Origin of the sequence: Herbaspirillum autotrophicum, from assembly GCF_001189915.1 — a bacterium.
Lineage (GTDB): Bacteria > Pseudomonadota > Gammaproteobacteria > Burkholderiales > Burkholderiaceae_D > Herbaspirillum > Herbaspirillum autotrophicum.
The window spans coordinates 1-57,671 of sequence record NZ_LFLS01000030.1; the positions used below are offsets into that span (position 1 = coordinate 1).

The 57,671-nt window shown below is 60.1% G+C and carries 48 protein-coding genes (1 of these 48 running past the window's edge); 32 read left to right on the forward strand and 16 right to left on the reverse strand.

From position 1 onward, the window contains the following. Positions 1–162 precede the first annotated feature (162 nt). The 3 genes from AKL27_RS20125 (at position 163) to AKL27_RS20135 (ending at position 3,686) form a co-directional block, all read left to right on the forward strand. The gene (locus AKL27_RS20125; RefSeq protein ID WP_050464658.1) at positions 163–1,089 is read left to right on the forward strand and encodes a LysR family transcriptional regulator; all 927 of its coding nucleotides are present in this window, start codon (positions 163–165) and stop codon (positions 1,087–1,089) included. 198 nt (positions 1,090–1,287) lie between these two features. Next, positions 1,288–2,286 carry a 4-hydroxythreonine-4-phosphate dehydrogenase PdxA gene (locus tag AKL27_RS20130; protein ID WP_050464659.1) on the forward strand — a complete coding sequence of 333 codons (999 nt, stop codon included), beginning with the start codon at positions 1,288–1,290 and terminating at the stop codon, positions 2,284–2,286. Between the two features lie 143 nt (positions 2,287–2,429). Further along, positions 2,430–3,686, forward strand: coding sequence for an MFS transporter (locus AKL27_RS20135; protein WP_232311050.1), 1,257 nt, complete (start codon positions 2,430–2,432; stop codon positions 3,684–3,686). Positions 3,687–3,709: 23 nt separating this feature from the next. Here the strand turns inward: AKL27_RS20135 and AKL27_RS20140 are convergent, their stop codons facing one another. Together AKL27_RS20140 and AKL27_RS20145 are read right to left on the reverse strand one after the other, a co-directional pair. After that, positions 3,710–5,275, reverse strand: a complete 1,566-nt coding sequence (locus AKL27_RS20140) for an MFS transporter (protein ID WP_198156025.1) — start codon at positions 5,273–5,275, stop codon at positions 3,710–3,712. A gap of 36 nt (positions 5,276–5,311) precedes the next feature. Then, on the reverse strand, positions 5,312–5,719 hold the full coding sequence (locus AKL27_RS20145; protein ID WP_198156029.1) for a GlcG/HbpS family heme-binding protein: 408 nt from the start codon (positions 5,717–5,719) through the stop codon (positions 5,312–5,314). A gap of 223 nt (positions 5,720–5,942) precedes the next feature. Here AKL27_RS20145 and AKL27_RS20150 point away from each other — a divergent pair, with 223 nt between their 5' ends. Next, on the forward strand, positions 5,943–6,818 hold the full coding sequence (locus tag AKL27_RS20150) for a LysR substrate-binding domain-containing protein (protein WP_050464662.1): 876 nt from the start codon (positions 5,943–5,945) through the stop codon (positions 6,816–6,818). 12 nt (positions 6,819–6,830) lie between these two features. Here the strand turns inward: AKL27_RS20150 and AKL27_RS20155 are convergent, their stop codons facing one another. From AKL27_RS20155 to AKL27_RS20170, 4 genes are read right to left on the reverse strand one after another with little or no spacing between them, the layout of a single operon-like run. Further along, positions 6,831–7,442: a UbiX family flavin prenyltransferase gene (locus tag AKL27_RS20155; protein WP_269749261.1), complete on the reverse strand. Its 612-nt coding sequence runs from the start codon at positions 7,440–7,442 to the stop codon at positions 6,831–6,833. Continuing rightward, on the reverse strand, positions 7,439–8,815 hold the full coding sequence (locus tag AKL27_RS20160; RefSeq protein WP_050464663.1) for a UbiD family decarboxylase: 1,377 nt from the start codon (positions 8,813–8,815) through the stop codon (positions 7,439–7,441). Before AKL27_RS20160 ends, AKL27_RS20155 begins: the two co-directional genes overlap by 4 nt. Next, positions 8,812–10,122 carry a Zn-dependent hydrolase gene (locus tag AKL27_RS20165; RefSeq protein ID WP_050464664.1) on the reverse strand — a complete coding sequence of 437 codons (1,311 nt, stop codon included), beginning with the start codon at positions 10,120–10,122 and terminating at the stop codon, positions 8,812–8,814. Before AKL27_RS20165 ends, AKL27_RS20160 begins: the two co-directional genes overlap by 4 nt. 35 nt (positions 10,123–10,157) lie before the next feature. Next, positions 10,158–11,525, reverse strand: coding sequence for a dihydroorotase (locus AKL27_RS20170; protein WP_050464665.1), 1,368 nt, complete (start codon positions 11,523–11,525; stop codon positions 10,158–10,160). Positions 11,526–11,635: 110 nt separating this feature from the next. Here AKL27_RS20170 and AKL27_RS20175 point away from each other — a divergent pair, with 110 nt between their 5' ends. The 9 genes from AKL27_RS20175 (at position 11,636) to AKL27_RS20215 (ending at position 23,050) form a co-directional block, all read left to right on the forward strand. After that, the gene (locus AKL27_RS20175) at positions 11,636–12,520 is read left to right on the forward strand and encodes a LysR family transcriptional regulator (protein WP_050464666.1); all 885 of its coding nucleotides are present in this window, start codon (positions 11,636–11,638) and stop codon (positions 12,518–12,520) included. A 352-nt stretch (positions 12,521–12,872) separates the two neighbouring features. Next, positions 12,873–15,074, forward strand: a complete 2,202-nt coding sequence (locus AKL27_RS20180) for a calcium-binding protein (protein WP_050464667.1) — start codon at positions 12,873–12,875, stop codon at positions 15,072–15,074. A gap of 227 nt (positions 15,075–15,301) precedes the next feature. Next, on the forward strand, positions 15,302–15,634 hold the full coding sequence (locus AKL27_RS20185; protein ID WP_157057022.1) for a hypothetical protein: 333 nt from the start codon (positions 15,302–15,304) through the stop codon (positions 15,632–15,634). A gap of 425 nt (positions 15,635–16,059) precedes the next feature. Then, entirely contained in the window at positions 16,060–17,166 is a 1,107-nt protein-coding gene (locus tag AKL27_RS20190; protein WP_050464668.1) for a DUF917 domain-containing protein, read from the forward strand. 2 nt (positions 17,167–17,168) lie between these two features. Then, complete coding sequence (locus tag AKL27_RS20195) at positions 17,169–18,827, forward strand: urocanate hydratase (protein ID WP_050464669.1); 1,659 nt, start codon at positions 17,169–17,171, stop codon at positions 18,825–18,827. A gap of 109 nt (positions 18,828–18,936) precedes the next feature. Continuing rightward, a complete protein-coding gene (locus tag AKL27_RS20200) occupies positions 18,937–20,274 on the forward strand; it encodes an MFS transporter (RefSeq protein ID WP_050464670.1) in 1,338 nt (445 codons plus the stop codon). Positions 20,275–20,360: 86 nt separating this feature from the next. Beyond that, the gene (locus AKL27_RS20205) at positions 20,361–21,545 is read left to right on the forward strand and encodes a porin (protein WP_050464671.1); all 1,185 of its coding nucleotides are present in this window, start codon (positions 20,361–20,363) and stop codon (positions 21,543–21,545) included. Between the two features lie 129 nt (positions 21,546–21,674). Beyond that, entirely contained in the window at positions 21,675–22,016 is a 342-nt protein-coding gene (locus AKL27_RS20210; protein WP_198156026.1) for a hypothetical protein, read from the forward strand. A 110-nt stretch (positions 22,017–22,126) separates the two neighbouring features. Further along, entirely contained in the window at positions 22,127–23,050 is a 924-nt protein-coding gene (locus AKL27_RS20215) for a LysR family transcriptional regulator (RefSeq protein WP_050464672.1), read from the forward strand. A gap of 93 nt (positions 23,051–23,143) precedes the next feature. Here AKL27_RS20215 and AKL27_RS20220 read toward each other — a convergent pair whose 3' ends face one another. From AKL27_RS20220 to AKL27_RS20240, 5 genes are all read right to left on the reverse strand, one after another. Then, the gene (locus AKL27_RS20220) at positions 23,144–23,488 is read right to left on the reverse strand and encodes a copper-binding protein (RefSeq protein WP_050464673.1); all 345 of its coding nucleotides are present in this window, start codon (positions 23,486–23,488) and stop codon (positions 23,144–23,146) included. Between the two features lie 29 nt (positions 23,489–23,517). Beyond that, complete coding sequence (locus AKL27_RS20225; RefSeq protein ID WP_050464674.1) at positions 23,518–26,673, reverse strand: efflux RND transporter permease subunit; 3,156 nt, start codon at positions 26,671–26,673, stop codon at positions 23,518–23,520. Further along, positions 26,670–28,154 carry an efflux RND transporter periplasmic adaptor subunit gene (locus tag AKL27_RS20230; protein ID WP_050464675.1) on the reverse strand — a complete coding sequence of 495 codons (1,485 nt, stop codon included), beginning with the start codon at positions 28,152–28,154 and terminating at the stop codon, positions 26,670–26,672. Before AKL27_RS20230 ends, AKL27_RS20225 begins: the two co-directional genes overlap by 4 nt. Further along, positions 28,151–29,395: a TolC family protein gene (locus tag AKL27_RS20235; protein ID WP_050464676.1), complete on the reverse strand. Its 1,245-nt coding sequence runs from the start codon at positions 29,393–29,395 to the stop codon at positions 28,151–28,153. Before AKL27_RS20235 ends, AKL27_RS20230 begins: the two co-directional genes overlap by 4 nt. 90 nt (positions 29,396–29,485) lie before the next feature. After that, positions 29,486–29,854 (reverse strand): hypothetical protein, encoded by a 369-nt coding sequence (locus AKL27_RS20240; protein WP_050464677.1) that lies wholly within the window; start codon positions 29,852–29,854, stop codon positions 29,486–29,488. A 321-nt stretch (positions 29,855–30,175) separates the two neighbouring features. Between AKL27_RS20240 and AKL27_RS20245 the strand changes: the two genes are divergently transcribed. The 15 genes from AKL27_RS20245 (at position 30,176) to AKL27_RS20315 (ending at position 46,423) form a co-directional block, all read left to right on the forward strand. Then, positions 30,176–31,168 carry an isopenicillin N synthase family dioxygenase gene (locus AKL27_RS20245; RefSeq protein ID WP_232311051.1) on the forward strand — a complete coding sequence of 331 codons (993 nt, stop codon included), beginning with the start codon at positions 30,176–30,178 and terminating at the stop codon, positions 31,166–31,168. An 8-nt stretch (positions 31,169–31,176) separates the two neighbouring features. Next, on the forward strand, positions 31,177–31,941 hold the full coding sequence (locus tag AKL27_RS20250; protein ID WP_050464713.1) for an alpha/beta fold hydrolase: 765 nt from the start codon (positions 31,177–31,179) through the stop codon (positions 31,939–31,941). Between the two features lie 50 nt (positions 31,942–31,991). Next, complete coding sequence (locus AKL27_RS20255) at positions 31,992–32,981, forward strand: ABC transporter substrate-binding protein (RefSeq protein WP_050464678.1); 990 nt, start codon at positions 31,992–31,994, stop codon at positions 32,979–32,981. A gap of 29 nt (positions 32,982–33,010) precedes the next feature. Continuing rightward, positions 33,011–33,805, forward strand: coding sequence for an ABC transporter ATP-binding protein (locus AKL27_RS20260; protein ID WP_050464679.1), 795 nt, complete (start codon positions 33,011–33,013; stop codon positions 33,803–33,805). Next, entirely contained in the window at positions 33,802–34,575 is a 774-nt protein-coding gene (locus tag AKL27_RS20265) for an ABC transporter permease (RefSeq protein WP_050464680.1), read from the forward strand. Before AKL27_RS20260 ends, AKL27_RS20265 begins: the two co-directional genes overlap by 4 nt. 1 nt (position 34,576) lies before the next feature. Then, positions 34,577–35,386: an FAD binding domain-containing protein gene (locus AKL27_RS20270; protein ID WP_050464681.1), complete on the forward strand. Its 810-nt coding sequence runs from the start codon at positions 34,577–34,579 to the stop codon at positions 35,384–35,386. Continuing rightward, a complete protein-coding gene (locus AKL27_RS20275; RefSeq protein WP_232311052.1) occupies positions 35,383–37,731 on the forward strand; it encodes a xanthine dehydrogenase family protein molybdopterin-binding subunit in 2,349 nt (782 codons plus the stop codon). The genes AKL27_RS20270 and AKL27_RS20275 overlap by 4 nt, the downstream gene beginning before the upstream one ends. After that, positions 37,728–38,240 (forward strand): (2Fe-2S)-binding protein, encoded by a 513-nt coding sequence (locus AKL27_RS20280; protein WP_083439180.1) that lies wholly within the window; start codon positions 37,728–37,730, stop codon positions 38,238–38,240. The genes AKL27_RS20275 and AKL27_RS20280 overlap by 4 nt, the downstream gene beginning before the upstream one ends. A gap of 19 nt (positions 38,241–38,259) precedes the next feature. After that, positions 38,260–38,766, forward strand: a complete 507-nt coding sequence (locus AKL27_RS20285) for a nucleoside deaminase (protein WP_050464682.1) — start codon at positions 38,260–38,262, stop codon at positions 38,764–38,766. Between the two features lie 42 nt (positions 38,767–38,808). Continuing rightward, positions 38,809–40,587, forward strand: coding sequence for a sensor histidine kinase (locus AKL27_RS20290; protein WP_050464683.1), 1,779 nt, complete (start codon positions 38,809–38,811; stop codon positions 40,585–40,587). Further along, on the forward strand, positions 40,584–41,237 hold the full coding sequence (locus AKL27_RS20295; RefSeq protein ID WP_050464684.1) for a response regulator transcription factor: 654 nt from the start codon (positions 40,584–40,586) through the stop codon (positions 41,235–41,237). Before AKL27_RS20290 ends, AKL27_RS20295 begins: the two co-directional genes overlap by 4 nt. A gap of 119 nt (positions 41,238–41,356) precedes the next feature. Next, positions 41,357–42,442, forward strand: coding sequence for a BMP family ABC transporter substrate-binding protein (locus AKL27_RS20300; protein WP_050464685.1), 1,086 nt, complete (start codon positions 41,357–41,359; stop codon positions 42,440–42,442). Next, positions 42,439–43,206, forward strand: coding sequence for a phosphoribosyltransferase family protein (locus AKL27_RS20305; protein WP_050464686.1), 768 nt, complete (start codon positions 42,439–42,441; stop codon positions 43,204–43,206). The genes AKL27_RS20300 and AKL27_RS20305 overlap by 4 nt, the downstream gene beginning before the upstream one ends. Then, a complete protein-coding gene (locus AKL27_RS20310; RefSeq protein ID WP_083439181.1) occupies positions 43,203–43,910 on the forward strand; it encodes a phosphoribosyltransferase in 708 nt (235 codons plus the stop codon). Before AKL27_RS20305 ends, AKL27_RS20310 begins: the two co-directional genes overlap by 4 nt. Positions 43,911–44,257: 347 nt before the next feature. Then, positions 44,258–46,423 (forward strand): putative bifunctional diguanylate cyclase/phosphodiesterase, encoded by a 2,166-nt coding sequence (locus tag AKL27_RS20315; RefSeq protein ID WP_232311053.1) that lies wholly within the window; start codon positions 44,258–44,260, stop codon positions 46,421–46,423. A 3-nt stretch (positions 46,424–46,426) separates the two neighbouring features. On the opposite strand, the gene AKL27_RS20320 is transcribed toward AKL27_RS20315, so the two are convergent. Both AKL27_RS20320 and cls read right to left on the reverse strand, forming a co-directional pair. Then, the gene (locus tag AKL27_RS20320; protein WP_198156027.1) at positions 46,427–47,326 is read right to left on the reverse strand and encodes a hypothetical protein; all 900 of its coding nucleotides are present in this window, start codon (positions 47,324–47,326) and stop codon (positions 46,427–46,429) included. A 63-nt stretch (positions 47,327–47,389) separates the two neighbouring features. Next, the gene (gene cls, locus AKL27_RS20325; RefSeq protein WP_232311054.1) at positions 47,390–48,739 is read right to left on the reverse strand and encodes a cardiolipin synthase; all 1,350 of its coding nucleotides are present in this window, start codon (positions 48,737–48,739) and stop codon (positions 47,390–47,392) included. 303 nt (positions 48,740–49,042) lie between these two features. Here cls and AKL27_RS20330 point away from each other — a divergent pair, with 303 nt between their 5' ends. Next, positions 49,043–49,432, forward strand: a complete 390-nt coding sequence (locus AKL27_RS20330; protein ID WP_157057024.1) for a hypothetical protein — start codon at positions 49,043–49,045, stop codon at positions 49,430–49,432. Between the two features lie 105 nt (positions 49,433–49,537). On the opposite strand, the gene AKL27_RS27885 is transcribed toward AKL27_RS20330, so the two are convergent. The 3 genes from AKL27_RS27885 to AKL27_RS20340 all read right to left on the reverse strand — a co-directional run bounded on the left by AKL27_RS27885 (position 49,538) and on the right by AKL27_RS20340 (position 53,494). Then, positions 49,538–49,696, reverse strand: coding sequence for a hypothetical protein (locus tag AKL27_RS27885; protein ID WP_157057025.1), 159 nt, complete (start codon positions 49,694–49,696; stop codon positions 49,538–49,540). Positions 49,697–49,851: 155 nt separating this feature from the next. Next, positions 49,852–52,425 carry a PepSY domain-containing protein gene (locus AKL27_RS20335; RefSeq protein ID WP_050464690.1) on the reverse strand — a complete coding sequence of 858 codons (2,574 nt, stop codon included), beginning with the start codon at positions 52,423–52,425 and terminating at the stop codon, positions 49,852–49,854. Between the two features lie 157 nt (positions 52,426–52,582). Beyond that, positions 52,583–53,494: a LysR substrate-binding domain-containing protein gene (locus tag AKL27_RS20340; protein ID WP_050464691.1), complete on the reverse strand. Its 912-nt coding sequence runs from the start codon at positions 53,492–53,494 to the stop codon at positions 52,583–52,585. A gap of 151 nt (positions 53,495–53,645) precedes the next feature. Between AKL27_RS20340 and AKL27_RS20345 the strand changes: the two genes are divergently transcribed. The 3 genes in view from AKL27_RS20345 to fahA are tightly spaced (at most 60 nt apart) and all read left to right on the forward strand, a layout consistent with a single transcriptional unit that may run on beyond the window. Further along, positions 53,646–54,983 (forward strand): MFS transporter, encoded by a 1,338-nt coding sequence (locus AKL27_RS20345; RefSeq protein ID WP_050464717.1) that lies wholly within the window; start codon positions 53,646–53,648, stop codon positions 54,981–54,983. A 60-nt stretch (positions 54,984–55,043) separates the two neighbouring features. Continuing rightward, complete coding sequence (hmgA, locus tag AKL27_RS20350; protein ID WP_050464692.1) at positions 55,044–56,366, forward strand: homogentisate 1,2-dioxygenase; 1,323 nt, start codon at positions 55,044–55,046, stop codon at positions 56,364–56,366. After that, a protein-coding gene (fahA, locus tag AKL27_RS20355) for a fumarylacetoacetase (RefSeq protein ID WP_050464693.1) crosses the window boundary here: on the forward strand, positions 56,363–57,671 show its 5' portion. 35 nt of this gene lie beyond the right edge of the window; 1,309 of the gene's 1,344 nt are visible here — the first part of the coding sequence; the start codon lies at positions 56,363–56,365; the stop codon falls past the right edge of the window. The genes hmgA and fahA overlap by 4 nt, the downstream gene beginning before the upstream one ends.

Genomic DNA, 57,671 nt, shown 5'->3' on the forward strand with positions numbered 1-57,671 from the left:
GGTTGATTGCTGCCAGCTAAAACCGTGATTGGTTTGGTCTCGGTTTGGTGGTTGCTTTGTACGCAGTAAAAGTGAAAGGACGCGCAAGCGTCCTTTTGCATTGAGGGAACGCGGTTAGAATACATTTTTCCAGCCAACCGCCCGAAATTTCGTGCTGCTTCCATGTTCACGCACAGCGATATCAGTCTTGACCGCATCCATTTTGATCTGACTACCTTGCGCTTGTTTGAAGCGACTGCCGAGCTGGGGGCGGTCACCAAGGCGGCGGAGCGTATCTTTCTGGCGCCGGCGGCGGCGTCGCGGCGGATTCAGGAATTTGAGGCGCAATTCGGGATTGCCTTGTTTGAACGCTTGCCGCATGGCATGGCTCTGACCGATGCCGGGCGGGCCTTGCTGGCGCATGTGCGCAGCATGTTGCATGCGGTGGCGCGCATGCAGGACGATGCTACCGCGTTCCGTCAGGGCAATATGGGGGTGGTGCGGGTGGCGGCTTGTACTTCGGTGGTGCTGCAATTCATGGCGCCGGATATCCGTCGCTGTCAGGGTTTGCATCCGGGCATCAAGATCGATCTGCTGGAGCTCAACAGCCAGGGCGTGGTGGAAGCAGTGACACGCGGCGTGGCCGATATCGGTATTTATGAAAGCACCCTCGGCGGCACCTTGCTGCCGACCTTGCCGTACCGGCAAGACCGGCTGGTGCTGGCGGTGCCGCATGGTCATCCGCTGGCTGGCCGCGCCAGTGTCACGCTGGAAGATTTGCTGCCGCATGAAGTGATCGGCCTCAGCGAAGGAGCGGCGATTTCGCTGACGCTCGGACGACTGGCGGCGCAGGCCAACCGGGTATTGCACATGCGCATTCTGGTGCGCAGTTTCCACAGCATGGCGGCGATGGTCGCCGAGCAGATGGGTATTGGCCTGATGCCTGAGGCGGTGGCGACACTGCTGGCCGGCGACGGTAAATTCCTCTCGATTCCCATCGAAGGTGAGTGGGCCACCCGGCGCTTCGTCATCTGCCATCAACCACCGCATGCGATGTCATCGTCAGGCATGGCCGTGGTCCAGGCGCTGCCGCAATCGCCCCGGTCTTAGCGGGCATTGGCGCCGGTTTCGCAAAATGCGAATCCTGCCTAAGCAAAATAGCGATGGAGCAAACCGCCGGCCGGATCGTATAGTTGCCCATCGTTTTCATCTCGCCGGCATTCCCGCGCATTCCTGTGCGTCCGGTTGCGCATCGCTGCGGCGATGGCGTAATGAAAGACGTCATTTCAGGTTTGCAAAGGAGCATACATGTCGGCAGTACCGTCTTTATCGTCCAAACCGCGCATCGCACTGACCGTCGGTGATCCGGCCGGCATCGGTCCGGAACTGGTGTTGCGTTTGTTGTCTGATCCGGCTACCGCAGCGCGTGCCGATATCACGCTGATTGCCAACCGGCCGGCGCTGGAACTGGCGGCGCGTGCGGCAAAACTGCCGCTGCCGCACGACTCGGACAGTGTGCGCATCATTGACTGGCCAGGGCTGACACGCGAATACGTGCCGGGCGTGGCGGCCGTCGAAAACGGCAATTTCATTCTCGAATCGCTGACGCTGGGCACGCGTCTGGTCGAAGCCGGTGAAGCCGATGCCCTGTGTTTTGCGCCGCTCAACAAAGGGGCGATGCGCAAGGGCGGCATGCATGAAGAAGATGAAATGCGCTGGTTCGCCAAACTGCTCAACTATGACGGCGCCTGCGGTGAGCTCAATATTCTGGATGATTTGTGGACCGGCCGCGTGACATCGCACGTGCCGCTCAAGGAGGTGTCGTCATTGTTGACGCCGCACGGCGTGGCGACTGCCATCAGCATGCTGACCGACGCTTTCCGCGCCGCTGGCAAGCCGCAACCCCGCATCGGCGTGTGCGGCTTCAATCCGCACAACGGCGACAACGGCAATTACGGTGATGAAGAAAGCCGCATCATCGAACCCGGCATCGCGCTGGCTGCCGCTGCCGGTTATCCGTCGGAAGGTCCGTTTCCGGCCGATACCATTTTCTTGCGCGCCAAAGCCGGCAAGCTCGACGGTATCGTCACCATGTATCACGATCAGGGCCAGATCGCCACCAAGTTGCTGGGCTTCGATGTCGGCGTCACGGTCGAAGGCGGTTTGCCGATCCCGATCACGACACCGGCGCATGGCACCGCGTATGACATCGTCGGTCAGGGCATTGCCAGGTCGACGGCCATGGCGAATGCCTTCGAACTGGCCTGCCGCATGGGGGAGAGCCGCAACGCTGCGAGAGATCGCTGAGCCCGGCCGGCGGCATGCGATAAACCGCAGCAGCGCCGGCCTTCATTATCACGACGAGCGTCCTCAGAGGCGCCTGCACTTTGTGCGAGGAGACTATGCAAGCCATTGACCTTCATGGGCGTCAGACCCATGTCCAGAAATATATGTTGGCCATTTTTTGCGCGATGTCGTTCATCCTGTATCTGGATCGCGTCAATCTGGCCGCTGCCGCCGGGCCGATCAAGGATGAGCTGGGCTTGTCCAACATCACGCTCGGCATTGCTTTTTCCGCCTTCGGTTACACCTACGCGATATTCCAGATCATCGGCGGCTGGTTTGCCGATCGCATGGGCGCCAAGAAAACCCTGATCGTATGCGGTTCGATCTGGGTGGTGGCAACTATCGCGACCGGCTTCATCAGCGGCCTGACGTCGCTGGTGCTGGCGCGCTTGCTGCTGGGTATCGGCGAGGGCGCGGCATTGCCGGCGCAGGCGCGGGCGATTGCCAACTGGTTTCAGCGCAAGGATCGCGGTTTCGTGCAGGGCATCACGCATTCTTTCTCGCGTCTCGGCAATGCCGTGGCGCCGCCGGTGGTGGCGTTGCTGATCGCCTTGCATTCGTGGCGCGCGGCGTTCGTGATTGTCGGGGCGCTGACTTCTCTGTGGATTCTGGTCTGGATTTTTTATTACAAAGATAATCCGCGCGAGCATCCCGGTATCAATGAAACCGAACTGACGTTCCTGCCGGAGTATGACAAGACCACCGCCAGCGGCGCCGACCAGACGCCGTGGAAAAAGATCTTGCGCCGCATGTCGCCGACCATCTTCGTGTATTTCTGTCAGGTCTGGACCAATACCCTGTTCTTCAGCTGGGTCCCGATCTTCTTCATGAATGCCTATCACCTTGATCTCAAGAAATCGGCGATCTTTGCTTCCGGCGTGTTCTTTGCCGGCGTGGTCGGTGATGTCACCGGCGGTCTGATCAGTGACCGTTTGCTCAAGCGCACCGGCAATCTGCGGGTGGCGCGGCAAGGCGTGATCGTGCTGAGTCTGCTGGGCGCATTCTGCTTCCTGATTCCGGTCATGCTCAGCCACGATGTGAATGTGGTGGTGTGGTGTCTGTCGGGCGCATTCTTCATGCTGGAATTGACCATCGGACCGATCTGGGCCGTACCGATGGATGTGGCGCCGAAATTTGCCGGCACCGCCAGCGGCATGCTCAACACCGGCGCCGCACTGGCCACCATCATTTCACCGGTGGTGTTTGGCGCCATCGTCGACTGGACCGGCAACTGGAGTCTGCCGTTTCTGGGTTCCGGATTGTTCCTGATCATCGGCGCCATCGCCACCGTCAAGATCAAGCCGGATCACGATATCGAGCATGTGTCGCCGGCGCAGGCGGCCAAGCTGGCGCACAGTTGACGTGAGGTGATGCGGTTGCCGCTTCAGTTGGCTGGCTGCGCACTGCCGGCCAGCCGGTACACCGCAAAGGCGCTGATCGCCGCCAGTGCCGAGGCCAGATACAGCACGTCGGAAAAGCCGCTGATAAACGCCGACTGGGCTGCCGCATGTGCCACCGCCCGGGATGCCGCCGGCAAACCGGTGAAGGCATCGGCGGCATTGCCGGCCACGATCTTGCCGATCAGTTCCGGCGACGCATGGAAGGCATGTTCGCCGCTGCCGGCCAATGTGGCATTGAAGGCATTGCCGGTGCGGGTCGCCAGCACGCCGCCGAGGCCGCCGACGGCCAGCACGATGCCGACGAAACGGGTCGTGGTGCTGATGCCGGAACCCATGCCGCTGCGGCTGCGCGGGACCCGGCCGAGAATGGCTTTCTGAGTGGTGCCGTTGAGCAGGCCGGCGCCACTGCCGCTGACGATCATGCCCAGCGCCACCAGCAGATAAGACAGTTGCGACACCGCCAGCGCGGTAGCCAGATTGCCGATGGCAACGATGATCAGGCCGATGGTGAGGACGCCGCGATCATCGAAATAGCGATGGGCACGCGGACCGAGCCGGGATGACAACACCATCGCAATCGCAAACGGCAACATGGCGCAACCGGCCAGGGTCGCCGAATAATCGAAAGCATTTTGCAGATACAGCGGCAGGAATGTCATCAGAACCTGCGCCGAGACGGCATAGCCGAACATGCCCATGACGGCGCCGACGAATGCCGCGCGGCGGAACAGATGAAGGTCGATCATGGGATTGCGCTGACGCAATTCCACCACCACGAAGATCGCCAGCAGCGCCAGGCCGATGGCGAAGCGCGCGCTAGTGACGGCACTGGTCCAGCCGGACACGCTGCCGCCGATCAGGGCCCAGATGATGCAAAACAGGCCGCCCGAAAACAAGCCGGCACCGAGCGGATCGAAACGGGTACTGGCGGCGTCGCTGGACTCTTCGACATGACGGCGCACCAGCAGTACCAGAATGGCCACCACCGGCAAGTTCAGATAAAAAATCCAGCGCCATCCCAGCGTGGCCGTGATGACGCCGCCGAGCATCGGCGCAATCGTCATCGCCACACCCATGCAGGCACCCCAGATCGACCACGCGCGGGCGCGTTCCTGCTCGCCGTGAAAGACATGACCGATCACCGCCAGCGCCGACGTCAGCAGCAAGGCGGCGCCGATGCCTTTGATGGCGCGCGCGATGTTCAGTATCAGCGGCGTCCAGGCCAGGCCGCATAACAGCGAAGCCAGTGCGAATACCCCCAGACCAAACAGCATCACGCGGCGCCGGCCAAGGCGGTCGGCGATGCTGCCGGCCGGCAGCAGGAAGGAAGCGAACGCCAGCATATAGGCGCTCACCACCCATTCGACATCGACAAAGCTGGCATTGAGCGAGCGCGCAATGGCCGGCAGCGAGACCGCCACCACGTTGGTGTCGAGCATGATCAGCGAACAGACGCTGGAACAGGTCAGCAAGGTCCACATATTGCTGCCGGAACTGCGCGTGCCGGACGCGCTGTCAATGCCGGTGCGGCTGATCTCGCTGCTGCTCATGGTGATGTCTCGCTGTCGTGGTTCTTGTTATCGGTCTTAGTGTTTCAGTGCTTCCAGGCCAGCCTTGGCGATCTGGCTGTCCTGCGCCTTGGTGCCGCCACTGACGCCAATGGCGCCGATCACGCTGCCATTCACCACAATCGGCAAGCCGCCTTCCATCATCACGAAACCGGGGGCGGTAATGGCAGCCGGACGACCATTGTTGATGGCATTTTCAAGATCGGCCGAAGGACGTTTGAACAAGGCCGCGGTGCGGGCTTTTTCCGGCGCGATCAAGGCGCTTGCCGTGACCTGGGTATTGTTCATGCGTTCCAGATACAGCGGCCAGCCGCCGTCATCGACAATCGCAATCACGCTGGGCCAGGAATTCTTGTCGGCTTCGGCGGCTGCCGCAGCAGCAATTTTCTTGGCCAGTTGCAAGGTCAGCACCGGTTTGGTCGGCAGGCTGGCGACATCGTCTGCGGCCATTGCCGGCAGTGCCGATGACAGCGTGAACAGCAAGACGGCAGCGGAAGTCAGTGATTTGATCATGGCAAGTCCTTTGCAAAGCGGGGAGGGAATCTGCATTCTAATCGGCACAGTCTTATTCATTGTTATAAGCTGTGGTCAATATAATGTCGCCATGGTTAATAGTTGATGATGCAAAGTTGCATCCAGGAAAACCGATATGGAACTACGTCACTTCCGTTGCTTCCTCGCCGTTGCCCGTTCTCTGCATTTCAGCCGCGCCGCTGCCGAGCTGGGCATTTCGCCGCCGGCCTTGAGCAAACAGATTCAGGAAACCGAACGTTTTCTCGGTGCGCGGCTGTTTTTGCGCACCAAGCGCTCAGTGGCGCTGACCGCAGCCGGCGAGGTATTTCTCGGTGAAGCGCAACGCGCCATGCAGCAGATCGGGCAGGCGCAGGAAGCAGCGCGGCGGGCCGGACGTGGCGAATTGGGGCGGGTGGCGGTAGGGTATGTGGCTTCAGCCGTGTACGCCGGGGTGTTGCAGGAACAGATAGCGGCGTTTCGTGACAGCTATCCGGGTTTGCAGGTTGATGCGCATGAATATCCGATGCAGCAATTGCCATTCATGCTCGATCAGGGCCGCATCGATCTGGCATTGTTGCGGCCGCCGCTGTTTTATCCGGAAGGCATTGTCAGCACTGTCGTCTTGCGCGACCGTTTCGTGATTGCGGTGCCGGCGGCTTCAGCGCTGGCGCAACTGAAAGTGATTGCGGCGCGCCGGCTCGGCAATCAGAATTTCATCGTCCCGGAACAGGAAAACGGTACGCTGGAAATCGGCCGTCGCGGCCGGTTTTCACCACGTATCGTGGATCGCCCCGGCAGTCTGGTCAGCGTGCTGAGCGCGGTATCGCTCGGTGTCGGCTGCGCCGTGGTGCCGCATTCGGTGGTGGCCAGCATCAACATTCCCGGCGTCAGTTACCGCGAAGTCGCAGGCAAGATGATTACCTCTGAAATTGCGGTCGCGTATCGCCGCTTTGAAAAAGCGCCGGCAGTGCAGGCCTTCATTACCCGGCTGCTGGCGCTGGCGCCGGCTTAGCGCGCAGGTGTGTCAGGCTGCCGCCGTGCCATGCCAGCGCTGCACTTCCGGGACGTCGATATCGAACAGGTCGAGCACCCGACCCAATGTGTGATCGATCATCTGTTCCAGCGATGCCGGTTTGGCGTAAAACGCCGGCACCGGCGGATACAGAATGGCGCCGGCTTCGGTGACGGCGGCCATGCTGCGGATGTGGCCGAGATGCAGCGGCGTTTCGCGCAACATCAATACCAGTCGCCGGCGCTCCTTGAGCATGACATCGGCGGCACGCGACAACAACGAACTGGTGCAGCCGCTGGCGATTTCCGACATGCTCTTGACCGAGCACGGCGCGATGATCATGCCATCGACCTTGAACGAACCGCTGGCGATGGCGGCGCCGATATCGGTATTCGGATAGCTGACATCGGCCAGCGCCTGCAGGTCGGCAATTTTCAGATCGCTTTCGCACGCCAGCGTGACTTGCGCCGAACGGCTCATCACCAGATGCGATTCAATCTGGCAGCGCCGCAGCATCTGCAACAGACGGATGCCATAGATCACGCCGGAGGCGCCGCTGATGCCAACCACCATGCGCCGGCGGCGCGGTGCTTGTGATGCCGTCTGCGAGATCATCTGGCTCATGTCTGTGCCGCCAGTCGCGCCCGCACCTGCTGCATCAGTTCTTCCGGCGGCACCGCACGCCGCCAGTCAGGCCGGTCGCCCTCCTTGCGAGTGGCATCCATGCCCATCTTGGCAATCACGCTGTCATGCTTGATCGGTTCCGAGCGATCGGTACGCGCGCCCGGCACCACCAGCAAATCGCGGTCGGCGCGCATGCGGGTCGCCACCGCCCATTCCACTTCATTGCTATTCCACGGATCGATATCGGCATCAACGACCGTGATGTGCTTGATCAGGTTGACGTTGCCCCACAGTGCAAACATGACTTTTCTGGCTTCGCCGGGGCGATGCGCATGCAGGCTGACCACCGCGCTCAGACGGCCGCAGCCGCCGTGGCCGACCGCCACTTCGCGTACCGGCACCGCTGCCGCACGCAATACCTGCGCCAGTCCGGCCGCAATCGCGACGCCGCCGATCAGGGTGTGTTCCGGATAGTAGCCGGGCTGGATCACTTGCAGCAGCGCGTCATGGCGCCGCGTCAGGCAATGGAACTGTGCTACCGGTCCGCTGCCGTAGGGTTCGTACATGCCGTGATATTCCGACACCAGTACTTCTTCATGCTGTTGTTCCAGATCGAGCGTGCCTTCCAGCACGATTTCACAATGCGCCGGCACCGCCAGCGGAATGGTGCGGCAGGCGACGGTTTGCAGCGCTTCACCGAGCAAGGCGCCGGCGCATTCCAGTTCATCGTCGCCGAGCCGCAGGTAAAGTGCGGCGGCAATCAGCAGTGCCGGATGATTGCCGATGGCCACCGCGATATCGAGTTTTTCGCCACGCGCCTGCGCGGCGCGTGCCATCACCGCCAGATGGTGATTAGGGGCGATGCCGACCATGCCGCGATTGCCGCCCAACAGTTTGATGCGGGCGTAGGAGGCATTGCCGCGTCCGGTCACGCTGTCACGCGCGATGATGACACCGGCGGTGATATACGCGCCGGTTTCGTCGGCAAAGAAACGTGGCACCGGTAACTCCCTGGCCAGATCCGGTTGCTCCACGATCACTTCCTGGCACGGGCCGTGGCCGATATCGACCGGCTTGATGCCATTGCCGATCGACGCCATGATCTGCGCCTGCATGGCATCCGGTGTCATGTTCATGCCGGCCGCAATGCGTTCGCGCGAATTCAGGATATTGCCGACGGCGCGCACCGCGTGACCTTTGATGGTGTCGAACTGCACTGCCTTGCCGGCCGACAATTGCGCCAGCCAGGCCGACATTTCATAGTCGGTGGCGACGGCGTCGCTGACGTGATGCAATTGCCGTTGTACTTCCAACTGTTCCAGAAAGGCGCGCAGTGACTGACGCGCCGGTGGTGCGGCATTGATCTGGCTCATGCGTCTTGCTCCTGCAAACGGCGATCCAGTTCCAGTACGGTCTGATACAACACGCGGGTGCCATCCAGCAATTGCGCCGGTTCTATCCATTCTTCCGGGCAGTGGCTGCGGCCATTGAGGCAGGGGATGAAGATCATGCCGATGGGGCCGGTCGGCGCCATGTACACAGCATCGTGACCGGCGCCGCTCGGCATGCGCATGGTCTGGTACTGCAGCGCGCCGGCGGCCTGTTCGATGGTGCGCATCACCATTTCATCGCAATCGGTCGGCTTGGAGCGACTGACGGTCTGCATCTCGACCTTGACCCGCAATTGCGTCAGGCCATCGGCAACTTCTGCCATCAATTGCTCCGGGAAGCTTTCCAGTATGGCGCTGTTTTCACTGCGCACTTCCATCATCATCTCGACTTTACCGGGCACCGCATTCGATGCGTTCGGCGTGAGCGACAGGCGGCCAATGGTGGCCACCACATAATGCGGACGACCCGACAATGCAGTGGCCTTGCGGTTGGCGGCATCGATGATGCGGGCGGCGCCGGCCAGTGCATCGTGGCGGATGTCCATCGGCGTGGTGCCGGCATGATCCGGCTGCCCCAATACCGTAAACGACACGCGGCGGATACCGACGATATTGGTCACCACGCCAATCGGCAAGCCGCGTTTTTCGAGTACTGGTCCCTGTTCGATATGCAATTCGACAAACGCAGCAGTGCTGTTGGCTGCATGCAGCGGCTGGCTCAACAGTTCGGGCTGACAAGCGATGCGGCGCATGCCCTCGGCCAGCGTTTCGCCGTCCGGATTGCGGGCCGCCAGCATGTCGGCGCCGAGCGCGCCGGAAAAGGCGCGGCTGCCGATGCAGGAAATGCCGTAGTCGCTCGGTTCTTCCGACAGGAAGTCGATCACTTCAAACGGATGGTCCAGTTCGATGCCGTTTTCATGCAGCGTATGCGCCACTTCGATGCCGGCCAGCACGCCGATGATGCCATCGAAGCGACCGCCCATCATCACCGTGTCGCAATGGGAACCGGTGATGATGGGTTTGCGTTGATTGTCAGGGACATTGCCGGAGGCGTCGGTCCGCGCCGGCAAGCGGCCGACCAGATTGCCGCCGGCATCCTGATGCACTTGCATGCCGGCAGCGATGAATTGCTCGCGCAGCCACGCGCGTGCTTCGACAAACAATGGTGAAAAGGCGCGGCGTGTCCAGGGGACGTCCGGCAGCGTCATTGTCGACAGCGTTTCGACGCGTTGCCACAGGCGCTCGGCATTGAGCGGCGGCAGCGTCGGGAGAGGTTCTTGATGGGACATGATGATGATTCCGAAGGAAAATGGATAAGCGTCGCTCAGGCCGTCAGGGGGCCGCGATGCGGACGCAGGAAGCGACCATCGCCAGCCTGGTTGACGATGCCGTTGCCATCGAATACCAACTGGCCGCGGCAGTACGTGGCGGCGACCTTGACCGTGAACCGGCGGCCTTCGAATGAACTCCATTGCACCGCCGACAAACTGCGGGATGGATCGAACAGATAGGTTTCCGGGCTCAGTACGATGATGTCGGCATCGGCGCCGACATCGAGCGAACCCTTGCGGTCATCCAGTAAGAAGTGGCGGGCCGGATTGCGGCTCAGCTGACGCACCACCATCGATGGTGAAATGCCGTGTTCTTCGCAACCGGTCCAGAACGCCGGCAACAAGGTTTCCAGTCCGGGACCGCCGGACGAGTTCTTGAAGATATTGGGATTGCCCTTGCGTTCCAGACCCCAGCTGACGTGATCCGACGACACGAACGTGCAGGCGTCATTGGCGATGTGGGTCCACAGCAGATCGACTTCGGCTTGCGGCCGGATCGGCGGGTAATGCTTGGTCTTGGCGCCGAACTTCTTGCTGTGTTCTTCGTGATTCAGCATCAGATATTGGATGCAGGTTTCAATCGTGCTGTGATGGCCGGCCTGGCGATACATGTTGCACAGTTCGAAACCACGCGAGGTCGACACATGCACCGCATGTGCGCGGGCACCGGTTTCGGCGCCGATTTCATAAATCAGTGCGGTCGCCAGATTTTCGATCAGCGGCGTATGGGCGCGCATGAACGCATCCCAGCCGGTATCGCCGGCGTCGATCAGGCGCTTGATATTCTTGCGCGTCAATTCCTGCATCTGGTTATGCACGCCGCATACCAGACCGGACGGCGCGATGAGGCGGAACGCTTCATACAGATCATCTTCGTCGACGCGCGGGAAACGTCCCGGCGTTGCTTCAAAGGTAGAAAACTTGAAGGCGCACACGCCGCCTTCGATCAGACCCGCGGCGGCTTGCATGCCATGCTTGTCGTTGAGGGTACCGAACAACGCCACATCGACGTGGCAATCGCGTTCCACTTCGGCGATCTTGGCATCGAGTTGCGGCCGTGACGCCACCGGCTCGGGATCGTCATACGGCATATCCACCATCACGGTGACGCCGCCGGCGGCCGCCGCACGCGAGGCCCAGCCCAATCCTTCCTGACCGGCCTGACTGCCGGAATGCACCTGACCGTCCACCACGCCCGGCATGATCCAGCGGCCGCCGGCATCCAGCGTTTCCTTCGCTGCCGGCGGTTTGCCCTGGCCGCGCGCCGCCACCTTGCCGTCGCGCACGCCGATCCAACCGTTCTCCACTATGCCTTCGGCCTCGACAATATTGCCGTGCGCCACCAGATCGAAATCGCTCATTATTTACTCCGCATGGGTTGTATTACCTTCTCATGCGAAAGTGTAGGGTGGCGCAAGCCAAAATGCCTTATGCTTATATATGCGATCCAATTAACATCAGGTTAAGGCTTATGAAGTTGAACTTGCGTCAGATTGAAGTGTTCCGGGCCATCATGCTCAGCGGCTCCATCAGCGGTGCCTCGAAATTGTTGTATGTTTCGCAACCCGCTGTCAGCCGCCTGATTTCCTATACCGAGCAACGGCTGGGCCTGATGCTGTTCCAGCGCATCAAGGGCCGTCTGTATCCGACGCCGGAAGCGCGCCGTCTGTTTGAAGAAGTCAGCGCCGTCTATCAAAGCGTGCAGCGGGTCAATGAGGTCGCCGAAAATCTGGCGGAAAACCGCATCGGCCAGTTGCGCATCGCCAGCAGTCCCAACATCGGACAGTCCCTGATGCCGCGCGCGGTGGCGATTTTTTGCGAGCGCTATCCGGAAGTGCGGATCGTATTGCATACCCTGATTCCGAGTGCCATGCTGCAAGGCCTGCTGACCCAGCAGGTGGAACTGGGCGTGACTTACATGCCGGTGGCGCATCCCAGTCTCGACATCCGTCCGCTGTACAAAAATCCCATCGTCGCCGTGTTGCCGCTCAATCACCGCCTGGCCGGACGCAAGGAAGTCAAGGTCCACGACCTGATCGACGAACCGTTCGTCGGCTACAGCAGCGACATTCCGTTCGGTCAGCTGGTACAGCAAATCTTCGGTGCGGAAGAACATCAGCCGGTACCCAGAGTCGAGGTGCAGCAAGCCCACGTCGCCTGCGCCATGGTGCAAGCCGGCGTCGGCGTGGCGCTGGTCGATGAAGTCACGATCAAAGGCCCGATCTGGTCCAAGGTGGTTGCGATCCCGGTCGCACCCGCCGTCAACGCCCCGATCAATGTCTTCAACCTGCAACTGGAACCGCTGTCGCGGCTGGCGCAGGAGTTTGTGACGGTGCTGGAGTCGTTGGGGACGTAGGTGACCAACGCTGGTGTCCGTGACCGGTGCTGCGATCACACGATGCGCCGCAGATAAATCCGGCGTTCTGAAAAAGTCACTCCGTCCGGCAGCATCAACGACCACGGCACCATGTGGTCGTCATCATTTTTCTGCTCCGGATGACTCCTTGTCCACAGCGCAGTCGCCGCCGGTTGCACCCGTCGTCGCAAAGAAATCGCACGTCATCCTTTCGCCTTTCGGCAATTCCCTTCGCTTTTTAAAAGTTGCAATTTGGAAATAATGTGGATAGAGTCACCATTTCATGATTGTCATTTTGTTAATCCAGTGCGGCACGTACGCAGCACGTACCGATTACTTTCGGAGGTGAAAAATGAGCAAGACGATCAAGGTAATTGTTATCGACGGGGCGGAAGAGGCCCGGGAAATCATCACGCCGCAATCCGGCGGCAATCAGTACGACGGCACTGCGGCGGATGAAATGGTGGTGGCTGGCGATGCGGATGACCGGATTCACGGCGGCGGCGGTGACGACATCATCTTTGGCGGCGCCGGCAACGATGTATTGCATGGCGATGCCGGCGATGACATCGTGTCCGGCGGCAGCGGAAATGACGCATTGCGCGGCGGTGATGGCGCAGACTGGTTGCGCGGTCAGGATGGCAACGACCATCTGTATGGCGATGCCGGCGACGATACGCTCGATGGTGGTGCCGGCAATGACATGCTCGATGGCGGCAGCGGCAACGATACCTACCTGTTTGGCATCGGCTCCGGGCAGGACATCATTTCAGCATTTGAAGACCGGGCCGGCAAGCGCGATGTAATTCAGCTCGGTGCCGGTATTACGGTCGCCGATATTGTGTTGAGCCGGGAGTGGCAATCATTGCAGTTATCGATCAAGGGCAGCACCGACAGTTTGCGTGTGAACGATTACTTCTACGGCGACGCCAGCCATGGCTGTCAGGCTGAACAAATCCGCTTTGCCGACGGCACCATATGGGATGTGGAGATGGTCAGGCAAATGGTAACGACCGGTACTGCAGGCGACGATGTCCTGTATGGATACGCCGGCGCGGATACGCTGGCCGGTCTGGCGGGTAACGATATGCTGGACGGCAAGGGCGGCAATGACGTGCTCGATGGCGGCGCCGGCGCCGATCGTCTGCATGGCGACAGCGGCGATGACCGCCTGGCAGGCGGCAGCGGCAATGATGCGTTGTACGGCGGCGATGGTGCGGATGTGTTGCGGGGGCAGGACGGCAATGACCGTTTGTATGGCAACGCCGGCGACGATACGCTGGACGGTGGCAGCGGCAATGACCGGCTCGATGGCGGCAGCGGCGATGACACCTATCTGTTTGGCATCGGTTCCGGACACGACACCATTTCCTCGTATGAAGCCCGGACTGGCAAGCGCGATGTGGTACAGCTTGGCACCGGCATTGCGGTCGCCGATGTGGTGTTGAGCCGGGACCGGCAATCGCTGTTGTTGTCGGTCAAAGAGGGCAGCGACAGCTTGCGTATCGAAGGCTACTTTTATGGCGATGCCAGCCATGGTTGTCAGGTGGAGCAAATCAGATTTGCCGACGGCAGCATGTGGGACGTCGGGGCGGTCAGGCAAATGGTGACCACCGGTACCGCAGGTGATGATGTGCTGTATGGTTACGCGGATGCAGAAACGCTGATCGGTCTGGGCGGCAACGATATGCTGAACGGCAAAGACGGTGATGACATACTCGACGGCGGCACCGGTGCGGATCGCCTGTATGGCGGCGCCGGCGATGATGCGTTGTTCGGCGGCAGCGGGAATGATGAACTGCACGGCGGCGAAGGCGCGGACCTATTGCAGGGGCAGGATGGCAATGACCGCTTGCATGGCGGCAGCGGCCACAACCTGCTCGACGGCGGTGCCGGCAACGATGTGCTGCAGGGTGGTGCCGGTAACGAACTGTTCATCGGCGGCACCGGCAACGACAGCGTGACGACCGGCAGCGGCTGCGACATTATTGCATTCAATCGCGGTGACGGGCAGGACCAGGTCTTCGCCAGCAATGGCAAGGATAATGTGCTGTCACTCGGTAACGGTATCGCTTATGCCGACCTGTTGTTCAGCAAGCATGCCAACGATCTGACGCTGCTCACCGGCACCGACGAACACCTCACGTTCAAAGACTGGTATCGCCACGACAATCTGCGCAGCATTGCAACACTGCAAATGGTGATTGAAGACAGCGCCGACTATGACGCCGCATCGGCCGGCGTCATCAACAACAAGAAAATCACGCAATTCAACTTTGCAGGTCTGGTTTCGGCATTTGATCAGGCGCGCGCCGACAGCGCGACGCTGACCGGCTGGGCCTTGTCTTCCTCCATGGCGGATTGCTACCTCAGCGGCAGTGATGATGCGGCAATCGGCGGCGACTTCGCGTACCAATATGCGAGAAAAGGCAATCTGTCATCGATGTCCCTGACGCCGGCACGTGCGCTGTTGACGGATACCCCATTTGGACGGGCCAATCAGAGTTTGCTGTCGGCAAACGCAATGCAAGACGGATCGCCGAAGCTCACCTAACCGGCGCGTCCAGGCCCTTCTGGATTGCAGCCCGGGCATCGATGCCGGCGTCGATGCCCGTTGGATTTTCCCATTCATTGGCGGCTGCGAGCGACAATCTGGCGCTGATGCAAGCGCCGCAAATGCAAATCAGTGACATGCTGGCAGAGCGGTGGGCGACGGGAAAAGAGTCGTTCACAACGCCCCTGTTATCGTTTTCTTGAAGAGGAAGTCAGCCATGTTGATTGATGATTCACGTTCCCCCCCTTGTGTTCCTGCGCTCGCATGGGGAATCTCCTTTATCGGTCGAAGAACAGTTTCAGCAACTGCTCGGTAAAGGCCAGCAGTTCGTACTGGTCGCCGATCATGCACAGAACGATCACCCCGGCGAGACACAGGAAGAAAGAAAGGAAAAGGCGCTGTTCTTCAAGCGCATCAAGGATCGCATGCGGGTCTTGTGTCGCGGCATGATCGTGATCGAAGGCGACAAGCCGACTGCTGCGCCGCTGCGTATGGCGGCCTCGGCGACAAGCAAGGCGTTCGGGTTTACGGTGGCGTCTATGGCAGCGATACCACGCTGAGGCAATCTGTACCGGAATCTGCCTGCGCATTGCCTGTACTACGTCGCTATAACCTGACTACTGCTTTTCAGACAGACAACACTTCCCGCCGTTTTTTGATCCCGATCAAATTATTTGCACCGCGCCGCTATCGCCGTCGTGGTGCGGCTGTGCCCTGTTTTTATGCGCACACATGCTGGTCGGAGCGCGCTATCCCTCGTGATTGCGGGGCAAGCGTGAAACTACTGCATTGCACCAATAAATCGCATTAACGTCTTGTTATACATTCCTCACAAAAAGTAATGCGACATTATTAAAAATCCTACCTAATATCCGGCCATCGATAACGCTCAGCGAAGTCAGGCAGTGATGTGACGCTGCATTGATCAGCGCGGATCGGTGCATGAATGGACGCATAAGCGGATAGCCAGAAAAAGGAAGAGGCAATGGGACGTATTTTGACAATCAAGGATGTCGAGGCTGCCGTCAGGGGCGGTTCGGTATTCGCTTGCGGCGGTGGCGGCTGGGCTGCGCACGGCCGGGAACTGGGTTCGATGGCAGTGACCATCGGCCGGCCGGAACTGGTCAGCATGGATGAAGTGCCGGACGATGCCTGGATCGCTACGGCGGCGGCCATCGGCGCTCCCGGTGGTCTGACGGACTGGGAAATGCTGGGCATGGATTACGTCAAGGCGGTGCAACTGGTGCAGGATGCGCTGGGACAGCCGATTCACGGTTTGATCATCGGGCAGAACGGCATGTCGAGCACGCTCAACGGCTGGTTGCCATCGGCAGTATTGGGTACCAAGGTGATCGATGCGGTCGGCGATTTGCGCGCGCATCCAACCGGCGACATGGGCTCGCTCGGCCTCGCCAACAGCCCGCAACAAATGATTCAAAGCGCCGTCGGCGGCAAGCGCGCCAGCAACTCGTATATTGAATTGCTGGTACGCGGCGCGACCGCCAAGGTGTCGCCGATTCTGCGCAAGGCTTCCGATATGTCGGGCGGCTTCATCGCCAGTTGCCGCAACCCGGTTCCGGCCTCGTATGTACGCAGCCATGCAGCGTTGGGCGGCATCAGCATGGCGCTCGCGCTCGGTGAAGCGATCATCGCCGCGCAAGGCGCCGGTGGCAGCGCCGTGGTCGACGCCATCTGCAAGCAAACCGGCGGCAGCATCATCGGCAGCGGCAAGGTGGTGCGCAATACGCTCAAATATACCAACGAAGCTTTCGACATCGGCGTGATCGAAGTCGGCGCAGGCACCGGCAAGTGCGTGATCCACGTCATGAATGAACACATGGCCGTCGAAGACGCGCACGGCAAACGCATTGCCAGTTATCCCGACGTCATCACCACGCTCGATACCGATGGCAATCCGGTCAGCGCCGGCAATGTGCGCGAAGGCATGGAAATCCTGATTTTCCATGTGCACAAAAATCTGATTCCGCTGTCCTCCAGCGTTACCGACCCCTCCGTTTATCCGCAAGTGGAACAGGCGCTGGGCATCAATCTGAGCCACTACGCGTTGGCCGCCACTACCGCAGCAGCATGAACATGAAGAAAACATTCGAAGTACAAAGCGGCACCACCTTGCGCTGTAAAGGCTGGCGTCAGGAAGCCCTGTTGCGTTTGCTGGAAAACGTACTGGCGGTCGGCGAAGCGCCGGAAAAACTGATCGTGTATGCCGCCATGGGCCGCGCCGCGCGCGACTGGCCGGCATACAACGCAATTGTCGAAGCCTTGCTGACGCTGGAAGAAGATCAGACCCTGATCGTGCAATCGGGCAAGCCGATCGGCATCTTGAGAACGCACAGCCAGGCACCGATCGTGATCATGGCCAACTGCAATATGGTCGGGCAGTGGGCCAAGGCGGAAAATTTTTACGCGCTGGAACAACAGAATCTGATTTGCTGGGGCGGCCTGACTGCCGGCGACTGGCAATACATTGGTTCGCAAGGCGTGATTCAAGGCACTTACGAAATCTTCTGTCGCATCGCCGAACGGCATTTCGACAACGACTTGCGCGGGCGTTTCATTCTGACTGCCGGTCTCGGCGGCATGGGCGGCGCCCAACCGCTGGCCGGACGCATGGCGAATGCGGCCATCCTGACCGTGGAAGTCAATCCGGAACGGATTGAGAAGCGCATCAAGGCCGGCTTCCTCGAACGCCGCGCCGATACGCTGGATGAAGCACTGGCGCTGATCGCCGATGCCCAGGCACGGCGCGAGCCGATTTCGGTCGGCCTGCTCGGCAACGCTGCGGAGATCTATCCGCAGATTCTGGCGCGCGGCATCATTCCCGATATCGTCACCGATCAGACTTCGGCGCACGATCTGGTGTACGGCTATGTACCGCTCGGTCACACGCTGGAACAAGTGGCGGCGCGTCGCACCTCCGATATGGAAGGCCTGATGAATGACAGCCGCGCCTCCATCGTGCAGCATGTGCAGGCCATGCTGGGTTTTCAGGATCGCGGCGCCGTGGTGTTCGACAACGGCAACCTGATTCGCACGCATGCCAGACAAGGCGGCGTCGAGCGCGCATTCAATATTCCGGTATTTACCGAAGCCTTCTTGCGGCCGCTGTTTGCGCGCGCCATTGGTCCGTTCCGCTGGATTGCGCTGTCCAATGACGCCGACGATATCCGCAAGATCGATGACTTCCTGCTGCGCCGCTTCCCGGATAATCTGATCGTGTCCAACTGGATCAAGCTGGCGCGTCAATATGTGCCATTCGAAGGTTTGCCAGCCCGCATTGCGTGGCTCGGTCACGGCGAGCGCACCGAGCTGGCGCTGGAAGTCAATCGCATGGTGCGCGACGGTGAACTGAGCGGACCGGTTGCGTTTACCCGTGATCATCTCGACGCCGGCGCCATGGCACATCCCAACATCATGACCGAAAACATGCGCGACGGCTCCGACGCCATCGCCGACTGGCCGCTGCTCAACGCCATGATCAATTGTTCATCGTGCGCCGATCTGGTGGCGATCCATTCCGGTGGCGGCGGTTACAGCGGTTACATGACCAGCGCCGGCGTCACCGTGACGGCTGATGGCAGCGTCGCCGCTGATCAGCGTCTGCAATTGTCGATGACCAACGATACCGCCAGCGGTGTGCTGCGTTATGCCGATGCCGGCTACGAGGAAGCACTCGATGAGGTGGAACGCAAGCAGATCGGTCGTATCGATACGGCAGCAGCCAGGTATCAGTAACTGTTTCAGTACGGAAATGCGGTAACAAAAAAATAGTAAAAAAAGTCACCAGCCGGGGGAGGGCGCCGGCTGGATTCAGGCAACAATATGATCTTCAGGAGAACCCAGCATGAAAGATGTTGCACTTAACCCCGGTACGGATGGCCTGGGCCAGCCGCCGGCAGCAGTGGCGCACGACGCGAAAGTCGGACGCCGGGCAGTGATTGCCGCTTCCACCGGCAATGCATTGGAATGGTATGACTTCACCGTGTACGCCTTGTTTGCGGTGTATATCGGCCAGAACTTTTTCAAGAACGATAACCCGACGGTGCAGTTGATGGGCTCGTTCATGGCGTTTGGTCTGGGCTATGTGGCGCGGCCGTTGGGCGCGTTGCTGCTCGGATCCTACGGCGACCGCGCCGGTCGCAAAGCGGCGCTGACCATGACCATCATGCTGATGGCATTGGGTACGCTGCTGATTGCGATTGCTCCGCCGTATGCCGCCATCGGTATCGGCGCGCCGTTGCTGATCGTCTGCGGCCGGGTCTTGCAAGGCTTTTCTGCCGGTGGCGAAATCGGCGGCGCGACGGCGTTTCTGGTCGAGCATGCACCGCCGGAAAAGAAGGGGCAGTACGCCTCGTGGCTGCAAGCCAGCATGGGTATCAGCAATGTGCTGGGCGCCCTGGTGGCGACCATCGTTACCACCGTGTTCACCGTCGATCAGATCGGTGAATGGGCCTGGCGCATTCCGTTCATCATCGGTCTGGCGATTGCGCCGGTGGGTTTGTGGATGCGCAAGACGCTGGATGAAACGCCGCACTTCAAGCTGGAAGAAGCGCGCATGAAAAAATCCGGGGTCGAAAAGAAGACGCCGTTGCTGCAAGTCATCCGCGAATGTCCGAAGCAATTGCTGGCCGGTTTTGGTTTGTCGGTATTGTGGGCGGCCGGGCCGTATTCGCTGATCATCTTCATGCCGATTTATGTACAAAAGACCATGGGCTTTGCCAGTTCGCAGGCATTCCTGGCGGCGTTCATCGGTAACTTTTTCCTGATCGGCGGTTGCGTGTTTTCGGGCACCCTGTCCGACAAACTGGGGCGGCGCACAGTCTTGCGGATCGGCGCGATATTGCTGCTGGTCGGCGTCTATCCGTTGATGATGTGGCTGCAGGCATCGCACACCACCGCCACGCTGATCATTGTGCAATCGCTGTTCTGCGCCATGATTTCGATGTTCGTCGGCGTCGCGCCGTCGGCCTTGTCGGAAATTTTCCCGACTGCGGTGCGCTCGTCCGGCATGTCGCTTTCGTATAACACCGCAGTGACCTTGCTTGGCGGCTTTGCGCCGGCGATTCTGACCTGGATCACTTACACCACCGGGGTTGCCTTCGCACCGGCGCTGTATGTCATGGTCGCTGCCGTGATTGCGCTGATCGCCATCTCGGTGTTGCCGGAAGCCAGCAAAGACTGAACCACAACTACAACTACAACCCATCATTCGTTAGTCACTCACCGGCAATGCAGCGCATTGCCGGGCCATCCAAAGGGAGCAGGGAAATGCAATTCAAACAAGGTCTTGCGGGGAAAGTCACGTCTTGTGTCGTCGGTCTGGCCGGCCTGGTCGCAGCCGGCAATGTCGCGGCGCAGTCGAGCGTACAGGTTACCGGCGTCATCGATACCTATGTCGGCTCGTTGAAACGCAGCGGTGAAACCGGCCGCACCTCTGCCGTCAACAGCAGCGGCATGACCACCTCATGGTGGGGTTTCAAGGGTGTCGAAGATCTCGGCGGCGGTTTGCAGGCGCAATTCAACCTGACCGGATTTTTCCGTCCCGACGTCGGCGGCACCGGCCGTTATGATGCCGATACCATGTTTTCGCGCGATGCCAACGTCGGTCTGGCCGGCAACTTCGGACGGGTGTCGCTGGGGCGCGATCTGGCACCGAATTTCGTGCCGTCGATCAGCCTCAATCCGTTCGGCGGTTCGTTTGCATTCGCGCCGTTGCTGGTGCATACCCAGGCCTCCTCCGGTTTTTACAAAAGCCAGAAATGGGCCGCGACCGAAGCCGGCGATACCGGCTGGAGCAATGAAATCATGGTCGTCACGCCGAATATCGGCGGCATGACGGCCAGCTTCTTTTACCAGCTCGGCGAACAAGCCGGCAACAACAGCAAGAACAATCTTGGCGTCAATGCCATGTACAAGAACGGGCCGCTGAACCTCGGCGCCTATTATCAGCGCGTCAAGGTCAACAATCCGGTCGACGTGGTTGCCGGCGATTCCAAGGTCTTCAGTTTCTTGCCGTACAACACGCAAACCGGCGCGGTCTATCCGCTGACGTCGGCGCGTCAGCAAGATACCTGGTTCATCGGCGGTGCGTATGATTTCACGCTGGTCAAATTGTTTGCGACTTATCAGCAATCCGATAACAAATTGCCGGACGGACCCGACAACACGCGCTTCAAACTGAAGTCGGATACGCTGCAACTGGGTGCCAGCGCGCCGCTGGGCAATGGCTCCGCGATGTTGTCGTGGGCCCAGACCAAGGTCAAGGCCGATGGCGATTATCTGGGCACGCTGGGCGCCGGCTGGCAGTCGTCGATCAAGCGCAATACGGTATCGGCCGGTTACGACTACTTCCTGTCCAAACGCACCGACGTGTATGCGGTGTCGATGCTTGACAAGATTACCGACATGCAGAGCGGTGTCAGTTTCGGTGTCGGTATCCGTCACAAGTTTTAAGCTGAACATTGTCAGGTTGATCAATCCCGTTCACGGTCCGTGGGCGGGATTTTTCATTTGCGCGCGGCAGCCCCGGCCAGAACGCGCCGGACGTGTTACGATGCGGCCCCATTGAGACCGTGGTGAAGCATGCAGAAACAATTCGTACTGGAAAATCCAAAAGACACCGGAGACAACCGGGTCACATTCATCATCCGCAATAACGGTACCGTCTTGCCGGGCTTTATTTCGCGCGCGGCACTGATCGGCATCGGCGGTCTGACCAGCAATAATCTGGTCTCCCTGTTCAATACTCATTTGCCGGTGATTACCGCAGCCACGCGGCGCAAGCTGCCGGAACTGTCGCTCACACCCTATGTCACGCTCGGCGTTGAAGATGTACCGCAAGCCGAAATTGCACCGCCGGCCGGCAAGGATGCTGCGGCCGCCACCATGGAAAGCGTGCGCCAGGCCGTCAAAAAAACAACCTGATTCATATAGAACTCATTTCATAAATACCACTCGCGGCTATTTATGAAATGAGTTCTAGCCGTGTAACATGACAGGCTGTCGCCATCATCCGGCTTATCGTCAGCACCGTCATGCACATCCACGCCCGTTCGCTCAAATACTTCGACATGATCCGCCAGTGCGGCTCGATCCGTGAGGCATCACGCCGTCTGCACGTAGCGTCGTCGGCCATCAGCCGGCAATTGCTGAGCCTGGAACAGGAAGTCGGCGCCGACTTGTTCGAGCGCCTGCCGAACGGCTTGAAACTGACCGCTGCGGGTGAAGTGTTTGCCAGCCATGTGATTACCGTGTTGCAGGATGAACAGCGCGTCTTGCGCGAGCTCGATGGCTTGCGCGGTATCCGGCGCGGCGAACTGAGCGTGCTGACGGTGGAGGGACTCAACAGCGATTTTGTGCCGGCCTTGCTGGAACGCATGTTGAAGCGCTATCCGATGGTGCGGGTCAGCATGCGCACGGTTGGCTCGACTGAAATCGCCAAAGGCATCAGCGACGGCGAAGCCGATATCGGCATGGGTTTTTCACTGGCGCGCAGCAAGGACTTGCGTCAGGTGGCCGTGGGCAGTTTTTGCGTCGGCGCCATTGTTCCCAAAAATCATCCGCTGGCATCCTTGCCGCATGTGACCTTTGCCGACTGCGCGCGCTACCCGCTGATTCTCAGTCACGCCGAACTGTCATTGCAAGCCACGCTGGCACCGATCATTCTGCATCACAAGAAACCGGTCACGGTACTCACGCAGACCGACTCCATCGAACTGATGAAAAATCTGGCAATGCGCGGACTCGGCATTGCGTTCCAGACCCGGCTCGGGCTGGAATATGAAAGCACCCACGATTTGCTGGTGCATGTGCCCTTGCTGGCGCCGGCGCCGGTACGCAGCGATCTTGGGATTTACGTGCGCGCCGGCCGTTCGATGCCGGCGGTGCTGGATGCCTTCATCCACTTCGTGTCCGAAGAACTGGCACGCCGCGTCGAGGAAGAACCGGTGCTGGATTGATCCTGATTGCCGCGCACAGTTACCGCAACCGGTGAAACAGCAGCAGGCCCGATTGAACGCACGCGATGTGCGGTCAGCCGGGCCATTTTCTGCTTACTTGCCGGGGCGAATTGCCGTCACGACCGGGTCCATGCCGCTGCCTTTCAGATCGAATGACACCTGATCACCGGCTTTGATGCCCTTGAGTATCCTGCCGTCCGATACCTTGAACGCCATGGTCATTGCCTGCCAATTCAATTCCTTGATCGGCTGATGCGCCAGCACGATGGTGTTCTGTCTGGTGTCGATATCCTTGACGATACCCACGCCATGCGCGACCTTTTCAGTTGCCTGGGCGGTGCTCATGCCGTTCATGTTTCCCATGTCGGCCGCAACCACGGGCAACATCGTCCCCAGATTGATGGCAATGATGACGGCAGCGATAATGTTTTTCTTCATGATGAACTTCCTTTCAGGTTGGTAAAAAATCAGATATTTCCGGAGTGCTCGGCACTCCCGGAGATGCGACGGCCGCGCAGCAGACGATACGCAGCCGGTATGACAAACATGGATAGCAACGGCGCGGTGATCATGCCGCCCACCATCGGTGCGGCGATGCGGCTCATGACTTCCGAGCCGGCACCGCTGCCCCACAAGATCGGTATCAGCCCGGCCAGAATGACGGCGACTGTCATTGCCTTGGGCCGCACTCGCAGCACTGCGCCTTCACGGATGGCATCGTCAAGCAGCGGCATGCTCAGTGCCATGTCCGTTTGCTGTCGTGCCGCCAGCGCCTGTTTCAGGTACAGCAACATGATCACGCCGAACTCCGCCGAGACGCCGGCCAGCGCGATGAATCCGACACCGGTGGCGACTGACAGGTTGTAGCCTTGCAGATACAGAAACCAGATGCCGCCGACCAGGGCAAACGGTAACGAGGCCATGATCAGCGCGGCTTCGTCGACGCGCCGGAAGGTCAGATACAGCAAGATGAAAATGATCAGCAGGGTCGCCGGCACCACCAGTTGCAGGCGTGCATTGGCCCGTTCCAGATATTCGAACTGACCCGAATAGGCAACGCTGACCCCCGGTTCCAGCTTCACCTTGGCGGCAACCGCGCGGCGCAAGTCCGCGACCACGGACGCCAGATCGCGGTCGCGGACGTCGACATAAATCCAGCCGCTCGGACGCGCATTTTCGCTTTTCAGCATCGGCGGTCCATCGCTGATTTTCAATCGGGCCACGGTGCCGAGCGTGATTTGCTGGCCGCTGGCGGTCAGCACCGGCAAGTCGCGCAGCTTCTCCAGCGAGTCCCGGATTTCGCGCGGATAGCGGACGTTGATCGGGTAACGCGCCAGACCTTCGACCGTTTCGCCGACGTTCTCACCGCCGATGGCAGAGGAAACGATGCTTTGCACGTCGGCGATATTGAGCCCATAACGGGCGGCTGCCACGCGGTCGATATCGATATCCACATAGCGGCCGCCGGTCAGTCGCTCGGCGAGCGCCGAACTGACGCCGGGTACCTGTCTGGCGACCTGTTCGATTTCTTGCGCGGTGCGGTCGATGTCGGCGAGGCTGGTGCCGGATACCTTGACGCCGATGGGACTTTTGATTCCGGTCGCCAGCATGTCCAGGCGGTTCCGGATTGGCGGTACCCACAGGTTGGACAAGCCGGGTACCTTCACCACGCGGTCGAGTTCATCGATCAGTTTGGCCGGCGTCATGCCCGCCCGCCATTGATCGCGCGGCTTGAACTGAATTGTGGTTTCGAACATTTCCAACGGCGCCGGATCGGTTGCGCTTTCGGCGCGGCCAGCTTTGCCAAATACGCTGGCGACTTCCGGTACGGTGCTGATGAGACGGTCGGTTTGCTGCAGCAACCCGGCGGCCTTGGCGGCAGACAATCCCGGCAAGGCTGACGGCATATACAGCAAGTCGCCTTCATCCATGTGCGGCAGGAATTCACCGCCCAACCGGCTGAGCGGCCACAGCGTCGTCAGCAATGCCAGCGCGGCAATGACCAGCGTTGTTTTGGGCCGCCGCAATACTGTTTCCAGCAACGGCCGGTAACAACGGATCAGCCAGCGATTGAGCGGGTTGCTGTGTTCCGGCGGAATATTGCCGCGGATCATATAGCCCATCAGGATCGGAATCAGCGTGACGGACAAGCCGGCAGCACCGGCCATGGCGTAGGTCTTGGTGAATGCCAGCGGACCGAACAGCCGCCCCTCTTGCGCTTCCAGCGTGAACACCGGAATGAACGACAAGGTGATGATCAGCAGGCAAAAGAACAGGGTGGGACCGACTTCGGCCGCCGCTTCGCCAATCACCCGCCAGTGCGTTTCGCCTTGCAGGGTTTGTCCCGGATGCCGGTGGCGCCATGCTTCGATATGCTTGTGCGCATTCTCGATCATGACGACTGCGGCATCGACCATGGCGCCGATGGCAATGGCGATGCCGCCCAGTGACATGATGTTGGCGTTGACACCCTGATAGCGCATCACGATGAATGCGATCATGACGCCGAGCGGCAACGAAACGATTGCCACCAGCGCCGAACGCAGATGCCACAGAAACAGAGCGCACACCACCGCGACCACCAGAAATTCTTCCAGCAACTTGTGTGACAGATTGTCGATGGCGCGGTCGATCAACTGGCTGCGATCATAGACCGGGACGATGTCAACTCCCGGCGGTAAACTCTTCTTGAGTTCTTGCAGTTTGGCTTTGACGGCAGCGATAGTATCGCGAGCATTTTTCCCGGAGCGCAGAATCACCACGCCGCCAACCGTTTCGCCCTGGCCGTTCAACTCGGCAATACCCCGTCGCATCTCCGGCCCCAACTGAATGGTCGCCACTGCACCCAGCGTCACCGGGACGTTGTTTGGGCCGTTGGCGAGAGGAATGTTGCGGAAGTCCGCCAGCGTTTTCAGGTAACCGGAGGCGCGCACCATATATTCGGTTTCCGCCATTTCCAGCACCGCACCGCCGGTTTCCTGATTGGCCTTTTTGATGGCGTCAATGACCTTATCCTGCGGGATGCGGTAGGCGGCAAGCTTCACCGGATCGAGCACCACCTGATATTGCTTGACCATGCCGCCGACGGTAGCGACTTCGGCGACGTTGGGCAGACTCTTGAGCTCGTATTTCAGGAACCAGTCTTGCAGGCTGCGCAGTTGCGACAGGTCGTGTTGGCCGCTCTTGTCGGTCAGGGCATATTCATAGATCCAGCCGACACCAGTGGCGTCCGGTCCCAACGATGCCTTGGCCGATGCCGGCAATCGTCCCTGCACCTGGTTGAGATACTCCAGCACCCGCGAGCGCGCCCAGTACATATCAGTGCCGTCTTCAAACAAGACATACACGAACGAGTCGCCGAAGAAGGAGTAGCCGCGCACCGTCTTCGCACCCGGTACCGACAACATGGTGGTGGCCAGCGGATAGGTCACCTGATTTTCAACAATCTGCGGCGCCTGACCGGCGTAGCTGGTGCGAATGATGACTTGCACATCCGACAGATCAGGCAAGGCGTCGACCGGCATGGTCTTGATTGCCCACAGACCCCAGGCTGCCAGAAACAGTACTGCGAGCAGCACCAGGAAGCGGCTGGCGATGGACCATTTGATCAGCTTTTCAATCATGGTGCACTCCGATCCAGCTTCTCGATCAGGTATTCGCCATCCCGCTCGCGAAAGCTGAAATTGACGCGGTCACCGGTTTTCAGACCGTTCGCCATTTCAGTTTTCGCCAGTTTGAAGGGCATGGTCATGGGGCCCCAGCCAAGTGTCTTCACCGGGCCGTGCGAAAGGGTGATGTCGAGGCCGTGGATCGCTTCGATCTTGCCGCTTGCGTCATTCAGCATGAGCGGGGCCGCGGCGGAAGTTGCCGGTGGTGGCGTTGTACTGGTCAGACGCGCCGGTACGCCTTTGAGGCTGGCTTCGGAGTCAATCAGGAATTGCCCCGAAGTCACCACTTGCTGCCCTTCGCTGAGTCCTTCCAGCACTACGGTCTTGCCGTCCGACTCTGGTCCGAGACGCACTTCGACCGGCTGATAGTGGCCGTCGCCGCTGGCGACCAGCACCACATTGCGGGTGCCGGTGCGAATCACCGCTTCCGACGGCAGCAGCAAGCCGGATGCCGGATTGCCCGCAAGCAGATGAATTTGTGCAAGCATGCCGGGTTTCAACCGGCCATCGCGATTGGGCAATTCGACGCGTACGCGCAGTGTGCGGCTGTCGGCGTTGGTCTCCGGCAGCACTGCCAGAACCTTGCCACTGAAGCTGGCACCGGGGTAGGCCGGGAAGGCGGCCTTCAGCCTGTCGCCGATATCGATGCGCGCCGCTTGCGCTTCAGGAATCGCCGCTTCCAGCCAGACGGTATCGAGGCCGTTGATTCTGGCCAGCGATGCGCCGGCCGTCACCGTCATGCCATTGCGCACCTCCAGCGTTTGAATCAGACCGGCGATGGGCGTGGTAATGGTGACGACGGTTTGCGGATGGCCGCTCTGTTCGACCCGGCGGATCAGATCTGCCGGCATCCCCAGCAGTTGCAGACGTTGCCGCGCGGCCTGGATCAGCGCCGGATCGCCGCTGTTGCGCAGCGCCAGAAATTCGCCTTGCGCGCCGGCCCACTCCGGAATCAGCAGATCGGCCAACGGCGCTCCGCGCGCGATGATGTCGCCGGGCGCGCGTGCATACACGCGTTCGACAAAGCCGCCGCTGCGCGCCTGCACTATCGCCACCTGGCGATCATTCAGTTGCACGCTGGCGACGGCATCGATGGTCGCCGCCAGACTGCCGTGTTCCACTTTGGCGGTGCGCATGCCCAGGTTCTGGACGATACCGGCGTCGATCCTGATGCCGCCGCCTGCGGTTTGTTCGTCGGCATATTTTGGCACCAGTTGCATGTCCATGAATGGTGACTTGCCAGGTTGCTCGAAGTGCTGGTTCGGCACCATCGGGTCATACCAATACAATGCCTTGCGCTCTGTTGACGCGCCGGAGTCATTGACATGGCTGGCGGCCGGTGTGGTATTGCCGGATGCCAGCCAATAACCTGCTGCGCCGCTGACAGCGGCAACTACCGCCACCAGAACGGCAATTTGATAAGCATGTTTTTTCATTGCAGATGTTCTCCATAGGCGAAATGAAGCTGCGCCGCCGTGGCACTGCGCTGCGCTTCGAGATCGATGATTTTCAGACGCTGGTCGACCAGCTCCCGGCGTGCTCCCAGTACCGCCGTCAGATCGCCTTTGCCGGCACGCCAGGCGGCGTATTGCAGATCGATTTTTTGCTGCGCCAGCGGCAAGGTGGTTTGGTTGGCGCGTTCCAGCTGGCGCGCCAGGGTTTGATAATCGGCCAGGTCGTTTTCCAGTTCATTGGTGTGATTGCGCAGCATGGCTTCGCGATCCGCATCAAGCCGGTACAGCTCTTGCTGTCTGGCTTCAATGCGAGGATCCTGGCGGGTCGACGGCGAGACCGGTATTTCAAAGGTGAATTGCACTGACAGCATGTTGCCGAAACGCGGATCGCGGCGCTGGTAGGCCAGTTCGACCCCCCAGTCGGATTTCTTCATGGCCTGCGCTTCGCGCACTTCGGCTTCTGCCTTGTGGGTTTCCGCGACAAAGACTTGCAATTCCGGATGAAGGTACAAGTGTTGTCGCAATTGCCCGGCATCGATCACCAACGGCGGTAGTGCATCCGTCAGCGGTTCATCTGCTTCAGCACCGATGTAGCGCCGCAAACCGGCTTTGGCTTTGACCAGATCGCGCACCAGATCATCGCGACGGTCGGCCAGTTGCACGGCTTCCTGTTTGGGCATGACGCTGTCGGCAATCTGACCGCGGCCGGCGGTGATTTGAGCGCGCACGGCGGCGGCCCACAGCTGGTTCTCCTGATCGAGGCTGGCGAACAAGGCAAGCTTGCGCTCCAGGTAGTAGCGATTGAGCCAGGCCAGAGCTGCGCCACGCCGCACTTTCAAGCGCTCCACCTGCCGTTGCGCCGCAGCGGTTTCAATCGCCGCTGTCGCCACCGCTACCCGCGCCTGACGTTTGGCGTCATTGGGAAACTCTTGCATGACACCGATTTTTTGCATCGTCATGGCGTCGGCATTGAGTTGACCGCGATCCGGACCGGACAGCGGGTAGTTGTCTATACCGGCAAATATTTTCGGGTCTGGCAATGCGCCTGCCGGGATGGCCAACGCTTGAGCCGCCAGCATTTGTGCCTGACTGGAGGCGAGATTGGGGGACTGACGCTCGGCGATGTCGAGTGCAGCATCAAAGGACAAGGGGGCGGCCTGAACAAGGCCGGACATCCCGGCCAGCAAAGCAAGCAAGGTACTGGATATCCTGCGAAAGGACATGTTATTCACTCCATGACATGACAGCGCGCACGCAGGCGCGCGGACGACCGTCCGGCAGCTATGCCGGACGTATCAGCAAATCAGCGGAAATCAGAGTGAACGAGGGGGACGCCACAACCCGGACGGGTCGCGTGAAGGAAGGAATGATTCCGGCAGCAGCGCGACGGTATCAATCAACGGCAGCGGCAAGGGACTGACGCCGGTTGCCGAGGTCGTGGAGGGAAACACCTGGCAGATCTTGCAGGCATCGCCCATCTTGCAGGGCGCGGTCGATTTGGACGAGGTGCCGGCATCGCTCATGTTCATGACGCAGGTTTCATCGGCGGTGCCGGCAGACTGCGCCATTTCCATGGGAACAGAATGCATGCGCATCGTTTCCACCATGCGTACGGCAGCCAGTCCCTCAAGGGGAATGGCAATGGCCAGCAAGAGAATGAACAAGGTGCGCAGCAGCTTCATGGGGCGAGATTATAGTCGATCTTTTCAGTTGACGAGAACGCCGGCCCGCTGCCGTTGAGAACGGCCAGCGATCACTCGGGACATGGTCCCGTCACCACCCGTTATCGGATACCGGCGATCATCCCGGGGTAATCACGGCGCCGCAGGCCGGTGGCATGGCGGTCGGATTATTGTTGCAAAGAAAGTAATGATTGCCTTCTGTTGAAAATCAGCTGATGCCGAAACGGCAGCACTATGCTGTTTTTTCTATGCTTTTGCGAACACTCGCTGCTCCCTATACTGGCTTCGACAGCCAGACTCGCTTCAACGCCACGGAGAGCAATGATGATTTCGACCAAGAGCAGCAGCCTGCAAACCGCACCGCAAATGGTGCAGGGTATTCCGGTAGTGAACATTGCCGGACTGCGCTCGGCCGATCCGGCGGCGCGTGCCGCAGTCGGGGCGCAAATGCGGGCGGCTTGTCTGGACAAGGGCTTTTTTTATATCGCCGGGCACGGCATTGAGCGCGGGTTGATCAACGCTGCTTTTGTGCAATCGGAAAACTTCTTCAATTCGCCGCCGGAATCCAAATGGCTGGTGGATAAGGCGCATTCGCCGTGCAATCGCGGTTACGAGCCGCTCGGCGCGCAAGTACTGGAAGCCGGTGCACCGCCGGATCTCAAGGAAAGCTTTTATATCGGCGTCGACTTGCCCGCCGACGATGCGCGCGTGCTGGCCGGTAAATTCAATCATGGCGCCAATCAATGGCCGCGCGATATGCCGGCGTTCCGGCCCGCCATGCAGGCTTATTTCGACGCCATGACCGCGCTCGGCGAATTGCTCATGCGCGGTCTGGCCTTGTCGCTGCAACTGGATGAGCAACACTTCGCTGCCTTTTGCCGTGATCCGGTGGCGACCCTGCGTCTGTTGCATTACCCGCCGCAGCCAGCCAATCCGCAACCGGGCGAGAAGGGCTGCGGCGCGCATACCGATTTCGGCAGCCTGACCATTCTGGCGCAAGACGATGTCGGCGGCTTGCAGGTCTGGGATGGTGCGCAGGGCTGGATCGCGGCACCGCCGATTGCCGATACCTTCGTTGTCAATCTTGGTGATCTGATTGCGCGCTGGACCAATGACAGTTACCGCTCGACCTTGCACCGGGTGGTCAATACCGCCGGTTGCGAACGCTATTCGATGCCATTTTTCTTTACCGGCAATCCCGATTACGTGGTCAGTTGCCTGCCCAATTGCGCAACCCCGGAAGCGCCGGCCAAGTATCAGCCGGTGACTACTCTTGAACATTTGAGCGATTGTTATCGCCGCACCTACGGTTGATTCAAGTGATGAGAACTAAACATCTGGTGCTGATCCACGGCGCCTGGCAAGGCAGCTGGTCGTGGGATGCATGGCGGCCTGAGCTGTTGCGGCAAGGCTGGCAAGTGCATGCAGTCGACCTGCCCGGCAATGGCTGCGATCCGCGCGACCGCACCATGCCGGCGGACGTCACGCTGAATTTGTATGTGGAACACGTGCTACGCCTGTTGCGCACGCTGGATGGTCCGGCCGTGGTGCTGGGTCACAGCGGCGGCGGCATCACGGCGTCGCAGGTAGCCGACGCCGCACCGGAATGCGTGGCATGCCTGGTGTATCTGGCCGGCATGATGTTGCCTGACTGTTGTACTTATGCCGGCTTGATCAGTCGCTATCGGGAACGGCATCCGGATTTCGATCCGCGCGGCGTCGGTCCGCATCTGCAATGGTCGGCCGATGGTTTGCTGAGCAGTGTGCCGGCCACCGCCGCACGCCAGATTTTTTTACAGGATTGCGCGCCGGAACTGGCGATGCAGGCGGTCGCCAAATTGCGGCCGCAGCCGGAAGGCGGACGCGCGATGGCGCCGAGTCTGCGCGCCGAACGCTTCGGCAGCGTGCCGCGCATCTATGTCGAAGCCTTGCTGGACCAATCCTTGCATCTGCCATTGCAGCGCCTGATGCAAGAGCTGACACCGGGTGCCGTGCGCCTCAGTCTGGCGTGCGGTCACGTACCGCAACTGGTGCAGCCGCAACAATTATCGGCAGCGCTGTTGCCGTTGCTGGACCGCTATTTCTGAATGTTGTTTGACACCTACCCGCTGTATTGAAATCTGACTCAGGAGAAAACATGAAACGTGCAATGCGATGGATGGCAGCCTCGGCGCTGGCGATGAACTGCTTGTCGGCATTTGCCGCCGACAAGGTGCTGTTCCAGCTCGACTGGTTACCCGGTGGCGACAAGTCGCCGATCTATGTCGCGCTCAAGCAAGGCTATTTCAAGGCGGAAGATCTGGATGTCACGGTACGTACCGGACGCGGTTCGACCGATGCAGTCAGCAAGCTGGCGGCCGGTGCCGCCGATGTCGGTGTCGGCGGGATGGCGGCGCTGATGATGGCAGCCGCTGAAGGCGGAGTGCCGGTCAAGGCCATCATGTCGATCTATTCGAAACAGCCGGATGCCATCTTTACCGTCAAAGGCAACGGCATCACCAATCTGAAATCGCTGACCGGCAAGACCATCGCCACGGCGCCATTCTCGTCATCCAATGCGTTGTGGCCGGTGATTTTGGAAGCCAATGGCATCGATCCGTCGAAGGTTACCGTGCTCAAGGTGGATCCGAGCGCAATGGCGCCGATGCTGGCGCAAGGCAAGGTCGATGCCAGCATCAACTGGGTCACGGTGGCGCCCGGTTTCGAGAACGTGCTCAAGCAAGCCGGCAAGGAATTGTCGGTGTTGCCGTGGACCTCGTTCGGACTGGACGGCTATGGCTGGAGCTTCATGGCATCGGACAAGATGATCAAGGAACGTCCCGAAGTACTCAAGCGCGTGGTGCGGGCATTGAACAAGGGCTTCCAGTTTGCGCTGGCGAACCCGGCCGCGGCTGGCAGCGATCTCAATGCCATCGTGCCGGAAGTCAATGGCAAGGAAGCCGCCGCAGAATTCCAGGCGTCGATTCCGCTGATCAAGAACGACATCAGTGCCGCCAAAGGATTTGGCACCTTTGATCCGGTGCTGCTGAAAAACACCTGGACCTGGGTCGCCAAATCGATGAATTATCCGGCCGCCAGGATCGATCCGGAAAAGCTGGTGGATCGCAGCTTCCTCAGCGCCAGGTAAATACCTCAGTCATCAACCGGAAGATCATCATGGAAGCCGTCATCAAACTGGATAACGTCACGCAGACCTTCACGGCTGCAGATGGCAGCAGCGTGACCGCGCTCAACAATGTCAGCCTGACCTTGCAGAAGCACGAGTTTGTCGCGGTCATCGGCCCGTCCGGCTGCGGCAAATCGACCATCCTGCGACTGGTGGCCGGTTTGCTCAAGCCGACTTCCGGCGGCGTCGAAATCTATGGCATGCCTGTCACCGAACCGCGCGACGAGATCGGCGTGGTGTTTCAAAAGCCGACCTTGCTGCCGTGGCTCAGCATTCTCGATAACGTCACGTTTCCGATGCGCCACAAGTATGGCCGCGTCGACGCGCGCGAAACGGCGCGCGCGCTGGAATTGCTGGAACTGGTCGGCTTGCAGGATTTCGTCAACCGGCAACCGCTGGAGTTATCGGGCGGCATGCAGCAGCGCGCGGCGATTGCGCGTTCCTTGTTGCATGACCCCGATATCTTGTTGATGGATGAACCGTTTTCGGCGCTTGATGCGCTGACCCGCGATGAAATGAGTTTTGAATTGCTGCGCATCTGGACCGAACGCCCCAAGACCGTGGTGTTTGTCACGCACTCGATTCCGGAAGCGGTATTGCTGGCAGACCGGATTGTCGTCATGAGTGCGCGCCCGGCACGTGTCAGTGAAATCATCGACGTCCCGCTGCCGCGTCCGCGCAGTCTGGAGACCTTGTCTGATCCGCGCTTTCATCAATTGGCCAATGACATACGGGCCAAGGTTTTTTCCCGGTTGCCAAGCGCACCGGCAGGAGTCAGTGCATGAAATTATTACCGTTGCTCGACCGTGCGGCGCCGGCGCTCACGTTTGCCGGCTTGTTGCTGGCGTGGGAGCTGGCCTGTCGCTTGCTGGCCATTCCACCGTATGTCTTGCCATCGCCCAGCGCCATCGTGCAAGCGGGGTTGTCGATGGAAGGCAGTCACTGGCTCGGCCATGTGATAGCGACGCTGCAAGTGGCCTTTACCGGTTTTCTGATCGCGATCCTGATTGCCTTGCCGCTGGCCATCGGCCTGACGTCATCGCGCCTGTTGTCGCGTACCGTGCTGCCGTTGCTGGTGGTGGTGCAATCGACGCCGGTGGTGGCGATTGCGCCGATCATCGTGGTCACGCTCGGCGCCGGCATGTTGCCGCGCGTGGTGATCACCACCATGATCACGTTCTTCCCGCTGGTCATTTCCACGGCTGCCGGCCTGGTATCGGTGCCGGCCGAATTGATTGAATTGTCGCGCTCATTGCGCGCACCGCGTTTCCGTGAATACACGCAAATCCGTCTGCCGTATGGGGTTCCCTATATTTTCAGCGCACTCAAGGTATCCAGCACGCTGGCGGTGGTGGGGGCGGTGGTGGCCGAATTCGTGGCGGCCGAACGCGGCCTCGGTTACCTGATCATGTTTTCCACATCGTCGTTCAAAGTGCCGCTGGCGTTTGCCGCGCTGGTCGTGTTGGTGGCGTGCAGTCTGGCGGTATTCAAGCTGATCGGTCTGGTGCAGCGCAAGCTGTTCCCGTGGAGCATTCCCAAGGATGAGTGGAGCTGACATGCTGATGCTGCAACGTCCGGCCGCAGTGGCTGCCGCCGTATCGGCCAGGGCCGCCGCCGGCAGCGCCTACGTGGCCGGCGGCACCGCATTGCAACTGGCCTGGAATCAGGGCCAGGCGTTGCCGCAGCAATTGATCGATTTGTCGCAATTGCCGCAGTGGCGTCATATCAGCGTCGGCCACCATGCGTTGCAGATTGCTGCCGGGGTCACCTTGGAACAATGCCGCACCGATCTGCGCGTGCAGCAGCATGCACCGTTGCTGACGCAAGTCTGCGCCGTCATCGGCGCACTGTCGGTACGCAATGTCGGCACGCTGGGCGGCAATCTGGCGTGGCGCTCGGGAGACAGCATCGCGGCGCTGATGGTACTGGATGCACGTCTGCAGTTGCATGATGAATCGCCAGTGAGCGTCAGCGATTTCCTGCAACTGCAACATGACGATGCCTTGTTGCTGGGTATTGTCATTGGCCGCCGGTCACGCCATACGTTTTTTGAAAAGGCCGGTTACCGCGAAGCCTTCACGCCGACACTGGTGCTGGTCTGTGGGGCCTTCGAATGCGATGCCAACGGCCGGTTGAAAAATGTACGGCTGGCGTTTTCCGGAGCCGGCCTGCGCGCGCGTCGCTTGCCGTCGCTGGAAGCATGGCTGGAAGGACGTGATCCGCAGACGGCTGATTGGCATGCCGGATTTGATACCTGCTTGCGCAGCTTGCTCGCGGATTGCGCCGGACTCAGCCTGTTGCAGCGTCAGGTGGTGCAAGCGCTGTTGCCCGGCAAGTTATATGCATGCTGTCGGGAGCTGAGATGATTCACGAACCACTGATCGCAGACGATGTCCCCTATCCATCCCGGGTGCAATCACATGCTGCATTGACGGCCGGCATGGCGGTACGCAGCGATGCGGCTGCCAAGCTGGCCGGCAATGGCGGTTATCTGACCGACCGCCAGACGCCTGGCATGTTGCATGCCGCCGTGGTGCGCAGCCCGCATCCGCATGCGCGGATCGTCGCGGTTGATGTGAGCGCGGCGCGGGGTATGCCGGGCGTGCATGCCGTGGTGACGGCGGACGATGTACCGGGCCGCAATGCCTTTGGCTTGCGGGTGGTGGATCAGCCGATGCTGTGCAGCGACAAGGTCCGTTTTGTCGGTGACGCGGTGGCGGCGGTCGCCGCCGAATCACCTGCGCTGGCGGCTGCCGCAGCGGCCAGTGTGGTCGTGAAGTATGAATTGTTGCCGGTGATCGACGATCCCGATGTCGCGCTGGCATCCAATGCGGTGGCGATTCATGCCGGCGGCAATCTGCTGCATCAGATCGGTTATGCGCGTGGCGATATCGATCAGGCGTGGCAGGCGTGCGCCCACATCGCCGACGCCACCTATTACAGCGGCCGTCAGATGCACGGCTTCATGGAAACCGAAGGCGGCATCGTCGAACCGGAAATTCAGGCCGATGGCCGCATGGGGCTGGTAGTGTATGTCGGTTCGCAACATCCGCAGCGTGACCGTCAGGCATTGGCCGATATTCTTGCGTTGCCGCTGACGCACATCCGGGTAGTGGCGTCGCCGCTCGGCGGTTCCTTCGGTGGTAAAGATGAATTGACGGTGCAACCGATTGCGGCCTTGCTGGCCTTGCGCAGCGGGCGACCGGTGCGGCTGCATCTGTCGCGGCCGGAGTCGGTGCTGGTGGGCGTCAAACGTCATCCGTTCCGCATCCGCATGCGTACCGGCTGCGACGCTGCCGGCAAGTTGCTGGCGCATGACGTGGAATTGCTGGCCGATACCGGCGCCTACGCCACACATGGACCGGAAGTGCTGGATGCAGCCCATGAACATGCGCAAGGTGCATATTGTTTTGACGCCGTGCGGATCGACAGTCGGGTGGCCTATACCAACAATGGCGTGGCCGGTGCCTTTCGCGGCTTTGGCGCGGTGCAGGTGCAGTTTGCGATTGAGCAGCAGATCGAGCGGCTGGCGCAATTGGCGGGTATCGACGTCTGGCAGATGCGCCGGCGCAATGTAATGCAGTCTCGCCAGCCGGGGCCGTTGGGACAAAACATGGCGCCCAGCGATGCGCCGGCGCAAGTGCTTGAGGTGTTGGCGCAATCGCCGCGCATGCAGGCAGTGCGGGCGGCCACGGTACAGGTTGATGCGCGTTACCGGCGCGCCAGCGGCATGGCGGTGGTGATGCGCAGCGATGGCTTTTCGCATGGCGGTCCCAACGGCGGCGTGCTGCAACTGGCGCTGGCGGCGGATGGCAAGATTGAATTGCGGGCCGGCTTTACCGAGATGGGGCAGGGCGTAGTGGCCGCGATGAGTGCGCTGATGTGTCGCCATCTGCATTGCAGCGCGGAGGATACGCGCCCGGTCATCGGTCGCAGCGATATCGCCGATGCCGGTCCGACCTCCGCTTCGCGCGCCACCAGTTTCTTGCATCGCGGATTGCAACAGGCGGCGCTTGACTGGCGGTTGTGTCTGCAACGGCTGGCGGCGATTTTCCTGCAATGTGCGCCGACCGATTTGCGCGTGGGTGCGCATGGCATCCGCAGTAGCCGGGATGATCGCTTGCTGCTGTCGTATATGACGCTGGCCGCGCTGGTGCCGGCAGGCGATTTGCCATTGCTCACGATTGACGTGCAGGAAGATGCCAGCGCCAGCCAGATTGAAGCGGCGCATTATGTGTTCGGCAGTTGCGCGGCATTGGCTGAAGTGTGTCTCGATACCTGGACCGGCCGGGTGCGGGTGGAACATTTGCTGATTGTTGCCGCGCTGGGACCGGTAGTGGCGCCGCAAGCCTTGCTCGGACAAATTGAAGGCGGCGCGCTGATGGGACTCGGGATGGCCTTGCTCGAAGAATTGCCGGCGCCGCAGGGACACTACAGCGCCACCAACTTCGATGGTTATTTGATGCCGAGCATCCTCGATGCCCCGGTCATTGAAGTGATCGCAATCGAAGATGTGCCGGTCGATGATCAGGTCGGGCCGCGCGGTGCTGGTGAAATCGGTCTCAATATTGCGGTGCCGGCAATTGCCAATGCCATTGCGCGGGCGCTCGGTGCGCCGGTGTTGCAGGTGCCGGTGAAACCGGCGCAGGTAATGCAAATGCTGGCGACGGCGGCAAGAGAGGTTGTCAATGAAATGGAGCGCCCGGCATGATTGATCTGACCTTTACCGTCAACGGCAGCACCGTCAGTTTGTGGACAGAGCCGCAACGGCGCTTGCTCGACATCTTGCGCGAGGACTTGCAGCTGACCGGTGCCAAGCCGGGATGCGGCATTGGCCGCTGCGGAGCCTGCATGGTGTGGCTCGACGAGGTCCCCGCCAATTCCTGTCTGTTGATGGCGTTTCAATTGCAGGGGCGGCACGTGCACACCATCGAAGCGGTTGCCACGCAAGCTGTCAGTGCACCGGTACGCACGGCAATGGCGCAATGCGGCGGTTTGCAGTGCGGTTACTGCACCGGCGGCCTGGTGATGACGCTGACCCATTTGCACCGGCAGCAACCGCCGCCCGATCTGGAACAGGCGCAGGCGCTGGCGGCCGGCAACATCTGTCGCTGCACCGGCTACGGCGGCATCAAACGGGCGATGCAGCAACTGTTTCCAGCCGCCGGGACCAGCCTTGAGAACCATATTGAAACCGGCACAGAACAATGCCATTTGTAAATCCAGAGAGGAATCCATCATGCGCAATTTTCCGGAACAAGGTCTGCCACCGACCACCGATCAGATTCACCGTCATTTGCGACGTTCCAATGAAGTCGCCAAACGCGCCGTGAGCATCGGTCATCATCCGTTTGGCGCGGTGCTGGTCGGACCGGATCAGGAAACCGTGTTGATGGAGCAGTGCAATGTCGATACGGTGAATCATGCCGAGGCGGTGCTGGCGCGGGTGGCGGCGTTGAATTATTCGCCCGGGTATTTGTGGGGCTGTACCTTGTACACCTCGGTCGAGCCGTGCTGCATGTGCGCCGGCACCGTGTACTGGGCCAATATCGGGCGCGTGGTGTACGGCATGACGGAGCGACAACTGCTGGATGTGACCGGCAACCATCAGGAAAATCCGACCATGAGCGTGTCATCACGTTATGTGTTTGATCACTGCCAGAAAAATGTCGATCTGATCGGGCCGGTGCCGGAAATGCTGGAGGAAATTGCCAGCTTTCAGCGCGAATTCTGGGCCACGCGCTGAGCTAATGCGGGCCGGCCGGCATGGATCTTGCACAACGCAAGTATGCCGCTTTTACCTTCCCCCTCCGCTGCAACGACGCCGGCCCATCTGCGCTATCTCGAGGACGCCGATGATGTCGGCCGTCTGTTGCTGCGCCACGACTGGCATGACTACGCGCTCGGTCCGATTGCGCACTGGCCGCCGCGTCTGCACGAGGTGCTCAAGCTGTGTCTCAATTCCAATTTTCCGTACATCGTGTATTGGGGGCCGCAACTGCTGACCTTCTGGAACAGCGCCGGCAGTCTGTTCTTTGGTGGTCAGCATCCGCATGCGCTGGGTTTGCCTTTGCATGACATCCAGTCGGATGCGGCGCGCGCGCTGGCGCCACGGATTGCGCAGGTATTGAAGAACGGCCTGGCGGTGCTGTTCGAAGACATGCAAGTGATTTACCGCCGCAATGATTATGAAGAAGAGTTTTACGAAACGTTTTCGTACAGTCCGATTCTCAACGACGACGGTCAGGTCACCGGCATCATCACTCCGATCATCGACACCACCGCGCATGTGATCGGTGTGCGCCGCCTGCGCACGCTCGGCGATCTGGCAACGCAGACGCGGTCGGCGCATTCGCTCGCACAGTATTGCGAATCGCTGAGTCCTTGTCTGGCGCGCAATCCCTACGACTTGCCGTTCTTTGCGCTCTATGCCGGGCAGACCGATGCGGCTTTGCGACTGGTGGCGCAGGCCGGATTGGGTGAGGTACCCGAGGCCGGCTTGCCGTTGCAGATCGGGATGGACCAAGGGGGGGCGCCGGACGATAGCGGGCGGTTCGATCCGGCCCACCGTCTGGCCACAGCCATGGCCAGCGGGCAATTGACGGTGCTGGCTGCCGCCAGTGTGGTCCAACCCGTTCCGCAAGGGGTCTGGGATGCGGCGCCGCGCTCGGTGGCGGTGTTGCCGATCCGGGCGCCGGCCGGCGCGGAACAGCAATTCTTTCTGGTGGCCGGCATCAATCCCTACAAATTGCTGGATCGCGATTATCGTGATTTTCTCGGCATGCTGGCGACCCAGATCGGACGTGGCCTGGCTGATTGCCGCGCATTTGAAGAAGCCGCCGCACGGGCCCGCGCCGAACTCGCAAGCCTGATGCGACGGACCACCATGGGCGAACTGGCAACCTCGATTGCACACGAAGTCAACCAGCCGCTGGCGGCGCTGGTGATCGATGCCAATGCCTGTCTGCGCTGGCTGGCGGCGACCCCGCCCAATCTGGAAGAAGCACAGGCGGCGGCACGTCGCATCGTCAGCAGCGGCCGCCATGCCGGCAATGTGGTGCGCGGCATCCGCGAATTTCTCAACGGCGCTGCCAGTACGCGCCGCCATTCCAATCTGGTCGAGTGTGTCTGGGCCAGTCTCGGCCTGGTGCGCACCGAAGCCCTGCGTCATGACATCGGCTTGCGGGTGCGACTGGCGGCGACGTTGCCACAAGTCTGTGTAGACACCACGCAAATTCAGCAAGTCATGCTCAATCTGTTGCTCAATGCAATCGAAGCGCTGCAGCAGGTCCGTGACCGCGCTCGCAGCATTACGCTCGAAATGTGCGCCAGTGCCGACGGCGTACAAATCCTGGTGCACGATAACGGCAGCGGTTTCGGCGCCACCGATCCGGAACGTCTGTTCGATGCCTTCTATACCACCAAGCCGGAGGGGCTGGGCTTCGGCCTGTCGTTGTCGCGCTCCATCATTGAAGCCCATGGCGGGCGCATGTATGCGGCGGCACGTCAGCCGCACGGCGTCACTATCGGTTGCATGTTGCCGGCTGCCGGCGAGGGACCACGATGAACGCATTGACGCATAGCGACCAGACCGGCGCCATGGTGTTTGTGGTGGACGATGACGCCGCCGTGCGGCTGGCGCTGGACAGCTTGCTGCGTTCGGTCGGCTGGCGCGTTTGCGCTGTTGCCAGCGCCGCTGAATTTCTGCTGCATGAGCGCCCCGCGACGCCGGCCTGCCTGATTCTCGATGTTCGTCTGCCGGGCCTGAGCGGACTCGATTTGCAACGTACTTTGCAAGACATGCAAGACCGTTTGCCGGTGATCATGATCACCGGCCATGGTGATATTCCGATGAGTGTTCGCGCCATGAAAGGCGGCGCGCATGATTTTCTGATCAAGCCGTTCGATGAAGAGGATTTGTTGCAGGCGGTGGCCGATGCACTGGCCAAAGATACGCAGCGCCGCATCGCTGAACATACGCAAGACGCGACGCGCGACGCCTATCAGCGGTTGACTGCGCGCGAGCGGGAAGTGCTGGAACTGGTATTGCAGGGCCGTCTCAACAAGCAAATTGCCGCCACGCTCAACGTCAGCGAAATCACGGTCAAGGTGCATCGTCGTCATCTGATGCAAAAGATGTGCGTGCGTTCGGTGGCAGAACTGGCGCGCAATATGGAGCGCCTGCAAAACGCGGTGACCGGTGCCGCGCTATACTAAGGTGTAATAGGCACCTGAGTGCGTGCCACGTATGCTGCAAATGTCATTTATTTCACGCCGCGGATGCCCGCGTTCGACAGCATCCGGTAGCGCAACAGTACAACAGGGAGAGATGCACAATGTTCAGCAAGCCGTTTTTACGTACCACTTTCAGTCTGGCCGTCGGTGTACTGATCGGCGCCGCCGCCAGCGTCCATGCCGCCGAACCGCTCAAGGTCGGCTTCGTGTATATCGGGCCGGCCAGCGGTGCCGGCTGGTCGTATGCGCATGAGCTGGGGCGGCAAGAAGTGCAGCGCAGCTTTGGCGACAAAGTAAAGACTGTGTTCGTCGAAAATGTGGCGGAAGGTCCGGATGCCGAGCGCGTGATTCGCGATCTCGCCGCCAATGGTGCCAAGGTGATTTTTGGTGGCGCCTTCGGTTACATGAATGCGATGGCCAAGGTCGCACCCGAGTTTCCCGATGTGGCGTTTGAACACGCCACCGGTTACAAGACCGGCCGCAATCTCGGCATCTACGATATCCGTACTTACGAAGGCGCTTGTCTGACCGGCGTGGTCGCCGGTGCCATGAGCAAGAGCGGCAATCTGGGCGTGGTGGCATCGGTGCCGATTCCGGAAGTGATCCGCAATATCAATGCCTATACCTTGTGCGCGCAGGCGGTCAATCCCAAAGTGCGCACTAAAGTGGTGTGGGTCAACGCCTGGTACGATCCGCCGAAGGAGCGCGATGCTGCAGTGGCGCTGATTGCCGGCGGTGTCGATGTGCTGATGCAAAATACCGATTCGCCGGCACCGGTGCAGGTCGCGCTGGAGCGCGGCATCTATGGTTTCGGCTGGGATACCGACATGGCGCAATGGGGCAAGGATGCGCAACTGGCGGCATCGATGCTGAACTGGAGCGTGTATTACAACAAGGTGGTCAGCGATGTCATGGCCAAACGCTGGAAACCGGGCAATGCCTGGCTGGGACTGAAGGAAGATGCGATTCGCTTCGGCAACTACAGCAAAGTGGTGCCGCAGGCGGTCAAGGATCTGGTGGAAGCCCGCAAGCGCGACATCATCTCGGGTGCCAAACCGGTGTTCGGCGGACCGCTGATTGATCAGGCCGGCGTGCAACGCGTAGCGGCCGGCAAGGAACCGAGCGATAAAGACAAGCTGGCGATGCATTACTTCGTCAAGGGTGTGGAAGGGACATTGCCGAAATGAACCACGCTGCAACATGCAATCTGCCGGACCAGGCAACTGACATCGTCGCCGCACTGAAGCTGGTGATCGCCGACTTCGATATGCGGCCGACGATGGTGGTGACCGGCAAGGGCGGTCAGCGTTTCGCTTTTTTTCCGACCGCCCTGACCGACAACATTCCGCCGCTCACGCATGCACTGGCGCAGGCCGTTTGTCTGCTGGCGCGGTTGCACATCGCACATCATCAACAGGCGACACTCGGCGTCGGCGAAGAAGACCGCGGCGCCATGATTGTGGCTGACATCCTGGCGCAGTATCGCTTGCCGCGCACACTGGCGCGCTGGAGTCCGTCGGGCGTGCCGGGCGAAGTGGCAGTCGGTCTGGCCAATGAATATATCGAAGAGGGTTCGACCCAGGTCTATCTGAATGGCGTGCGTCCCGGCGACCGGGTGTTGATCGTCGACGATCTGATCAGTACCGGCGGCACTTTGTGTGCCCTGATTGAAGCAGTGCGACTGGCGGGCGGCGAAATTCTGGAAATCTTTACGGTGGGCGAAAAAACCGAAAACGATGGTCGCCGCTATCTGCGCGAACAAAGCGGACTGTCGGTCAAGACACTGATCGCTTCGACCATGGAACAGATCGGCGAGGTCTTGTATTCGCGTGTGACGCACGTCAATCTGGGGCGTATCGATGCCGGCGTGCTGGCGCAAGTGGCGCAGCATTTTCCACCGGGTTTTTGCCGCGCCGGCTTTGGCGATGACATTTCGGGAGCGCATGCATGACATCCTTGCTCACCTCGGCGCTGCCCGGATACCGGGTGCGTCTGTATCCGCCGGGCGTGGCTTGGCCCGCCGCCGGCGGCAGTTACACCAGCACCTATCCGGTGGTGCTGCGCGACGGCAGTTGTCTTGAATTGCCGCTGCGCGCCTTGCCCGGAGGTACGGATGCGATTGCCTTGCTGATGTCGAATCAGACGCCGTTCGCAGTCGAAGAAGCACTGGCGGCGGTAATGACCGAGATGATCCGGCCCCTGGCGCCGGACATGATCGTCGGCGTGCCCACCATGGGGCTGGATTATGCGCGTCTGGTGGCCAAGAGTCTGGGGCTGCCGCATTACGTTGCACTCGGTCTGTCGCGCAAATTCTGGTATGACCAGAGCTGGTCGGAGCCGACCTTGTCGGGCACCAGTCCGGGCCAGTCGAAGGCGCTCTATCTCGATCCGCATTTGCTGGACCGGGTCGCCGGCCGGCGCGTGGTGTTGATCGATGATGTCATCAACACCGGCCTGACTGCGGCCGCCGCATTGCGCCTGCTGAAAAGGGCCGGCGCCAGTGTGGAAGCGGTGGCGGCAGTGCTGACGGAAGGGCCGGCGTGGCGGCAGGCACTGGCGCAAGTGGATCCCGACGCGCCGGCCAAAGTACTGGCGCTGGGACATATTCCGATGTTTCGGCGGGTGGCCGGAGAGTGGGTCGCCAAAGACGAATAACCGTCCTGCGTAACTGCGACCATCCTGAACAGTTCTGCAACACATCACATCATCCGGCCAGCGGCGTAGTAAACCGATTTTGCTGATCGTTACTGCGCCGCTGTGTTTTTCATTGCCGCATTGCAATATTCTGGCAAGCTCCCCGTAAGCTGGCTCTGTTATTTTCATGCCCACACTAAGACTTGCCGCGTGGACATGCTAATCTACCGCACCGCAAGAAGCATATAAAAAATAATTGCGTGACTGGCTGCACCAGTGCAAGAACGACAAAAAACAGAGACACGATTTACCGGGCCGCAGATCACGCGGCACGGTGGCTCAAGACGGGGACGTCAAGATTGAGAACATTGCACAGAAGAATATCGAACGCATTCGTCGCCATGCAGGCAAAGTATCGCCGTCGCACACCGCCGCTTGCTGCCAATGCCGGCGATTATCGTCATTTCGATAGCGTCAGCGATGGCAGCAGTTTGGCGCCGGAACCGGAGCGCGGCCTCGGCCATTTGCTGGAACAGTCGCTGATCGGCTTGTTCCTGTTGCGCCACGACGGCAGCGTTGTCTATGCCAATGACAAAATGGCCGGCCTGCTCGGCTACGACAGTGCTGCGCAGTTGAGTGGCATGTCGGTCACGGCGCTGGTGGCGCCGGAAGATCTGGTATTGCTGCTGGCGCAACAGCGCATCCGGCTTGATGGCAGTGTTGCCAGCGTGCGCTACAGTTGCCGCTTTCTGCATAAAGATGGCAGCCGGCGGTGGGTCGAAGTGCACGGCAGCGTGAGTCAATATCAGGGACGACCGGTGTTGCTGGAAATGGTGCTCGATGTCGGCCAGCGACTGGAATCGGAGCGGCAGTCGCGACTGGCCGACCGGGTGTTTGAATCGACCAGTGAAGGTATTCTGATCACCGATGCCGCATTTTGCATCGTTGCCGTCAATCCCGCCTTCACCTTGATCACCGGCTATGAAGCCGGGGTTGCTATGGGCAAGCCGTCGCGCATGATGACCGGTGCCAGCGCCCAGGCAGAGATCAATCGCGGCATGCTGGAAAAGCTTGCCAGCGCCGGCCACTGGCAAGGCGAAATGAAAGACCGGCGTAAGGATGGCAGTTGGTATCCGGCATGGTTATCGATTTCGGCGATCCGCGATCCGCAAGGCGTGATCTCCAATTATGTCGGCGTCTTTACCGACAACACCTTGCGCAAGGAAGCCGAACGCAAGCTGGCATTTCTGGCCGACCACGACAGCCTGACCGGTTTGCTGAACCGCAATGGCCTGATGCGCATTTTTTCGCAGCGTATCGATCAGGCCCGGGCGGCACAGAAATCGCTGGTGTTGTATTTCATCGATCTGGACCGCTTCAAGACCGTCAACGATACGCTCGGCCATCATGCCGGCGATCAGTTGCTGGTGGCGGCGGCTCAGCGCCTGCGCGCCGAACTCGCCGAGGACGACGTCCTGGCCCGCTTCGGTGGCGACGAATTCGTGGTGTTGCTGGGCGCCGGCGAAAAGCCGCCGGCAGTGATGGCGCAAGATCTGATCAACAGCATGCTCAGGCCGTTTATGATCAATGGCCATGAAATGTTCATCACCGCCAGTGTCGGCAGCGCCACCTTTCCCGAACATGGACCGGATGCCGTCACGATATTGAAAAATGCCGATATCGCGATGTATCACGCCAAGGATCGCGGAAAAAATACGTTCCGCCTGTTCAATCAGGAAATGAGTCATCATGCGCTGGAAAAAATGCTGCTGGAAAACAGCTTGCGCCACGCCGTCGAACGCGATGAATTCGTGCTGTACTTTCAGCCACAGGTGGCAACCAGCGATGGCAGTCTGCGCGGGGTCGAAGCCTTGCTGCGCTGGCAGCATCCGACGCGCGGCCTGGTGGCGCCCGGGATGTTCATTCCGCTGGCCGAACAGACCGGGCTGATCGTGCCGCTCGGTGCCTGGGTCTTGCGCCAGGCCTGTCTGCAAGGTCGTGCCTGGTTGGATCAGGGCTATCAGTTTGGCCGCGTGGCTGTCAATCTGTCGCCGCGCCAGTTTGCCGCCGATGATTTGCTGGCGGTGATCGATGCGGCGCTGGTGCAAAGCGGTTTGCCGTCATCCATGCTGGAGCTGGAAATTACCGAGAGTGCAATCATGCACAATCCGCAAGATGCCGTGGTGTTGCTGGAGCGCATGCGCGAACTGGGCGTGGCGGTATCGGTGGATGACTTCGGCACCGGGTATTCGTCGCTGGCGAGCCTGAAACAATATCCGCTCGATACGTTGAAAATTGACCGCAGTTTCGTGCGCGGCATTCCGCATGACGCCGACGACGTCGCCATTACCGAAGCGATCATTGCGATTGCCCACAAGTTGCGTTTGCAGGTGGTCGCCGAAGGTGTGGAAAATGAAGATCAGCGCGACTTCCTGCGCGCGGCCGGATGCGATCTGACACAGGGTTATCTGCATGCGCAACCATTGCCGGTGGCCGAACTGGAACGACTCTGGCTGGCACAGGCGGTGCGGTAGCGCTCAGTTGGCGATACTGTTTTGGCGCGCAATTTCCTTGCGCTTCATGCTCATGTAGCTGTTCTGGTCCACTTCATGCAACTGGCGCGGATAGCGTTCGGTGGCTTTGAACCAGGCCTGCAGGCGCTGTTCGGTACGGGCTTGCGGTGCTGCGTTCAAGGCGTTCAGATAAGCATCGATTGCCAGGTAATAACGCATGGTATTGCGCTCGACGGTGCCGCGTATGCCATCGACGTATTGCGGGGCCGCTCCCGGTTTTGATTCCAACATGGTAAAGCCGACCTTGTTGCTGCCGGCGGTGGCGAGGTAGGTGCGCAGCGCGACGCGGCTGGCAAAGCCGTAAGAATACGAATACATCAGATGCAGGAAACTGCGGCCATCGGCCAGCGGTACTGCTTCCAGCCGGATGCGGTAATTGCTGGTGTCAATCGGACCTTTGTCGGCATTCATTGCGACGTCAAAGTAATGCGCACTGTTGCTGGCGAGGTGGTAGGCGAAATCGATGCGATAAGTATCCGGCAGCGGCTGTTCATATTTCTTGCCGACGTGCATCACCAGTGTGCCGCCGTTGGCGCGGCAGTATTTGGTATTGAGATGCAGAATCAGCAGGTCGCACCAGTTGCCCGGCATGGTCAGCGCACTGCTGACGCTGGCAAACGGATAATCGACCACGGCATAAATGTCGCCCTTGATGGTATTCGGCGTTTCCGTGGAGTTGAGATACACCGGTTGTTGAAACTGGTTGTGGCCCAGTTGCGTTTGCAATGCCAGATATTTTTCCTGCAAGGCAGCAGCGCCGGCGCTATCTTCTGCCGCCCGCGCGGAGCCGGCAGCCAGCATCGCCAACAGTGTGCCGGCAAGCAACAGGCGCCACCAGCGTGGCAGCGTGGAGTGACTATTCATTGAGCTTCTTTCCTGTGACATGGGTGGTGCTCATGCCGGATTGGCAATGCGATGGGGGCATGGTCATAACCAGCGTGCCCACAGACTGGCGCCGAATTCCTTGATGCGGTCGCTGACCGGGCGCTCGGACCATTCCTGTTCGGTAATCAGATGCGAGGCGGACATGTCGCGTTCAAACATGGTTTGCATCTGGCTGCCGAATTGGGGACTCAGGATCACGGCGTTGATTTCCTGATTATAGACAAAGCTGCGCCAATCCAGATTGGTCGAGCCGATGCTGGACCAGACGCCGTCGATGAGGGCAGTCTTGGCATGCAGCAAGGCATCCTGGCGTTCATAGATCTTGATGCCGGCGTGCAACAGTTCGCTATAGAACGAACGTGAGGCATACAGCACCAGTGCCGAGTCGCTTTTGGCGGGCAGGATCAGGCGCACATCGACGCCGCGCCGGACGGCATCCTTGAGTGCCTGGCACAATTGCGGATCGGGAATGAAGTAGGCATTGGTCAGGTACACCTGAGCCTGCGCATGTTGAATGGCGGAAATGAAGGTGGCATAGATCACGCTGTAGGGATCATCCGGCGAGCTGCCGATGGCGCGTACCAGTTCGGTACCCTTGACGGGCAGCGGCGGGAAATAATTTTTCTTCGCCAGTGGTGGTCCGTGCTGGGTTTCCCAAGTGGTCAGGAACAGTTTTTGAAACTCGGCGGCGACCGGACCATCCATGCGTACCTGTGTATCGCGCCACGGAATGTCGCTGGCATCGGCCGCGCGTTTTTTGGAGCGGAACGAACCGCTCGAATAGACGCTGCTGATATTGATGCCGCCGACGAAGGCGGTCACGCCGTCGACCACCAGCAATTTGCGGTGATCGCGCTGATTGACGTCCCAGCCCTTGCGCGTCATGGCCGGATTGACCGGATTGAATTCCAGTACGTTGATGCCGGCATCGGTCATCGGCTTGAAGAACTCGACCGGGGTACTCATGGTGCCGACGCTGTCGTAGATCAGATTGACTTGCACCCCTTGCTTTTGCTTGCTGATCAACAGGTCGGCAAACTGGCGGCCGACATCATCGGCTTCCAGAATATAGGTTTCCATATTGATGTGATCGCGCGCGCCGCGAATTGCCGCTTGCATCGAGGCATAGGTGGCGGGGCCGTCGATCAGCAGCGTGACCTGATTGCCGCTGGTGAGCGGCGAACCGGTGATGGCACTTTCAATCGCGATGTGCTGGTCGAGAATATTGTTGTCATGCTTGTCGCTTTTGAGTTTGTCCAGAATTGCCTGACTTTTCTCTTCACTCAAAATGCCGCGACCACCCTTGATCTGGATCGACTTTTCCGATTGCGTCTGCATGTCGGGCACGACTTGCGGCAGCGAACTGCAACTGACGAGCAAGAGCAGGCACATGCAAAGTGCATAAAGTTGGACTGCCGCGTTCTTTTTGATATGTGCATGCATGGTGTGGGTCCGGTTTTTCTTGCTGTTCAGTACACGGAAATTACCCGCCGAGTATAAGCCGTAGCGCGCTGTCGCTGGTGGCCCGGACCCGCCATTTACGGGGGAAACGGCATCGTCCTACTGTAGAAAGCTCGCTTCACCTACAAGCTTGTTGTTTATTTTTTATTGATACCGGACAGTGATTTTTTGAGGCGATCTTTATATCGGCGCGACTATGCTGAGTCATCTCTTCAATGCGACAAGGGGATGGATATGAAGAATCAACGCCGGCAGTCCGAAAAAATTTCCTGGTGGCAGCGTTTGCTGTTTCCGCAGCGTTTGCCGGGATTGTTTGCTGCGCGCTTGCGTTCACCGCTGGCCGGCATGCAAAGTGCAACGCCGGATGCGCCACGGGCGCAAGCGCGGATACACAGAAAAGCCGAAGGTCACGGCCGTTGTCTGTTGTGCGTGATTATTGATATCGATGCCGCGAGTGTATTGCGCACGGCGGTCATGCAGAATTCAGGCGTAGTGTTCATGCGTTTGCAGCAGATCGCGCACAAACCGCAGTTGCAGGTCTGGTTATGTCTGGAATCGTGGGCGCGTCAGCGTACACTGACGACCATCATGAGGGTCTTGCCGCGTGCTCAATTCCGCTGGTGATTTGGCGGCTGCCTGCGCCCGGATTGCGCCGGTCATTGCAACGCTCTGCGCTGCGGCCGGGGCAGCGATGAAGTGCCGGAAAACCTGGCACTTCATCGCTATCCGTTACGGTACCCAGGTCTCGATATCAAGGCCACCGGACGGCGAGCTTTCAACAATCACCTGGCCTCCCAGCGGGCCGTGCAGCGGACCACCATTCCAGATGCCGATATCCAGGCCGGCACCGGCGACGTCTTTCAGTTCTGCTTGAGTCAGTATTTGCATCACGCATACTCCTTGAAAAGTTAAGCCACAATCAAACGGACTTCATGCCGTCGCTGACGGTATGGGAAAGACCGTGATTCATCTTAGTCAGGATGCCGGTTTCAGACCATAGAAGCTGTTCTGAATATCGTTCGCAATTGCATCCGCAATGCAGTCTAATAAACGTCGCGCCGGTAACGTCCTTGTTCGATCAGATCTTGCAGGGCAGCGGCACCGAGAATGTCGGTGATGGCCGCTTCCACACCGGCGGCCATGCCATTGAGACTGCCGCAGATGTAGATGACGGCGCCATCGGCTACCCAGGCGCGCAGCACGTCGGCGGCTTCGCGCAGCTTGTCCTGAACGTAGATCCGTTCCGTCTGATCGCGCGAGAAGGCCAGATCGAGACGCTCCAGCATGCCATCGCGTTGCCATTGTTCGATTTCACTCTGGTAATGGAAATCATGGCGCCGCTGGCGCTCGCCGAACAGCAGCCAGTTGCGGGTCTGATTGTGGCGTACGCGGGCGCGCAGATGACTGCGCAAGCCGGCCAGACCGGAACCGTTGCCGATCAGGATGGCGGGCGCATCATTGCCGGCCAGCGCGAAATTGTCGTTGCTCAGCAACCGCATGGCGATACTGCTGCCGGGCGTGGCGTATGCCGTCAGCCAGCCCGAGGCAACGCCGGGACCATCATCGTGCACGGCTTGCCGGACCAGCAGATGGACGCGTCCGTCTTGCGGTATCGAGGCAATGGAATAGGTACGCGGCGCCAGCGCCTGCAAGTGGTCAGCGATGGCTTGCGCTGCGTGTGGGCCGCTGCTCAGGGCTGGCAATATGCTGCGCGCCAGCGCTGCGGCCAGTGTGTATTGCTGGCCGTGAAAGTGGACGCTCTGGTTGCCGTCGAGCTGCGCCCGTTGCAGCAACAGCGCGATGCGATCCGGTGCGTGGCGCGGCAATATTTCCGCCAGCGCACCCGACTGCCAGCGCAACGGCAAGTCCTGGGGCGGCGTCAGTTCCAGATGATAGATGCCGCTGCCGCAACTGCCGGCATTGAGCAATTCGCGTTTCTGCAAGGTCCAGTCAGTGAAGGGGTGTTCATCGTCGCGCTGTTTTTCCATCGCGACATCACCGCCGCTCAGCGCACCCAATGCCTGTTCCCAGGCGCCCAGCGCTGCCGGGTCGAGGCGGTCGGCTTCGATCATGGCAAACAGGGTTTGTGCGCCCTGGCTCTGCAAGCTGTGATCAAGCAGATGGCCGAAGCCGCAGAAGCGTTCGTACTGACGGTCACCGAGCGCCAGTATGCCGTAGCGTAGCGGCGCCAGACCGGAGCCGGATTGCTGTTCCAGCAGGCGCATGAAACGGTGCGCGCTGTCAGGCGGTTCGCCCTGTCCAAAGGTGCTGACCACGAACAAGACGCGTTGATAGTGACGCAGGCGATCCGGATCAAGGGTGGCGAGTGATTGCAAGCTGACGCTCATGCCGGCCCGTTGCAACGCGGCGGCACTGCGTAACGCCAGTTGCTCGGCCTGCCCCGATTGCGAGGCCCAGGCCAGCAACATGGTGTCGTGCGCGTTGCTGCCGTCGTCGTGGCCGGTCTGGCCGGCGCTCTTGTCGAGCAAGGCGCGCGCCTTTCTGACGGCGCGTTTCTGTCGGCGCCGATCCAGATACAGCATCCAGCCGGTGACGGCAAACAGCGGCAGCATCAGGCTGGCAAGCAACATCACGATGCGGCCCGGCAAACCGAAATAGGTCCCCATGTGCAGCGGGTAAATCGCACCGATGAATTTGCCGCCGGTGCTCTTGTCGGCGAACCGTTCGTTCTGGGTCAGCTTGCCGCTCAGCGGCTGCACCGCCATGCGGTTGCGGGCGCGTTCGTGCGAGGCGTCCGGGGTCAGGTAATTGATCTGTACCGCTTGTCCGGCTTTGTCAGGGATGCGCAGGGTCGCGGTGGTGTAGTTGCCGGCTTCGCGTAAAAACACTTCCCAGCTCAGCTTCAGATCGACCACCCCGGCGGCCTCGGCGGCGGCCGGCATTTTCGGTTTTTTCGGTGCCGGCGGACGGGCGCTGACGGCTTCCCCGGCGAGGGTATTGACACCTTGCTTGAACCAGTCGAATGCCCAGTACAAACCGGTGGTAGTGAAAATCACGTACATCACCAGGGCCCAGGTGCCGATCACCGAATGCAGGTTCCACAGGAAAGAACGGCCGCGCATGCCGAAGTCGAGTTTGAACCAGGCGCGCCAGTCCAGCGCCCGTCGCGGCCAGCGCAGATACAGACCGGACAGCGCCAGCGTCAGCAGGCACAGCGCCAGAATGCCGGCGACGATCTTGCCGGCGTCGACCGGCAGCAACAGCCAGCGATGCAGGCGTTCGGAAAATTCAAAGAATTCATTGCCGGCCAAGGGCGGCAGCAGGGCACCGCTGTAGGGATCGACATAGCGTGCTTCGCCGCGCCGTACTCCTTTTGGTGGTGCAAACACCACTCTGGCCGAGGCCCCGGGTTCTGCCCAGACGGTAAGCGAAAGGATCCGTTCGTGCGGTACCGCAACGCTGATCCGCTCGTTGAGTTGTTGGGGTGTCAATACCGGTTCCGGGCGCGGTGCGATATGCGTGATGCCGGGATTGATCCAGTCCAGTATTTCTTCTCTGAAAGAGAGGATGGCGCCGGTGATGCCGATAGCGATCAGGATGGTGCCGGCAGTGATGCCGATAAACCAGTGAATCTGAAACCAGATTTTTTTGAACATGAGCGTGTGTTGCCGGTGGCGGCGAAGTGTCGGTGCCGGCACCGATTGTTTCTTGCGGGAAATCAATCCCCGTCAGGCATGGCGGCGCGACTAAAGCCGGCAATTATAAATTGGAAATGATAACTGTTCTTGATTGTATGTGCGCCGATGACGGTTTTTATTCGGCAAAGTGGTCGGCGATCAGTCCGCGCAACCATTGATTGCCCTCATCCTGATTGAAACGGCGGTGCCAGAAGATATTGGTTTGCAGCGATGGCAGTCGCAGCGGTGGCTTTATATATTGCAGATTGAACGGACCGACTGCGCTTTCGGCCAGTTTGTGCGGCACCGTCACCAGCAAATCGGTGGTGCTGACGATGTAGGGCACAGCGGTGAAGTGGGGCACGCGAAAGTGGACGTTGGCCCGCACGCCGGCTTTTTCCAGAATCTGATTGATGCGGTCATACGGACTTTCCAGCGAGGCCACTACCAGATGTTGCGCCGCCAGAAATTCCTTGAGCGAGACTTCGCCGCCGCTGGCTGCCAGCGGGTGGCCGCGGCGGAACATGCTGACGTAGTTTTGGCGAAACAAGCGGCGCTGATACAAGGCGTCGGAAACATTGTCGAAGGCGCCGATGGCAAGGTCGACCCGGCCGGCTTCCATTTCGGTTTTGAGGTCGATGGCACCGGCACGCACGGTACTGATCACGACGCCGGGTGCCTGTTGCCGGCATTGCTCGACCAGTCGCGGCATGAAATAGACTTCGCCGACATCGGTCATGGCAATCGTGAAACGGCGCTGGCTGTCTGCCGGGCTGAATACATCGAGCCGGTTGAGTGCCTTGGCCACATGCGCCAGGGCCGAATTGACCGGTTCCGCCATTTGCTCGGCAAACGGCGTCGGCTGCATGCCGTGTGCGGTACGCACAAACAGTTCATCGGCAAAGGTCCGGCGCAGCCGCGCCAGCGCATTGCTGACCGCCGGTTGCGATAACCCCAGACGCCTTGCGACCGAAGAAATCTGGCGTTCCTGAAACACTTCCTGAAAGATGACCAGCAAATTCAGGTCAATGTCGCGTGGCTCTATCATTATTGATTTGGTGAATGGATTGTATTTCCGTATTTATATCGTAAAAGATGGGGGCTTGCACTACAGTGACGATCCAAGAACAAAAATAATGTTGTTGTGCCGCCATTTCATTGCGGTTCAGCAAAACAAGATCAATCCCTCCGGAGCAGACATGAATGCCAATGCAGTAAACGTGATCAACGTCGATCAGGTAGTCGAGAACAGCCGTTTCGGCGCTTTTCAGTTTGGCCTGCTGGCCTTGTGCGGCTTGTGTCTGATCATCGATGGTTTTGATGTCCAGGCCATGGGCTACGTGGCACCGGCCATCATCGGTGACTGGGGCGTCAGCAAAGCCAGTCTGGGACCAGTGTTCGGCGCCGGCCTGTTCGGCATGCTGCTCGGTTCGCTGGTGTTGACCCCGGTGGGCGACCGCCTCGGACGCCGTCCGGTGCTGATCATTTCCACTTTTTTCTTTGCCGCCTGCATGTTGCTGACGACCCAGGTCACCACCATCGACAGCTTGCTGGTACTGCGCTTCATCACCGGCTTCGGTCTCGGCAGCATCATGCCGAATGCCATGGCGCTGGTCGGTGAATTCAGCCCGGGCCGTTCGCGTGTCACGCGCATGATGTGGGTCTCTTGCGGCTTCACCGTGGGAGCGGCGGTGGGCGGATTCGTCAGCGCGGCGTTGATTCCGGCCTTCGGCTGGCGCTCGGTGTTTCTGGTGGGCGGCATTGTCCCCGCCGTGCTCGGTGTGGCGATGCTGATCTGGTTGCCGGAATCGATTCAGTTTCTGGTATTGCGCAAGCGCGCCGCCAGCAAGATTGAACACTGGTTGCGCAAGCTTGATCCAACCCTCCGTGTGCCGGCCGGTGTCACCGTGGTGGTCAAGGAAACCAAAGCCAACGGCATGCCGGTGGCAGAACTGTTCCGTGACGGCCGCGCCGGCGTCACTCTGCTGTTGTGGCTGATCAGTTTCATGAACCTGATCAATCTGTATTTCCTGTCGAACTGGTTGCCGACCCTGATCAAGGATGCCGGCTACTCTACCGGCAACGCGGTGTTGATCGGCACTTCGCTGCAAGTGGGCGGGATTGTCGGTACCCTGACGCTGGGCTGGTTCATCAATCGTTTCGGCTTCACCAAAGTACTCGGCACCTGTTTCCTCGCCGCCTGCATCGCGATTGCCGTGATCGGCCGGGTCGCAGCATTCCCTGCCTTGCTATTCATCAGCGTCGTGATTGCCGGCTTTTGCGTGGTCGGCGGGCAACCGGCGGTCAATGCGCTGGCCGGTACTTTTTATCCAACCACGCTGCGTTCCACCGGCATCGGCTGGGCACTCGGCATCGGCCGCATCGGTTCGGTGATCGGGCCGGTCATCGGCGGTCAACTGATCGCGATGCAGTGGACCAACGGTTCGCTGTTTGCCGCCGCCGCTGTGCCGGCATTGATCTCGGCCTTGATGGTGGTGCGCCTGCATCGTGTCCGGCCCGGCAACGAAATCAATTGAGCAACTGACGGTGCCGCGTTGAGCGGCACCGTCAGGACTATCGAAACAAAGGAGCATGTCATGACAGACTCAGTTCAGTTGTCACCTGTGCAGTCAGGCTATCAGTCGGGATTCGCCAATGAATTCGCCACTGAAGCCTTGCCCGGCGCCTTGCCGCCGAAACAGAATTCGCCGCAGCGCGTTGCTTATGGTTTGTATGCCGAGCAGGTTTCCGGCACCGCATTTACCGCGCCGCGCAGCCACAACCGGCGCGCCTGGTTGTATCGGATCCGGCCGGCGGCGATGCACGCGCCGTTCCAGCGCATCGATAATGGACGCATCGTCAGCCGTTTCGATCAGCTCGATTCGCCGCCGAATCAGTTGCGCTGGAATCCGCAACCGATGCCGGCGACACCGACCGATTTCGTCGACGGCCTGATCACGATGGCGGGTAACGGTTCGGCGGAAACCCAAAGCGGTTGCGCGATTCATATCTACGCCGCGAATCGCCCGATGACCGACAAGTTTTTTTATTCGGCCGATGGCGAATTGCTGATCCTGCCGCAACAGGGCCGGTTGAAGTTGCGCACCGAAATGGGCGTGATTGATCTTGAACCGCACGAGATTGCCGTGATTCCGCGCGGCATCCGTTTTCAGGTTGACTTGCCGGATGGCGAAGCGCGCGGGTATATCTGCGAAAACCACGGTGCCTTGTTCCGTCTGCCTGATCTCGGACCACTCGGTTCCAACGGTCTGGCCAATCCGCGTGATTTCCTGACGCCGCATGCAGCTTACGAAGATCGCGAAGGCGACTTCACGCTGGTGGCGAAGTTCTGCGGCAATCTGTGGTCGGCAAAGATCGGTCATTCGCCGCTGGATGTGGTGGCGTGGCATGGCAACTATGCACCGTACAAGTACGATTTGCGCAACTTCAATACCATCGGCTCGATCAGTTACGACCATCCTGATCCATCGATCTTTCTGGTGTTGCAGGCGCAAAGTGATACGCCCGGTGTGGATACCGTGGACTTCGTGATTTTTCCGCCGCGCTGGCTGGCGGCCGAAGATACCTTCCGTCCGCCATGGTTCCATCGCAATGTCGCCAGCGAATTCATGGGTCTGATTCATGGCGCGTATGATGCCAAGGCAGAGGGCTTCGTCCCCGGCGGCGCCAGTCTGCATAATTGCATGACCGGCCACGGCCCGGATGCGGCGACGTTCGAGAAGGCCTCGCAGTCCGATACCAGCCAGCCGCAAAAAGTGGATCAGACCATGGCGTTCATGATCGAGACCCGCCACGTGATTCATCCGACCACGCAGGCGCTGGCATCACCGACGCTGCAAAACAACTATCATGAGTGCTGGACAGGCATCAGCAAACATTTCAATCCGGAGCAAAAATGACTATCCAGTGCAACGAGACGCACCAACCCACGCTGCGCAGCTGGGTGAGTTCGGCCAACGCCGATGACAACGAATTTCCGATCCAGAATTTGCCATACGGTATTTTCCGCCGTCGCGGCAGCAGTGAACAATTTCGCGCCGGCGTCGCGATTGGTGATCAGATTCTGGATTTGCGCGTGGCCCACGCGGCCGGTGCTTTTGTCGCTGCCGATGCACAAACGCAGGCAGCGGTGCATGCCGCAGTTGCCGGCGCCACACTGAATCCACTGATGGATCTCGATGCCGGCGCCTGGTCGGCCTTGCGGCTGGCCTTGTCGCGCTTGTTGCGCAGTGATTGCAGCGCGGCGCAGCAGGCGTTGCTGACGCCATGTCTGGTGGCGCAAAGCGATGCCGAGCATGCACTGCCGGCACAAATCGGCGATTACACCGATTTCTATACCTCGATCCATCACGCCACTGCCATCGGCAAACTGTTTCGTCCTGACAATCCGTTGCTGCCGAATTACAAGTGGGTGCCGATCGGTTATCACGGTCGCGCCTCATCCATCGACGTCTCCGGTCAGCAGTTCCGCCGGCCGCTCGGACAAACGCGTGCACCGGATGCCGAAGTGCCGGTATTCGGTCCCTGCAAGCGTCTCGATTACGAACTGGAAGTCGGCGTCTTCATCGGTAACGGCAATGCACTCGGTGAGGCAATTCCGATGGCCAATGCCGAGGCGCATGTGTTCGGACTGTGCCTGCTCAACGATTGGTCGGCGCGCGATATGCAAGCGTGGGAATATCAGCCGTTGGGCCCGTTCCTGGCGAAGAACTTTGCCTCCACCATTTCACCGTGGATCGTGACGCTGGAAGCGCTGGCGCCGTATCGTGCCGGCTGGACGCGCGACAGCGCCGATCCGCAACCGCTGCCGTATCTTGATGATGCCGGCTTGCGCGATCATGGCGCGCTCGATGTACAACTGGAAGTCCTGATCCAGACGCCGGCCATGCGCAGCGCCGGTCTGGCGCCGCATCGCTTGTCGTTGTCCAATTTCCGCGATTCTTATTGGTCGGTGTCGCAACTGGTGGCGCATCACACCGTCAACGGTTGCAATTTGCGCGGCGGTGATTTGCTGGGTTCCGGGACCCAATCAGGACCGACGCCGGAAGCCGCCGGTTCCTTGCTGGAGCTGACCGCCGGCGGCAAGCAGGCGCTGACGCTGCCGGGTGGCGAAACCCGCATCTTCATTCAGGATGGCGATACCATCATCATGCGCGGCAGTGCGCGGCGCGATGGCTGGCCGCGCATCGGTTTCGGCGAAGTCG

Excerpts from the sequence above, each read along its gene's own strand:
- AKL27_RS20125 (WP_050464658.1), top strand. The coding sequence starts at position 163 with ATGTTCACGCACAGCGATATCAGTCTTGACCGCATCCATTTTGATCTG.
- AKL27_RS20130 (WP_050464659.1), top strand. The coding sequence starts at position 1,288 with ATGTCGGCAGTACCGTCTTTATCGTCCAAACCGCGCATCGCACTGACC.
- AKL27_RS20135 (WP_232311050.1), top strand. The coding sequence starts at position 2,430 with ATGTTGGCCATTTTTTGCGCGATGTCGTTCATCCTGTATCTGGATCGC.
- AKL27_RS20140 (WP_198156025.1), bottom strand. The coding sequence starts at position 5,275 with ATGAGCAGCAGCGAGATCAGCCGCACCGGCATTGACAGCGCGTCCGGC.
- AKL27_RS20150 (WP_050464662.1), top strand. The coding sequence starts at position 5,943 with ATGGAACTACGTCACTTCCGTTGCTTCCTCGCCGTTGCCCGTTCTCTG.
- AKL27_RS20155 (WP_269749261.1), bottom strand. The coding sequence starts at position 7,442 with ATGAGCCAGATGATCTCGCAGACGGCATCACAAGCACCGCGCCGCCGG.
- AKL27_RS20160 (WP_050464663.1), bottom strand. The coding sequence starts at position 8,815 with ATGAGCCAGATCAATGCCGCACCACCGGCGCGTCAGTCACTGCGCGCC.
- AKL27_RS20165 (WP_050464664.1), bottom strand. The coding sequence starts at position 10,122 with ATGTCCCATCAAGAACCTCTCCCGACGCTGCCGCCGCTCAATGCCGAG.
- AKL27_RS20170 (WP_050464665.1), bottom strand. The coding sequence starts at position 11,525 with ATGAGCGATTTCGATCTGGTGGCGCACGGCAATATTGTCGAGGCCGAA.
- AKL27_RS20175 (WP_050464666.1), top strand. The coding sequence starts at position 11,636 with ATGAAGTTGAACTTGCGTCAGATTGAAGTGTTCCGGGCCATCATGCTC.
- AKL27_RS20180 (WP_050464667.1), top strand. The coding sequence starts at position 12,873 with ATGAGCAAGACGATCAAGGTAATTGTTATCGACGGGGCGGAAGAGGCC.
- AKL27_RS20185 (WP_157057022.1), top strand. The coding sequence starts at position 15,302 with ATGATTCACGTTCCCCCCCTTGTGTTCCTGCGCTCGCATGGGGAATCT.
- AKL27_RS20190 (WP_050464668.1), top strand. The coding sequence starts at position 16,060 with ATGGGACGTATTTTGACAATCAAGGATGTCGAGGCTGCCGTCAGGGGC.
- AKL27_RS20195 (WP_050464669.1), top strand. The coding sequence starts at position 17,169 with ATGAAGAAAACATTCGAAGTACAAAGCGGCACCACCTTGCGCTGTAAA.
- AKL27_RS20200 (WP_050464670.1), top strand. The coding sequence starts at position 18,937 with ATGAAAGATGTTGCACTTAACCCCGGTACGGATGGCCTGGGCCAGCCG.
- AKL27_RS20205 (WP_050464671.1), top strand. The coding sequence starts at position 20,361 with ATGCAATTCAAACAAGGTCTTGCGGGGAAAGTCACGTCTTGTGTCGTC.
- AKL27_RS20210 (WP_198156026.1), top strand. The coding sequence starts at position 21,675 with ATGCAGAAACAATTCGTACTGGAAAATCCAAAAGACACCGGAGACAAC.
- AKL27_RS20215 (WP_050464672.1), top strand. The coding sequence starts at position 22,127 with ATGCACATCCACGCCCGTTCGCTCAAATACTTCGACATGATCCGCCAG.
- AKL27_RS20220 (WP_050464673.1), bottom strand. The coding sequence starts at position 23,488 with ATGAAGAAAAACATTATCGCTGCCGTCATCATTGCCATCAATCTGGGG.
- AKL27_RS20225 (WP_050464674.1), bottom strand. The coding sequence starts at position 26,673 with ATGATTGAAAAGCTGATCAAATGGTCCATCGCCAGCCGCTTCCTGGTG.
- AKL27_RS20230 (WP_050464675.1), bottom strand. The coding sequence starts at position 28,154 with ATGAAAAAACATGCTTATCAAATTGCCGTTCTGGTGGCGGTAGTTGCC.
- AKL27_RS20235 (WP_050464676.1), bottom strand. The coding sequence starts at position 29,395 with ATGTCCTTTCGCAGGATATCCAGTACCTTGCTTGCTTTGCTGGCCGGG.
- AKL27_RS20240 (WP_050464677.1), bottom strand. The coding sequence starts at position 29,854 with ATGAAGCTGCTGCGCACCTTGTTCATTCTCTTGCTGGCCATTGCCATT.
- AKL27_RS20245 (WP_232311051.1), top strand. The coding sequence starts at position 30,176 with ATGATGATTTCGACCAAGAGCAGCAGCCTGCAAACCGCACCGCAAATG.
- AKL27_RS20250 (WP_050464713.1), top strand. The coding sequence starts at position 31,177 with ATGAGAACTAAACATCTGGTGCTGATCCACGGCGCCTGGCAAGGCAGC.
- AKL27_RS20255 (WP_050464678.1), top strand. The coding sequence starts at position 31,992 with ATGAAACGTGCAATGCGATGGATGGCAGCCTCGGCGCTGGCGATGAAC.
- AKL27_RS20260 (WP_050464679.1), top strand. The coding sequence starts at position 33,011 with ATGGAAGCCGTCATCAAACTGGATAACGTCACGCAGACCTTCACGGCT.
- AKL27_RS20265 (WP_050464680.1), top strand. The coding sequence starts at position 33,802 with ATGAAATTATTACCGTTGCTCGACCGTGCGGCGCCGGCGCTCACGTTT.
- AKL27_RS20270 (WP_050464681.1), top strand. The coding sequence starts at position 34,577 with ATGCTGATGCTGCAACGTCCGGCCGCAGTGGCTGCCGCCGTATCGGCC.
- AKL27_RS20275 (WP_232311052.1), top strand. The coding sequence starts at position 35,383 with ATGATTCACGAACCACTGATCGCAGACGATGTCCCCTATCCATCCCGG.
- AKL27_RS20280 (WP_083439180.1), top strand. The coding sequence starts at position 37,728 with ATGATTGATCTGACCTTTACCGTCAACGGCAGCACCGTCAGTTTGTGG.
- AKL27_RS20285 (WP_050464682.1), top strand. The coding sequence starts at position 38,260 with ATGCGCAATTTTCCGGAACAAGGTCTGCCACCGACCACCGATCAGATT.
- AKL27_RS20290 (WP_050464683.1), top strand. The coding sequence starts at position 38,809 with ATGCCGCTTTTACCTTCCCCCTCCGCTGCAACGACGCCGGCCCATCTG.
- AKL27_RS20295 (WP_050464684.1), top strand. The coding sequence starts at position 40,584 with ATGAACGCATTGACGCATAGCGACCAGACCGGCGCCATGGTGTTTGTG.
- AKL27_RS20300 (WP_050464685.1), top strand. The coding sequence starts at position 41,357 with ATGTTCAGCAAGCCGTTTTTACGTACCACTTTCAGTCTGGCCGTCGGT.
- AKL27_RS20305 (WP_050464686.1), top strand. The coding sequence starts at position 42,439 with ATGAACCACGCTGCAACATGCAATCTGCCGGACCAGGCAACTGACATC.
- AKL27_RS20310 (WP_083439181.1), top strand. The coding sequence starts at position 43,203 with ATGACATCCTTGCTCACCTCGGCGCTGCCCGGATACCGGGTGCGTCTG.
- AKL27_RS20320 (WP_198156027.1), bottom strand. The coding sequence starts at position 47,326 with ATGAATAGTCACTCCACGCTGCCACGCTGGTGGCGCCTGTTGCTTGCC.
- cls (WP_232311054.1), bottom strand. The coding sequence starts at position 48,739 with ATGTGCCTGCTCTTGCTCGTCAGTTGCAGTTCGCTGCCGCAAGTCGTG.
- AKL27_RS20330 (WP_157057024.1), top strand. The coding sequence starts at position 49,043 with ATGAAGAATCAACGCCGGCAGTCCGAAAAAATTTCCTGGTGGCAGCGT.
- AKL27_RS27885 (WP_157057025.1), bottom strand. The coding sequence starts at position 49,696 with ATGCAAATACTGACTCAAGCAGAACTGAAAGACGTCGCCGGTGCCGGC.
- AKL27_RS20335 (WP_050464690.1), bottom strand. The coding sequence starts at position 52,425 with ATGTTCAAAAAAATCTGGTTTCAGATTCACTGGTTTATCGGCATCACT.
- AKL27_RS20340 (WP_050464691.1), bottom strand. The coding sequence starts at position 53,494 with ATGATAGAGCCACGCGACATTGACCTGAATTTGCTGGTCATCTTTCAG.
- AKL27_RS20345 (WP_050464717.1), top strand. The coding sequence starts at position 53,646 with ATGAATGCCAATGCAGTAAACGTGATCAACGTCGATCAGGTAGTCGAG.
- hmgA (WP_050464692.1), top strand. The coding sequence starts at position 55,044 with ATGACAGACTCAGTTCAGTTGTCACCTGTGCAGTCAGGCTATCAGTCG.